This window comes from Paenibacillus amylolyticus (genome assembly GCF_047302515.1).
In the GTDB taxonomy this organism is placed as follows: domain Bacteria; phylum Bacillota; class Bacilli; order Paenibacillales; family Paenibacillaceae; genus Paenibacillus; species Paenibacillus amylolyticus_G.
Map to the genome: position 1 here is coordinate 4,782,980 of NZ_CP168019.1, position 57,671 is coordinate 4,840,650.

Genomic DNA, 57,671 nt, shown 5'->3' on the forward strand with positions numbered 1-57,671 from the left:
CACCAGCGTCTGGTCCAGATCACTTGCGTAGATCATCATTCTCCTCCACCTCCCAGGGATTGAATAATGCCGCAACAGGAATAGGTTAATCCCGGATATACCTCAACCGGCACATTTCTGTCTCTGGCGAGCATCATGATATGTTGCAAATCCGGATTATCCAATCGATCCACAAGAATCTTCCAAGGAACCCGGCGTAATAACACCCGGGTAGTTTCTCCGATTCCAGGTTTGATCAGATTAATGTTCGTAATGCCAAAGGATTGCTGGATGGACTCGATATCCTGCCAGCCTTTCCAGGTAATTTCCGAAGTACCAGTAGCATTGTCCTCCGTTTGAATCTCCGCTAGATCTATCATTTGCGGAAAATGCTGAGCAATAGTATCCACGTATTGGGTCGACACATCCGCAGAGGACCATTCACGATACCATTTGGCCCCGTGAAAATCTTCCGGTCCAATCAGATCATCGCGAAGTACTGTACGGCTCACCAGTCCCGATACCGTGGAGTTCAGACAAGCACTAGGAATAAGATAATCTTCCCTCGTCCCAAAGGTGCCTGAGCATTGCCCCGGATCGGCCAACACAGCAAGATCATCATCGAGACTTATGCCATAAGTCCGTTCCATTTGATCACAGGACTCTTTCAGCACTTTGCGAATAGCCCCTTTGCCTGTCCAACCATCTACAAACTGAATGGCTGTTTCCAGACCATGCTGCTGTAAAATATATAAAATTGCGTTCTCGTCCATACCCTTGCCACGGATAATAGAAATGCTGTAATGCGGAATCGTCACTTTGTATTTCAATTCAATATAACGTTTGATCAGGATGCCCACAGGTGTTCCGGCTCGAGCCAGAGATACCAGCACAAGATTCAGTCCCCTGCGCTCTACAATCTTCTCAGCCACAATAGCGGTATGACGCGCGATTCTTGCAGCGGATTGTTCCAGCGTCTGATGAAACAGCTCGATGTATTCTGCTGTGGGCTGGTATTCCACGGGCAGCATCTCCGAATAATGAACCCCGGATTGGATCGCCTGCTCCCGTTCACCCGTTCCCTTTTCCAGATCCACATGGCTGATATCCTTCAGTAGGAAAACAACGTCCGATGCAGCATAGCTGCCCATCGGTTCGGGAGACTGAATCTCACGTTGTCTGATTAGCTCCAGTGTAGTTAAGTTCATTGCTCGTTGTCCCCTGTCTTTTCTGGCAAGCCGCAATATATAATATGAATGTGTCCGCATCCCAACTGCCCCAGTACCTTCAACATCTGTTCCATTCGCGCTTCGGACATCTGTCTCTCCAGCAGCACAAAAATCTCGTCATACTGTCCCGGTGCGATGTTGTAGATAAAGTTACGAACAGATGCGTCTTCGGGTGAGGCATATCCGGCACCACTACGAACAGCATATCTTGGAGCGGGATGTGTATGGATTGGACTGCGGGTAGTGGATTGATACAACACGCCTTCTCCCATCTCAGCAGCAACACGCATTGGAATGTACATGAACTCCCCTGTTCCCATCACCAACGTCCGTTCTCCCGTACGCTGCGAGCGAAGTCGTTCTGCAATCCGGCTAATCTCCTGACGTAATACCCCATTATGTCGGGATTGCATACCAAACCTGCCCGTATGCTGGACATAGCTGGCTGTGCTACGTTTACCTTCACCATCCTCCGAAGTGGCATGAAGCTGAGTGAAGGCATCGGCAACGGTAGAAGTCTGAAGCGTTACGGCAGGATGGGATAGCTGCTCATCTTGCTGTGTTGCTTCCAACTGTGGAGTACCCACCACTTCAATACGGCCCTTCAACAGGCTTAACGGTGTAATGGTAATTCCAAGTTCAGCTTCCAGTTCGGCAAATCGATTCTCGTCCGCTTCCGTACGCCAGTCCAACAGCGAAGCAATCACATATTGCTTCCGTGGGTATCTGGCCTGAATATCCCGAATGATATTCAACGTCGTTTTGCCCGTCGTAATCTCGTCGTCCACCAGAACAATCGGGCCCTCTCCTGCAAAGGCTTCATGATCCAACGCATAACAACGATGAGCCATCGCATGGGAATGTTCTTCTTCAAATTGAATATCTGGATGCATCGCTGGAACATATTCGCGAGTGGTGTGAATATAGGAAGCTTGATCAGCAAACATCTCGTACATGCTGTGACCCAGCGCTGTCGCTGTCTCGGCAAAACCAACAAAACGAATCGTCTCCGGGAAACTCAAGCTTTCTTGCAACAGCATGTTGTACACTTGCCGGGCTTGCTGGGGATCAATCAATCCTTCGACCATTTCCCGTTTCCACTCTGCTATCTGAACTTTCGTCTCTTCCGTCTTTTCAGTCAGGTGCTCATATAACAGAACAGCCAATGCTGCGCCACTCAGAAGCGAGGTATACGGGTTAACCGGGATGTGCTTGCCCAGCAGTCTGCTTACAAACAGAAATGAACGTTTCTTATTGATTCGTGCAGCCATGGAAAATAGAGATTCTAGTGGAAGTTGCAGCGGGTTATGTGTAACCTGAACGTTCAGACTGAATTGATCAAGAATTGGGAACGTAGTTATGTTGTTGCTCGTGCTTGGGCAAGAGCCCGACAAAATGCTGCTGTTCATGTAACACCCCATATATTTGTGATCGGATTAGAATTCGATTCGCCCAGCTCAAGTGTGGTTTAATCTCATTCATTTTGTTATAGTAATTACTTTTGAACACACCCAGGCTACCGTCATTACGGGCGATGATGTCTTGTGCATCGGAATATTCCTCATGTGTAACAACGTACATCGCTTGTACGGGCTTAATATGAGAAGGATGAATGATCGTTTTGCCTACAATTCCATTTTCCTTGTCCATCATGACTTCACGCATCAAACCATCCATTGTGTTCGTAATATATTTCATTCTCAGATGCAGCCCTGATTTGCCCAGGGTTTCTTCGAATGGAGTCTGTCGTAATTGAGGTTTGAACACGCGCTCCCGCTGACTGAAATATTCCCAGACAGGACCCGAGATCACATACGGCTTGTCCATCCGTCCAAACAGATTGATAATATCCGAGATGCAGTCACGGATCGTGGCGATATCGTATATAGTCAATTCCGGGCTTCGGCGTAATCCAAACAGGCTGGAGAAATCGGTCGCACCTATGCGTACATTGAGCACATATTCAACATTTTCATCAAGGATGTTACGAAGGCCCAGTAAGGTCTCCCAACGTGTCTCCCGATATATAATTGAAGCCGTTTCCAATATAGGCATTCCGTAGAGAACGGGATAATGGTCCGGTTTCCGTTGATTATACTTGCGGATCTGGTCAAAATAGGCCCTTCCATTGCCCACACAAAACTTGGGCAATGCCACGCCTGTCAGCATGGACACCAATTCTCCCAACGTATCAATGAGACGTTCCAACTGTTGTGGTGAACGTACACGAGCAAACAGAAGAGGCATTTGATCCTGACTCAGCATGCCTGTCTCCATATAAGTCATCAGTTGAGTTAGATGCTGTACCAGACACTGCTCGGCAAACTCTACTTGGTCGTCACCCACAGCGTCCTCCAGATCAATAATAATGGTCGTCAGACCTTCATGTTTACCATTCATAATGTCGTCCGCGATATGTGTGCGCGTCGCGGGCATATATAAAGCAGCCCCAACAGCATATGCCAGTAGATCTTTGGAAGTCCGGTGATTGAACGAGACGGGTGAAGAGAAAAATAAAGTATCTTCTTCTTCCAGACTCAAAAAGTTAAAATATTTCAGGGTTGTCTCCTCCTCGCACCTTTGGCAATAGCCAATCTGCAATAGTTGATTCCAGCTGTCGGGGCATAAAAACCAATCCCTCCTTAATCTGGAGGGATTGAATAAATACGAATGATTACTTTCTTCCCGCAACCCACTGCATTCCCCAATCATGAGCCTCGTCCAACGCCTGATGCCCATTATAGAACTGCACGATTCGTTCAATACTGAATGTCTCATTGTTCACATTGCGTAACATCGCGATGCCACACATGCCAAGCGGGCTCCCGTATTCATTCATTCGAACAATGATATCGGGACCATCCTTCTGCTGAATGGTTACCACACCGTCTACTTGAGACCAGTTGGCCACACCACCATAAATATAGGTGAATACCAAGATGCGCTCAATTTCCGAGATACGGGCACCATTAATCCGCAGATTCTCTCCCGTCTTAACCGATCCCGTCCGGTCATCCCCATCCAGTGCAATATAAGGGAAACGATTCAGTGAACCAAACGTCTGTCCCAATGCCTGAATCACATCTCGTGTACCATCCTTCATCTCGAACAGGCAACCCAAGTCCAGATCCACACTCTTGCTACGACCAAATAACCCTTTGCTACCCTGTTGATTCCAGTTGAGGTTAATCAGGATTTCACCAAGTCCACCCGCATTTTTCTTGAGGTTAATGGTGTCGCCCTTCTTCTTCAATTCAATTTTGCTGAAATTGATCGAATTCACAGGAGAAGGCGTCGGTTCTGGTGCGGGCACCGGGGGTGGTGGAGTCGGTACAGCTGTCGGAGGAACGGTTGAAGTCGTTGGTGCAGGGTCCGATCCACCATCCACATCCACACCAAAGTTAGCGCAGAGTGCATTCAATCCGCCTGCAAAACCCGATCCTATCGCATTGAACTTCCATTCTCCGTTATGACGATACAATTCACCAATGACAATCGCGGTCTCCACTGTAAAACCGCTTCCCAGATCATATCTCATCACTTCCTGACCTGTAGCTGCATTGGCAAACCGTAGAAAACCATGCTGAACCTGTCCAAAATGATGGCGTCGTGCTTCACCGTCATGAATCGTCAGGCTGAAGGCGATTTTCTCAATTCGGGCAGGGATTTTGCCAAGATCAATGGCGAATTGTTTCTTCTCGCCACCAACCTGTCCACCATCCATATACGTGATGAACGAGGTAGAGGGCTGATTATAAAAGATAAAATCCTCATCTCCAGCCACTTTATTGTCTGAACCCAGAAGGAATGCTGATGTGTCCAGCTCCACACCCGAGGCTGCCTCCCAACCAATGCCTACCGTTAGACGGGACAAGCCCGGATTGGTTTTGGTCAGATCACTCTTCTGGCCTTTCACGACAGAAATCGCCATAGCAGAATCACCTTTCTATGCCAAGTTATGTTATTGTGCATCCAGTCCGTAATTTTTGCATAAAGCAGATAGTCCACCTGTGAAGCCGCTGCCTACCGCCTGGAATTTCCAGTCCGCACCTGCACGGTAAAACTCACAGAATACTACAGCTGTTTCTGTGGAATAGTCCTCTCCGAGGTCGAAACGAAGCACTTCCCGATCACTTGCAGCATCTACAACACGAACAAAAGCATTGGAGACTTGTCCAAAATTCTGCCCTCGTCCATCTCCATCATAGATGGTTACCGTAATACCGATCCGGTGAATGTGCGCAGGGATTTTGCTGAAGTCAACGACAACTTGCTCATCATCGCCGTCACCCTCACCCGTACGATTGTCACCGGTATGTGTCACTGAACCCGCACCGCCGCTTGGATTGTTGTAAAAAACAAAGTCATCCGTACCTTTGGCTTTTCCATCTTCGTACAACAAAAAAGCCGAGGCATCCAGGTCAAAGTCGACTCCACCACTATATTTGTTTGTATCCCAACCCAAACCAACCACCACACGGGTAAGGCCCGGATTCGTCTTAGTCAGGTCAATACGTTGTCCTTTGGCAAGACTGATCGTCATTTGTTTTTCCACCTTTCCAAAATATGTGATTAAATGAAAAGGAGAACCGTCCAGGAGACGGTTCTTCCCATCCTGTAAGTCGTACTGTACGTCCTATTGCAAACCGTAGTCGCGTGTCAATCCAACCAATCCATCCTGGTAACCACTACCGATGGCACTGAATTTCCACTCGCCGTTATGACGATACAATTCACCAACAACTACACCTGTTTCGATGGAGAAGTCTTCTCCCAGGTCGAAACGAATCAGTTCTTCGTTGTTTGCTTCGTTGACAATTCGCACATAAGCACGGGAGACTTGTCCGAAGTTCTGGCTACGTTCTGTAGCTTCGTAGATTGTAATAGAGAATGCAATTTTCTCTACATTTGCGGGTACGTTAGGCAGGTCGATATTGATCTGCTCATCATCACCATCGCCATCTCCTGTACGGTTGTCACCGGTGTGAACAACAGAACCATTTTCATTTTGTGGATTGTTGAAGAAGATGAAGTTTTTCTCGCCTTCTACTTTACCGTTTGCATTGGCACAGAATACCGATACATCCAGGTCAAAGTCTTTTCCACCATCATACTTATTGGTATCCCATCCCAAGCCTACTGTGATTTTTGTCAAACCTGGGTTCGTTTTAGTCAGATCGATTTTTTGACCTTTAGAGAGATTAATTGCCATCGTATGATCATCCTCGCTTATTTAAGTGTATTGTAGTTATCGTGACATATGAATATCAGGATTATTGTCGATTTAGGTTAAATCTTGTACTTAGGAGTACCTGCGAGCGAGTTCATTGATATGTACCGCATGGGAACCCTCTCCAATTGCCGAGAATTTCCATTCGCCTCCATGACGATACAATTCACCACAGATCAACGCTGTTGAACCTGTGTAGTTTTCGGATAGATTGAACTTCACGAGCTCACTGGAATTTTTACCATCCAGAATACGAATATAAGCCTTCTCAATCATGCCAAAATCTTGCTTGCGATTGACACAGTCATAGATATTAACAACGATTAATACTTTATGAACATCAGCAGGAATACGGGACAGATCCATTTTGATCTGTTCGTCGTCACCGTCTCCCTGTCCTGTTAGATTGTCACCTGAATGGATAACCGAACGACATGCACTTTGCTTGTTGTGGAAGCAAACCAGGTTGGAGTCCTTGACCAACTTGCCTTCCTCATTCAACATGATCGCCGATGCATCACAATCGACATCCGCTTGTTTTTTTCTTCCGAAGAAACCTTTGGCAGTTACCGGGTCCCAACCGAGACCAGCAATCACCTCAGTAAGTCCTGCATTGCCTTTGGTTAAATCAATCTTCTGTCCTTTGACCAAATTAATGCTTGCCACTGATTTTCACCTCCCTTCATATGTAAAATAGCTACTTAGAGATTGAATTCACTTGGGTTCAGTCCAAGTACGATGCATATCTCGGCAACGACTCTTTTCTCCTGATCATCAAAGTTGCCGTCAGCTGAACCAATCGCACTGCATACGCCCACAATAACGCGTCCTACATCCGGCTTGGCTTTGAATTTACCAATAGCTTTCAGCGCTTCCTGCTTCCCGATCTCTGGAGAGAACTCAAAGTTCGCGACATAATGATTAAAGCGTGTAATCACTTCAGCCATATCAAATACTTTCAATTCCTGACTCAGGTTGATATAACCGGCCATCTTGTTCTTTTCCGCTTCGTCAATGGAACCATCTGCAAAAGCAACCAGTGCACAACCTGCAACCACGGCATCCATAAAATCTTTATTTTTAAACTTTTTGACTTGCTCTTCAAGTCCTTGTTTTGTTGAATTTAACCAGCCTTTAAATGAACTCATACTCAACCTCCAATAGTTTCATACATGGTGTTCTTTCCACTTTTCCATGGTTTTCAGTAATTTTCATCCCTACATCATCATTGAATATAAGTTAAATTATTCCTTAACTATACTCTGAAATACGGCAATATTCTACATTAAAAAACAATTAATACCTTATGATACGCATCGTTCTGGATATAGTTTCAAGCGAGATGCGAGAACTTTCTATTCACTTCATTTTTCAGTCAAATATTCCCCTATTTGAAGCCCAAACCTAAAAAGGCTCTGATCAGGGGATCAGAGCGCTTATTTCTACCAACACCAAAATTATAAATTTTATGAATGATTTGAATCCATGAATTCACTCTGCTTTTTCAAAATCAGCCTGTTGTTGTTCATAGATTTCATAGAAGTCGTCCCAGACTAGTACATTATCCTTTTCCTTGCTCCACCAGTCTTTGTACCATGCTTCAATCTCCGGGCCCCCGCCTTGCTCCCACTTCTGCTGTGCTTCCGTTGCAGCCTGTTCGACTGTATATTTGCTTCCGCCAATGATGGAACGGGTAAAAATATCGTTGATCGCTGTTGTCACATTGGTCAACTTCACCTGAAGCTCCTTGGGTAGCTGCGGCATATGTTCTGAATGGGTAACACCCTCTCCTACCGGAAGATCCGTCATGTATACCTCACGCGCTTCCTTGAATAGTCGAAGTCCTTCCTTCTGCGACGGGATCTCTTCGCTGAACAGCATTTCTGTGTACCCGCATTTGCCTTCCTCCAGACGGCTGTACAACATGGCGTAATCGCCTGCCCAGCTGATCTCCTGCTTGTATTTCTCCTGATCCGAGATACGCGGACAGCCTTGATCGTTCAACGTATAATGCGTGTTTTCAAATCCATTTTTGAAGGTTCGGCCTGACTCTATTTTGGTCAGAAAATCGATATATTGCATAACTGCTTCCGGATTTTTGGCTCGTGCATTCACAGCTGCAGTCATCTGAACCGGGTTATTCCACACCATCGTGTGCTGTCCTACGGACGTGGTTGGCAGAGCGATGACCTTTAATTTGGCCTCAGGAACATTCTGCATCAGCGTATCCAGCTCCTTCGCTGCAAACCCGGTATAATCCGAAGTCATGGCCGCGTACATACCGATTTTGCCATTTAGGAAATCCTGTTTCGCCTTGGCCCCGTCCTTGTCGGTCAATAAGTCCTTATCGACCACACCTGCTTCATATAATGCACGTTTGAATGCCGTGGCTTCCTTCATATTGTTGGGACCAACCACCATCTCCCCGTCCTCCACATTCACCCAGTTGGCGTTGTACATATAGCGAAACAGACCCGCTGTATCGCCGAACTGAAATCCACCGATGCCGTATGTATCCTTAGCTCCGTTTCCATCGGGATCATTCTCCGTGAAGGCCTTGGCTACCGCCAACATCTCTTCCTCATTGGTCGGTACCTCCAGATTCAACTTTTCCAGCCAATCTTCCCGAATGAAAAAGCTCGTTAGTGGAAACACCTCGTTCATACGTCCCACTTCATAGAGCTTACCATCGCTTTTGATACCGGCCTTCTTGAGCTGGGGATATTTCTCCATCAAGGCTTTGTATTCCACACTCGAGTTCTCGATCAACTCATCCAACGGCATCAGCTGTTTCTGATTAAACAGTGTGTTACGGATCGGCGTACCGAATTCAAAAATGATATCCGGTGCACTGCCGGAAGCGAATAATACGTTAAGTTTCGACTGAGATTCCCAGCGGGGAACTGCTGTATATTTTACATTTGCCGGGCCATTCTCGTTAATCCACTTGGACCACATATTATCTTCGATCGTACCCATGCCGCTTGGGACCGCGCCCCGATCATAGATCGTTGACGTAATGTTCCCCCTGCTGCCTTCGCCTTCCGCCTGTTCGCTACCGTTACCTCCTGTACATCCCGCCAGCAAACCACCGATCAAGCCCAGAACGAGACCCGACTTCATCCATGCCTTCATCGTTAACGCCATAGATAAGACCCTCTTTCTCTCCTGTAATATGAACCCATGCGGGTTAACCCACAGCCTGCTTTAACCTTTAATTGATCCAAGCATGACCCCTTTAACGAAGTACTTCTGCAAGAACGGATACACTGCCAAAATGGGTATGACCATCACAATGACAGCTGCTGCCCGGATGCCTTCCGGGGTCAGATTCGATATCATCGTTGGATCGGTAAAATCCTGTACATTCAGATTGGACATAATCATATTTTGGACAAGCACGGTCATGTTGTATTTGGACGTATCATTGATATAAATCATCACACTCATGAACGAATTCCAGTAACCCACGCCGTAAAAAAGAGCAATAGTCGCCAGCAGAGGTTTGGATAATGGCAACACGATTCGGAACAAAAGCCCCAGTTCACCACAACCATCGATGCGCGCAGCCTCGTCCACTTCCCCCGGCAGATTTTCAAAATATGATCGCATAATCAGCATGTTGTACGTGCTCACCAGGCCCGGTAGCCAAAGCGCGCCGTAACTGTTCACAAGACCGAGATTTTGCACGACCAAATAAGTCGGGATGAGTCCACCGTTAAAAATCATCGTGAACACCATCGCCATCGTAAAGAAGCGCCGGTGATAAAAATGTCTACGTGACAGCGGATATGCCGCCATAATCGTCACCGCCATGCTGAGCCCTGTACCGATCAATGTGATCTCCACACTGTTCCAAAATGCATTCAGAATCGGCGTTCCCGTAATTAGGCTGTGATAGGAGAACCAGGTGAAATCGACGGGCCATAACCCCACTTGACCTGAAACAACCGCTCTCGCATCACTAAATGACAAGGCAACAATGTTCAGTAAGGGCAGGATACAGCTGACGGCAACCAATGACAACAATACATAATTGATTAGATAAAAGACTTTTTCTCCTTTGGTTTTTCTCATGCTGTTCTCCCTCCCTACCACAAACCTTCGTTGAATCGACGCGCGATATAATTTGCACTGAAAATGAGGATAAATGCAACCAGTGATTCGAACAATCCCATCGCCGTTGTCAGGCTGAACTGTGCTCCCTGAAGACCGGTGCGGTAGATATAGGTACTGATTACATCTGCTATCTCATTGACATTGGAATTCTGAAGCATATACACCTGGTCGAATCCGACCTCCATCACCCGCCCCATCGACAGAATCAGCAGGAGAATAATGGTGGAGCGTATACCCGGAAGGGTGACATGCCAGATCTGGCGCATTTTGCTGGCCCCATCCATCTGTGCAGCCTCGTATTGACTCGGATCAATGGTCGTTAGTGCCGCCAGAAAAATGATGGCATTAAAGCCCATGTCCTTCCAGATCCCTGAGCCAACAAACACCGCTACCCACGAACCCTTGTTGTACATGAACGGATAAGGTGCTCCCGTCCAGGCCTCGACCCAGCGGTTGACGATCCCATTTTCCAAAGAGAAAACCGTCATGATCATCATCGCAATGATGACCCAGGAAAAGAAGTGTGGCATATAGACCACCGTCTGCACCGTTCGCTTAAAGGCCATGTTTCGCACTTCATTCAGCATAATGGCCAGAATGATCGGAATGGGAAACCCGATAATGATGCTTAAGAGACTGAGGAACAAGGTGTTGCGAATAATCTCCACCGTGCGCGGATCGCTGAATAGCGTCTGAAAATGCTGAAAGCCCACCCATGGACTGTTCCATAGCCCGTCATAGAAGTTGTAATCCTTAAAGGCCATGACCAGCCCTCCGATGGGTGCATAACGAAAGGTAAGGTAGAACATAATCACCGGAACAAACATCAAGATTAACGGAATATTCATCTTGAATCGTCGAAGCCGCTGCTGCCGAATCCGATGCTTCATTTCACTGTCCGGTGGTTGTAATCCAGACGGTGGACCTGCGGTCAGTTCCCCCTTCACATCCATCACTCCTCTCTGCTGTTGATGTACTATAGTTGTATTTTAGATAAAAATGTAAGCGTAAACATTTGTTATTTAACGATCCTTTTATAATTTTCTACGCAAAAATAACCCCACATGGTGGGGTTGACCTTGGAAACGAACAGATATTAAGAGGAGGCTTCTCTTTAATTGTGACCCTGCAGCAGTTCAAGGAGGATTGCTACCGGGCACTTTACTTGGCTACTTGCTTGCGATATTCGCGGGGCGATACCCCCGTCATCTGTTTGAATACGGTTGTAAAATAACTGGAGTTATCGAACCCGGTCAGTTCCGCGATATCTGCCATGCTCTGCCGAGTGCTGTGCAGCAGCAGCTTCGCCTTATCAATTCGACGCTTGCTGACATATTGGCTGAAGCCTTGTCCTGTCTCTTTTTTGAACAAATGGCTCAAGTAGTTGGGTGTCACATGAACATGGGCAGCCACGGCATGCAACGTGCATGTGCTGGAATAGTTCATTTCAATATACTGTATAACTCGTGTAACGACATGATCCTGCTGTTCCTGAGTTAGCCGCATCAGCATATCCACCCACTCTTCGCTCTTGCATCTCGCCCAAGCGATGACTTCAGGAATGGTATGAATCCAAAGTAGTGGATCTGGGGCAGTGGGGTCCATCCCACCGGATTCCTGAGGCTGGAGCTGTTGTACCAGCAAGTCCGTCATGACCTTCATAAGCATATGAATCTCTGCTTTGCCTTCCGACAAGCTCATCCCGGACACTTCTTCCAGCAATATCTCGATCCGATTCATTATCGCTCCGAATTGATGATGGAGCACCAGTGAAGTCAGTTCCTCTCGCAGTCTCTCGGTACGGTCCACCTGGCTGTATTGTTCCCTGATCCGAATGTCAGACTGTTTCCGACGATATCGTTCATGTGCCTTTTGTAACACCTGACATGCTTCATCGAGCGAGAACGGCTTTAACAAAAATTCAATTGCCCCATACCGGATGGCACGCTGTGCATATTCGAACTCACGATAACCTGTCAAAATGATAATCATAATGTCCAGTCCACTCTCGTGTATGCGTTCGGCCAAATCTAGGCCATCCATCACAGGCATGTTGATATCCGTGATGATCAAATCGGGTGTGCAGCTGTGTACAGCCTGTATCGCTTCTTCTCCATCGGCCGCTTCCCCAACAACCTCCCACCCGAGGGGGTTATTGCGAACCAGATGAATCAGACCCTGACGAAATAATGCTTCATCATCCACTACGAGCATACGTCCATTCAACAGAGCCTACTCCTCTCAGTCACCTGAATTTCCCGGCATGAGTCCTCACCGATCTGATAAGGCAAACGAAGACGTACTAGCGTACCCTCTCCCACAGTCGACTCGATCTGTACACCATAGGGTTCACCGTGAATCAACTCAATTCTTCGAAGTACACTCCGCATGCCAATGTGCTGACGATCCTCATCTGCATGTGCCACTGGCGTCATAATGCGTTCAATGACCGATGCGTGCATGCCGCAGCCGTTATCTGAAATTTCAATGATGAGCAGATCCGGCTCTCCTTCATGCCCGTTTTGCCGCGAGCCACGAATCTCCAGATGGCGGTTGTTCCTTTTGTCCGAGAAGGCATGAACAAAAACATTCTCCACGATGGGCTGAAGCAACAGTCGGATCACCTGACAGCGAAGCAATTCAGCAGGAACGGCAATTTCAATCGACAAGGCTTCCTGATACCGGGCCTGCTGAATCTGCAGGTAGTGATCTATTTGCTTCATCTCATCCTGCACGGTCGTCAGCTGCTGCACGGGTTCCAGCGTATACTGCAGCATCTCGGACAAGGCAGTGACCAGGCGAGCCGATTTCTCATCACCAAGCATATAGAACTTCCAGAAAAACATGCTCAGCGTGTTATACAGAAAATGGGGATTCAGTTGGGCCTGAATAGCTTTGAGTTCAGCTTCTTTTTCACTGAGTTCCCGCTCGTACACTTCATGTATAAGCGTATCAATCCGGGACGCCATCGCGTTGAATCGTTCACCGATGAAGCCGAGCTCATCCCGGGTTTCAATCCTTACCCGTGTATCGAACTGTCCATCACGGACTCTTTTCATTGCGTTGACTAGACTCGCAAGTGGACGCAACAGTCTGCCGCTAATTACGGTAATGATGAACCAGGAGCATAATATGCTGGCTACCGCAGAGAACACAGCAACTTTTACAATGATCTTTCCCTTGTTCTGAATCTGAGCGAGTGAGACCTTGCTGACCAGGGTGAAGCCCGCTTTGTCTGACGTTTGCTTCGTATACAATTGGGTTGTTCCCTGCTCGTCCCTGATCTCCGTCGCCCCTAGGCTTAGCTCGGTAAGTGGTGGTGGATCCGCATCCTGATTATGAAAGGCATATAGAAGCTCACCATCTGCGTCAAACAAATAGACAGCAACTTCCTCATTCAGTCGCAGATCTTTGAGATACGATTCGAACAACGAGGTGTTAAACAGAATTAGCATGACGCCATAGGTCTCCAGATCAACAGACCGCATTATTCGTCCCGCCAGAATCCAATTGGATTGTTCCTCCTGCAAGAAGGCATCCGGCCCCAAACGATTCCAACCATATTCGCCGCCCGTTCCTTCCAGTCTATGAACCATCTCTGCCAGATAGGAAGGATCCATCTGTTGAAATGAGCCAGCAAAGGCGCCGAGATTAAATATGTTTTCCTTCAGGTCATATATGCGGAGCCCCATGATCTCCGGTGCATCCAGCCTTACCTGATACAACTGATCATCCAGTTCATCTTCCAGCTTCATCTGATCATAGGACGAGATGCCAGAGGTCTGTGCTTTGATGGCATTTTTTACGGAGGGATTCAGTGTGATATAATCGGTGACTTTATACATGTCGTGTACCCTGGAATCCAGACGTGCAAGAATCTGCTCTGCGGTAAGACTATACTGGCGACTGACCTCTTCATTGAACAGGTCGATATGGATGCGATAGGTGATCAACCCTGTGATTCCGGAGATTAAGACCGTTGCGGTAGATAAAAACAAGATTAGCTTCGTTTTAAATTTAAAGCGTTTACAAAAGTTCATCCACCACATCTTTCACACACCTCACCTATATTCCGTACATGTCTTACTCCTAAAAACATATCATACACCTATTGGAAAAAACCAGAAAAACCCTGACCCCGCTTCAATCGGTAGTCAGAGTTTGAAGGCATGTCATCCAGACATGTTACCGGGATGATCCAGATTAACTCTGGATCACGGTATTTTTATTCCCCGTAAATCTCTTTGATCCGTTCTTCCTCATTCGTAGACAACAGAACATTAAGCAACCCCATGGCATTATTGGCATCGGTTCTCGTCGTCTTGTACATCTCGGCAAACGCCTTTTCATCCTGCTCCGGGTCCATTGCAGCAAGCTTGCCCCACGACGTGCGGGCTTTGTCGTATAGCGTACTCAACGTAATGTCACGCGGATGCTGTGCAACAGGTGCCATGGATTCAAATTTCGCTGTGACCCTGAAGAAATCCTTGGAATCCTGGAACGATGTACTGCTATAATCCTTATTTTTCATCGCATCTTCGGTAATAAGCAGACCTTCACGAGCGATAAACAGTGTTTTCACCATGGCACGCTCCAGATTGGTTGCTTCTTCCCAAGTTATATAAGATTCATCAGGTGCTTGTACGGTTGTGAAAAAAGGAAAGGCATCATCAATTAACCGCTGCGAATCGGAATGAATTGGAACCTCTGCATTCATGTCCACAACGGCATCACTGTAGTTGGCGACATTAATGTTTTTGGAACCCGCCTCACTGACCCGACGCACTGGATGATCATTCAGAGGAATACGGATATAACCGAGTTTATCCGCATACTGCTGCTTCAACTCTTCCAATGTGGAGTCTTTTCCAATCTTGCCGTCGTCCGTTGAAGAAGATTCTTCTGTAGTTGAACCTGTCTGCTCACTCTCATTCGAACCGGTTGCTGCGGTTTCTGTTACAGCAGCATTCGAGCTGCTTGTTTCTGATGAAGCAACTTCTGTACCGGAAGCAGACTCCGGCGATGACGATGTCTCTTTAGCTCCGCCACCACAAGCTGTCAAAATCGCTGCCAAACCGAACATGACCGTGAACGTCTTTATCGTGTAATTCCATTTCATCGTATAATCTTCCCCTATCGTATGTATATTCCTGAGAACCATTAACCTCTACTCCAAGACTTGAACACCCACTTACAAAAATATCCTTTCATATAACATGCTTGATTCACACAATTGGACATGGTCTACATTCTATCACAAGTTAAAAATCGGTTGTATACGACGATATACCTGTGTCTAAAGCCTTTTACTACTCGCACATTAACTCTCAGACCAACACAAAAACACTGCCATCCGTATGGACACCAGTGTTCGTGAAGCGTAATTATTTGATCCCTTTGGCCTTCTCCATATGCTCTGACCGAATCTGAGGATCGGTGGAATTGACCGATGATAACAGAGCGTAGATCGCCTGAATATCTTTCTCTTGAAATACGGTTTCGGGAACCTCTGTCTCAAGTCGTTCTGTCTTCCGCTGAATCGTTTCCACCAATTCATGATCGTAGATGATCAGTTCATCCGAATTCACATACCTCACAGCAGGATCAACACTGATGCGGCAACGGTTGGTGAAAGTCACCATCGAGACGAGACGTACTCTTTTGTAGTCTCCGAGGTGTGCATGGATGGCTTCCACATGTGCACGATGCTGCATAAGTGGATTGTACATTTTGACCCGGCTGCTGCTGACCGACCAATTGGCCTCTCTTCGTCCGCCGCGGATCTCACCTGTCGTCAGATTTCGGGTTTCGATTACAAAGATTGCCCGCGGACCGATTACGACATGATCAATCTGCGAATAACCGGAGCGTGACTTCGGATTGGTAACGAGCAGGTCGTTCAGCACTTTATATTGACTTGGAAGACCTATCAGCTGATCTGCTGTACTAGGCTCCTCCGGCTGGCGTGTCCAATCCCCTTCCGCCTTTTTCTTGCGCTTACTACGGACCATACGCGGGGGAATGGTTGTCGTTGATGGTAACGCTGAAGCGGAGGCTGTAATCTGGTTCGCAAGCTCTGGTTGTGTCTTGAACAGAGACAGGATTTTCTTGAACATGGGCAAGCTCCGTTCTATTATAGTGTGGGTTACGGGTGACCATTACAGGAGGAATAACATCCTTTGACACATTCATTATGTAAACTTCTATTACTTATGTCGGATAAAGCGGGGTAAAAATAAAGGGAAAACGATCAAAATCTCTCCAATACGCAAAGCACATATGAACATTTAACCAATTCCGTGACTTTAGACGCATAAACAAACCGCAAAATTGAAAAAAAACAGCGCAACCCTTTCCTGAATAGAAAAAGAATACGCTGCTGTTCTCTTGGTTGTTAAGCCTGAAGATAATAGGTGTAGAGCACCTGAGTACCCTTCTCTTCCAGCCCATTATTCGCTATTTCCTGATACAGAGATTCGGCCAGGGCCAACCCAGGCGTTTTCATGCCCATCGCTTTTGCAGACTCCAGTGCAATTCCCATGTCTTTGATAAAATGTTTCACATAGAATCCAGGCTCATAATCGCCTGCGATCATGCGCGGACCGAGATTGCTGAGTGACCAGCTTCCGGCTGCACCGGTAGCAATGCTCTTCAGCACGGTCTCCGCGTCCAGACCCGACGTCTTGGCATAAGCGAGTGCTTCGCATACACCCATCATGCCAGAGGCAATGGCAATCTGGTTGCACATTTTGGTATGCTGTCCGGCTCCCGCCTTGCCTTGCAGTACAATGTTGGTGCCCATCTGCTCAAACAGCGGACGCACGGCTTCGAACGCCTCCGAACTACCACCAACCATAATGGACAGCTTCGCGTTCTGCGCTCCGATATCACCGCCCGACACAGGCGCGTCCAGTGCATGCAGTCCTTTGGCTTCCGCAGCTTCAAAGATTCGTGCAGCCAGTAACGGACTCGAGGTCGTCATATCAATCAGATATGAACCCGGTTTGGCATTGGCTACGAGACCATCCTCACCGAGATAAATCTCCTCTACATCTTTCGGATACCCCACCATTGTGATGATGACATCACACGTGGCAGCCAGTTTGCCTGGTGTGTCATGCCATACGGCACCTTCCTTCACCAATGCTTCCGCTTTGGCAGCAGTTCGCGTGTACACATGCAGCGGATATCCCGCTTGCTGGATGTGCCCAGCCATGCTTTTACCCATCACGCCTGTACCAATAAAGCCAACTTTTGTCTCTCCAGGTGCCTTCGTTGTATTTGTCATCGCAGGTTTCCTCCCTATTTCTCTATGCTTCGCTCAGTGCTTGTCTTCGACATTGCTATATCTGTATGTTAAAGCTTTCTGTCTGGCTCGTCCATCTCGTTTGCCGCTTTCTGTGAAAAAATCTGAAAAAGGAATCAACTTCCCATATGCTGTACAACCTAACGTAAACTTCCTTCATTGGAAAGGAGGATTCCCATGAGTCGTGAAAAAGGTCAAATAACCATCTGGTTGTCCTTTTCCATCATTTTATTAAGTGCCGGGCTGGTCTGCCATGTCTTGTCCATTCCAGGAATTCTCGAAGCAGCAGGCAGGGATGGATGGTTGTCTGTCGTAGCGGCTGGCCCTTTTTTCATGTTGTTTCTATGTATGATGTATATCATCATTCGGCGAGTACGTGGACAGCGATTAACAGATTGGATTACGCGAGAATTCGGGGCGGTCCCTTCCTGGATCTTCCGGATCTCCGCTTCCATTCTGCTGTTCACGCTTGGCACACATACGTTGTATGAGACAACCAACTGGACCGTATCCACGTATCTTCAATTCACACCTCCCTATGTTCTGGCCGGTGGCGGAGCATTGGTTGCCGCGTGGGCAGCGGCTAAAGGGATACGCTCCATTGCGATGACTTCCAGCCTGCTGCTGCCCTTTGTCATTTTGCTTGGTTATTTTGTAATGTCCGCCAATATGAAATACAAAGACTACAGTCTATTGTTCCCGATTATGGAGAACGGCATGGGTCCCGTGTGGCGGGGCATGATCTACTCTCTTGCAGGGCTTATGGAAATCTGGATTCTTATGTTGTTCCAACATGAAGTCAAAGGCAAAATTCGTTGGTGGCATGTTCTGATCCTCGGCGTATTTATGCTCAGTATGGCGATCGGTCCCACGATCGGAGCCATCGTCGAATTTGGTCCCGAAGAAGCAGCCAAACAACGTAACAGTCCTTATGAGCAATGGAAACTTGTGAATATTGGAAAACTATTGCAGCACGTTGATTTTCTGTCCATCTATCAGTGGCTCAGTGGTTCCTTTGCAAGGGTCGCCATATCCATGTATCTCATCGTGGATCTGCTAAATTTCCGCAGACCGAAGAAACGATATATCGCAATTCTCACCATTACCGTCATCATGAGCTTTATGGCGATGCAATGGTGGCGTATTGATTACGTGGACTATTACGTGGATCATATTCAGTTCCCCGTCATGCTGGCCTATGTCTCAATCGTTACCGTGATATTAACCATTGCTGCATTAATTCACAAAAAGGACAAGGAGGCTCCCAAACGTGCCGATCTCAACCCAACCCAAGAATAATCGTGAAGTTGAACCGTTCCGAATGAACGAGCACAACTTGAATACCTTTTTTGCCGGATCTGATGATGTCATCATCAATAGTCATATGTTCGGAGAACCTCCGATGCAACTCCTTATGACCTATTGCAGCGGTATGGTAGATAGTGAAGCAATCTACGATATTATTCTCCCGGAACTCAAACGAACATATGAAGATACACACTTTATCCTTACATCCGACATTGAAAAGTGCATCAGCCTAGATTGGACCCGAATGGATCTGCAAGATCCGGCATTTGGAACTGAACTGATGTCTCTCCGTGTTTTTGAAGGCCATATGTTGATCTGTATTCCTTCCCTACAAACCATGTGGAGTATTGATATATCTAACCTCCCTACTCGGACACCGGAGGAATCGACCACCGAAGTTTCGATCCGCGGGGCAAGAGATGGGTTCATTGAACCCCTTGCCGTCAATGTTGCCTTGATACGCACCCGTCTGCGTACAAACCAACTTGCCTGTAATATCGAACTGATCGGTTCACGTTCTGCAACCAAGGTGGCATTGATGTATATCAAGAATATCGCTAATCCGGAGCTGATCGAAGACGTTCAGGATCGGTTACGTAAGATTGAGACCGAACGAATCTTGACCGCCAATGAACTGGAAGAATTGCTGTCACCTTCGAAGATTACTTTGTTTCCCGTCACCCATTATACGGGCAGGCCTGACTTTGCTGCAGAATGTCTCCTGAACGGACGTTTTATCCTCATTGTAGACGGCAATCCCAGCGCCATTATTGGGCCAGTCAATCTGTTTCTTTTGCTCAAATCACCGGAAGATGCCAGCTTTCCCTTCTTAGCTGTCAACGTAGGGCGGATGCTGCGCTTTCTTGGCCTGATGATCACCGTGTTCCTACCCGGCTTTTATATTGCGCTGACCTCATTTCATATGGATCAGATCCCCTTTCCTTTAGTCGCGACGATCTCGGTTGGACGCATGGGACTTCCGATGGAATCGGGAATGGAGATGTTTCTCATTATGCTGCTGATGGAGCTGTTCCGTGAGGCAGGGGTACGTTTGCCAAGTGCCATCGGCCAGACATTAACTGTCGTTGGAGGTCTGATTATCGGAGATTCTGCCATTCGAGCCGGCATGGTCTCTCCCCTCATGATTGTCATCATCGCAGTTACCGTCGTAGCTGGAGCAACCATTGTAAATCAGGTCATGACCAGCTCTGTGCTGATCCTGCGGTTCCTTTGTTTTGTCCTGGGGGCATCCCTCGGGATCTATGGGTTCATCCTGTCGTTGATTCTGTTCCTCATCTACCTGACCGATCTCAAATCATTTGGCATTCCATATCTCACGCCGTTAACACCCCTTCATTTCAAACAAGCAATAGCTTCATTATTCAAACTGCCAAAGGGGTTAGGTAAACGAAGACCCGTCTATCTCGAGACCCAGGAGCCCCGCAAGAAAGGGAATGAACGATGAAGCGTTTGTTGCGGCGATATATGCTAGGTCTGTTAAGCCTATCGATGTGCGTGATGACAAGCGGATGCTGGAGTGCCTTTGAGATTCAACAGGTAGACTACGCCAAAGCCTTTGGGATTGATTATAAGGACGGCATGTATCACCTGTATGTACAAACGCTGGATTTTGCCAGTGTCGCCAAAAGTGAAAGTTCAACCAAAAGTGCAGATACACCGCCTGTATGGGTCGGACATGCCGAAGGGAAAACCATGAGTCTGGCGCTGAACGAACTGTTCCGTACGGCTCAATTACACATGGCTTGGGGGCATGTGACAGCCATCGTAATGGCCGAAGGTGTGCTGACCAGCAAACACATCAAAGAAGTGTTCGACATGCTGGGACGATTTCCAGAATCCCGTTATACAACCTGGGTGTATGGAACACGAGAGCCTCTGGAGAAAATCCTAAGTGCAACGTCTATCTATAATATGTCTCCACTGGACAGCATTCTTCACAACCCGCTCCCCACTTATATGGAAGAATCGTTGTATCCGCCCGTGCTCAGCTTTAAGCTCATTGCAACACATAATGATCCCGCTACAACAACGTATCTGCCGAGTATTGCATTGAATGATACCCAGTGGGTTGAGAATGAGAAGAAACATGATTTGTTCCTGGTGGAAGGGGCCTTTTTCGAGAAGACTGGCTTTGACTTTGAATACTTTCCACGCAGTCAGCTTCCCGGTTATCACTGGCTAATCAAAGACATGCGGCGTGCTCCCTTGCTTGTGCAAAAGGATGGAACGATCTATGGGGCACTCAGTGTAGGATTGCCAAAAATCAAAATTAAACCTGTCATTCAGGGTGAAGACGTTACGTTCAACATTGACGCCCAATACCTCACCGCCCTGTACGAATACCTGGTGCCCACCTCGTATGAAGAGATGATCCAGATTAGTGAAGTGAAGTTGCGTGAGCAGATCATGCAGACCTATCGTCACGGCCTTGAGCGTGGTGTGGATATTTACGGTCTTCAGGAGAAGCTGTATCGCAAAAATCCGAAACTCTGGCGTAAGTTATCCAACAATGGCAGCAAGATGATGCTTACGGAAGACTCGATTAAGGATCTGAAAATCCATCTCACTATTCCGTATACAGGTAAATATAAACGGAAAGTATAGCCAGAATGTGAAACACCCCTTGTCCGTCTTGAACCGGATAAGGGGTGTTTGTGTAGATGGATGTAGTTCGTTTGCAGTTCGGGTCATGGGGATCTGTGACTGCGAAGTTTCCATTCCATAAGCCAGCCTGCTTCCTAATCCTCACTATCGAGAGATGAGTATATGATGTGACCTTCGTCGTTCAATCCTTTTATGTCCCATATCATCTCGTGAATCGGCTGCTGGATTACCGCATACCACAACCTGCCGCTGGATTGATCGGAAGATGATTCCACGATTTCCGCTTCCAACCGAGAAGTTGCCAGATTGGATTCGTAGCGAATATGCACCTGGGTAATGTCAGCATCGTGGAGATACCCGTATATAATATAGATCATTTTGCCTTTAGACTCCTCGTATCCTGATATATGAGAAGAAAGCGGCTCGACCGGATTATCCTGCAGACCACCGCCTATTCTGGCCAGTTCGGAGAACCACATCTTTTGCTGGATCAAAGCAGGAGTCAGGTTATTCGTAGTGAGATCTTTATATAATACCAATTGTGTTCGCGGTTCAATAGTTGTAACTAGCTTCACCTGTTCTGGGGGAATACCTTCTTCGCTTAAGATTGTGTCGATGTCCTGCGGACCACAAGAGCGTATCAAAAACAGAGCGACCAATACAAAGAACAACACGTACGCTACCCGTTGACGGTTGCTTGTCTTGGGCATAGATTAACCTCTCCTTAAAATTGAATCTTTATAAACAATAAATTATTGTAGAAATGGTATGTCAGATAGTGCTGCCCCGAAGTAATCTACCAGCATCCATGCAGCGATCCATAACAATGGCAACTGCATGATCCAGTAAGGAAAGATGTATCTTTTCGTTCTCCTTTACTTTATATCTTTGCTCAACAATCGAACTCTCTCCCATGCGTTCATTTTATTTAAAAAAACGGCCAACGGCCGCCTACTCTCAACTAACTTTTACTTCTTATAATAATGCATTACCCGCAACCGAGTAGTCAGGATTAAGGTCTGAGGAATGAGCACAAAGACAATATACATAAGTACAATTAACCATAGATGTGCGACAAAATGTTCTGCACCGAACGATGGTTTCGGACGTTCAATCCAATACCACCAACACGGGATGGCAATAAACCATGTCAGTCCCGTTGAGAGGAACATGTCTTTTACATCGCTCCATAGAAAGCAGAACAGCGCGACAAACAAAATGGGACCCATCCAGGAATCCAATATTGGTCCCCAGCTCTGGAAGACAAAGATAATGGCAGGATACAGAAGATTGATGGTCCAGCGCCAGATGTTATTAGTATAAAGATTCATTATTTTTCACCTCGCTACTTACCGTTGCAATTTCACGTGAAAATACAGGCTACAAAAATTTGCGAAGATATGTACTCTCGATTTTAAAAGGTTATTCAATTACATACTGAGAATGAAATGAAGAGAAGAAGCATGATTTTGGATATTATAGCTCATACTACCTTCAGGAAAATTATCGAAGGAGTGACAGTATGAGGTTAAAAAGTATCATCGCCGTTGGAGCCGTGTTAACCTGCTCAACTCTGTTATGGGGCTGTGGCAATGGCACTGCGAATAATGCATCCCAGCAACAGAATGACACCTTCCGATCTGAGAGCTGGAGCGATCCCAAACGACTGGAAGCTTCCCATCTTGAGGCGCTTGAGCGTATGGAGAAAGATCATATCCACCGGATGGTTTCGCTTAGTGCAAGCACAGATGGAGACAAAGTGATGACCACGCTTGAACGATCGAGCCAAAAGTTGGAGGAAATGCGACCGCTCGCCGAAATGCTCCAGCATGAAGGACATCCAGCATTATTACAGCGAATCCAGGACATGTCCGGCGATATCCAAGGTTCCAAATCCGTCATTGCTGAGATGAAAAAATTGCCTCAGGACGGTAAAATTAAGATCCAGTCCGAGAATTCCGATTCTTTGCATCACATCAGCAGCTTCCACGATTACCACCAGTATATCCAAGAGAAAATTCAAACTTTGAACAAGACTAATACTGATTTACACTAATCAGTATTAGCTACTTACGCAAGATACAATTGTATGAACGAAGCAACAATAGTTAGGTGGGAAGATTGCTTCCTATCTGACTATTTACGTGTGAGCAGATATAGACAATTACTGCAGTCTCAGGCAATAAATCTTCACATCTCATGAAGTATAGAGCGTTGTTACCAGAACAATTATAGCAATTTGCATGTGAAGTTGAATTATAGTTTATAATTTTTTCAGGCAGCGACGCATTTATATAACTCTTCACACTCGTCACTGCCTCTAGACTAACATCGCTCCGGCTTCTCCCCTATTCTCTGCATCACCTCTTCATTCCACCCACAACGATACCCAGATGAACATGCTAAACAACAAGACCGGCGTAAGTGCACCTGTGGCTAGGATGATCCAAAGTGTCGCGGGCTTGATCCTTTGGCAGTATGCATCGACCCTGCGCATCCGATCTTTGCGCCACTTGGCGAACCTGAGCTGTCTGATCATCCGATTTAAAACCTTTTGCCGCTGTTCTCCTTCTTCCACTTCTTCCAGTGCTCTCCGTAACTCGTCATATAAACGTCCTTCTTCTTGCACAGTCCCTGTGGATGTAGTCATCTACTCTTCCTCCCTTGAGATCATTACTGTGATACAGCCTCATCTTAGATAATCGAGTTTAAACGAAACATCATCAAGTGTGCCTATATTCCAAGACACTAACTAATTAACACAGTAAGGACTTAAAAAGTTTGGAGTTTTATCACAAAATCTAATCCTGAATACAATGGATTAAAACCCCAAGGTGATATTGTATTAACTTGGAGTGCTTATGGAATGGTGAATATAATATGATACACTTACGTTAAATACGATTTCTTGCCTGAAAGGAGTAAACATTATTCATGAAATTACTTATTGAAGAAGCACGTCCACTGTACGAAGCAGCCAACCGTTTCAAGCAACAAGCAAGCTGGCAATGGCTGAGCAACTCCCATACTTTTGGTGTCCAGGACCCGGAATCCGGACAGATCGGCTACTGCACCGTGATGGGCAACGGAGGCGAGATGTATGGAATGGCTGTCTACCTGGGTACAGAAGGACTGAATACCTTGGCTAATCTGATGCAAGGATACGTAACGGAAAACCCCGTTTTTACCCAACACTGTTTACTGTTATCCTTCAATAACCGGGACGAGCTTACTTCCGAAGAATACAAACAATTAAAGGCTTTAGGTTACTCTTACCGCGGACGCAACGCCTGGCCTACCTTTCATCTGTATGAACCGGGATACGTGCCGGGACCTGTTCGGAAAGCCGAGGACCTTCGATTCTTCGCCACCTGTGTTGAGCAGGCTATTGAAGTAGCTTCAGTCGTACAGTCTGACCCGGATCAGCTCTTTCCTTCTGATCAGCGATTATTTCTCACACGTGTGCCAGAGCTTTCATCTGATGGACAAGCATTGACCTGGAGCAGTCAGTGGGTTGAACCACAGCCTATCGTTGTAGAAGAAACCGCATCTATATTGATTGATGAATTTCAACAAGCGCGTCTGCGCAAATTGCCTTGCCCCCCAGAATCATTCTGGGAATTCGGATTATCCTATCTGCCTACAGCGATTGGTGATAAGGAACGCCCCTATTTCCCACAGATTATCGTCGTCACTGAGCCGGCCTCCGGCATGATTATACACTCTGCCGTCGCAGAACAAAAACGCAGTTTTCAGCAATGTGCAGAAGAATTGGTTGATCTTCTTTTGCAGCGCGAATACAGGCCTTCCCGGCTGATTTTGTCACGACCAGAATTGGCTCAAGCCCTGTTGCCCTTGCTTACCTCTATCGATATTGAAGTATACACGGCGGAGCAGCTACCTATGGTAGAGGACGTTTTACAAGAAATGAGTCAGTTCTTGCATTAGTTTTTTGGACAAAATAACCAAAAGCGGTTTTCCTCCCAGGCCATAGTCCGGGTAGATAACCGCTTTTTTATACACGTGATATATTTGCTACATCCCTATTTGTTCGCGTTAGCAATCAATGCATTCAGGCAAACTGCGCCTTGTGCACGCACATTAACGACGATAATTGGCGTGTCCAGCATGTCGTGCATCCAGGACATATACTCTTCTACTTTTTCGTTTGGAAGGATCGTCAGAATAACCCCTGCGAATCCACCACCATGAATACGACAAGCTCCATCACCCAGGTTTTGCAGATAATTCTCGGTCAGTGCCAGCGCGATGCCAATCTCCTGTTCCTTCACTGCACCACTCTGATATACATTCTGCAGCCACTTCCATGACGAATTACCGGACGCCGTAATCAATTTCAGGAAATCAGCAAAACGTCCATCACGCAACGCCTGAACCTGACCATCGACACGATTGTTTTCCTCGAGGAAATGAAGCGCACGCAGCACCGCACGATCCCCAGCAGCTTCTCGAACCTTCTTGAGGTTGGCATAGATGGCGTCAGCTGTAATTTCCCGAACATACTCACTGCCCAGCGCCTGAGCAACCGCTCTCATCTCATATGGCACAGCAGCGTAATCTTCTGTCAGATCGGCGTGGTTACCACCCGTATTCACAATGACCAATGAGTAACCGTTTTGTTGGAAATCCCACTGAACAGGCTCGATAACCGGCTGTGCAGGATTTTCAAAATCAATGGCAATCAGCCCACCGTACGCACAAGCCATCTGATCCAGCAGACCGGAAGGTTTGTTCCAATAGTGATTCTCCGCATACTGACCGATTTTGGCCAAGGTTACAACATCCAATGCTCCATCATTATAGAAGTGATTCAAAATCGTACAGATCAGCATCTCGAATGACGCCGATGAACTGAGTCCTGATGCCGAGAATACGTTACTGGAGATGTACGCTTGGAAGCCGCCAACCTGGTGTCCAAACTCTCCGAATCCCGCAGCCATACCGCGAATCAATGCTGTTGTGCCATCGTCTTCCGCATTTGGCGTGAGATCTGTGAGATCGATTACATATTTCTTGTCGTAGCCTTCCGAATAAAAAGTAATAACCGATTCTGCCGTTGGCGCAGCCACCGCAAGTGTATCCAGCGTAATGCTGCCCGCCAGCACTTTACCATGGTTATGATCCGTGTGGTTGCCGCCAATCTCGCTGCGTCCTGCCGCGCTGAACAACTTGCTTCCCTCTTGCGCGCCGAAGTACTCTTCGAACGTTGCGTTCAGCTTCGTGTAACGTGCAGTCTGTTCGTCTACTTGTGATTGTCCATACATTTGGGCAAGCAACGCTTGACCCTCCGTGGATTGGATCAGATTCAATGGTTGTGTCGTCATTCATAATCCTCCTATGGATATGCAGCTGTTATTTTTAGACTGTTGGTGAACATGGTTGTTGTGTCTGTTTCATGCCTTATTCCTCTCCCATTATCTCAGCTTCGTAGCTGAAAAGGTAGGGTAGAATTGAAAGTTTGTAAGCGTTTTGTGAAGTTATTTATTGTAAAAATAGGATTGAAAACCATTTTAGAATAATTTAAATTTGGTTTAAGAGAAAACACATTATTTTCCAACCTTAATGTTGCTATGCTATATATCTTATTGGTGGAGGAAACGATGAAAATTAAGACGAATTATACCAAGTTATTTGGTGCATTTTCTCTTACATTCTTGGGTGATGGACTTACACTTGCTGCGGTTCCTTGGCTGATATCAACCCTTACAAGCGATACGCTGTATGCCTCTGTCACTATGACGGCACTTCGTTTACCCTGGCTACTCTTCAGTCTGCCTGTAGGTGTCCTCATAGACCGATACTCACGCAAACATATGCTGATTGGGGCAGGCTTTACGCGAATGATGCTTCTGCTTGCCCTGACGTTATGCATCTGGGGAGGATGGGTAAGCATTCCGATTCTGGCTCTGTTCATGTTTGGTATTGGGCTTAGCCGAGTTGTATTCGACAGTACGGTGCAGACGGTCATCCCTCAACTTGTAGATGAGAGTAAGTTAGAGAAAGCTAATGGGCAGTTCACCGCCGGACAGTTAATCACGAGTGATATTCTAGGCGTTGCACTGGGAGGGTTCATCATAACCCTGCATATTGTTTTTCCTTTTGCCATAGACGCCGTAACGGCTGTTATTGCTCTGCTTTTTTTAATCAGTTTGAAGGGAAACTTCTACCCAGGGGATACGGAAACAACCAAGAAGGAGGCTCGCCCGATGAAGAATTGGAAACGAGAGATGTGGTCCGGTATTCAATATGTCTATCATGATCGTTTTCTCCGCGGACTAGCCATTCTATCTGTTACCATTACGCTGATGTATTCGATCATTCTGGCTACTCAGATCTTTTTTGTACGCGATGTGCTTCAGTTGGATGCTTTTGCATTCGGTATTCTCATCTCCATTGCAACAATCGGTAGCATCGTGGGGAGCCAGGCTGTTGCTTATATGCGTAAGAGATGGAGTACAAAACAATTGATTATCTCCTCCATTTTGTGCATGGGAATTATCTACGGTGCGGTGGGTCTAACTACAAATGCGTATATGGTAGGCGGACTGTACTTTTGTGCTGCATTTTTCATTATTGTCTACAATGTTACCCGTTCCTCCATCCTGCAACGTTCCGTTCCTAATGAGATGCTTGGCCGGGTCGGAAGTGTGTTTCGCTTTTTGTCCTTTGGAATCAGTGCTATTGGTACGCTTCTCGGCGGATTATTGGTGCGGGTTAGTGAAACGACTTTCGATCGCGTATTCTCGCTGCAACTCCCTTATCTCTTGTTAAGCCTGATCTATATCCTGTCTGCTCTGATGTTCACTATGAAGATGAAGAATCATTCAGAGAGCCAGCAGCGTAACATCAACGCTTGACTGTTACGTAAGGTCATACTTGATAATGATCTCAAGCTTACATGGAGGAGAGATTAAGGATGAAGATTACCACTTTACGTTCAGATCAAATCTATGAGGAGATCATCCAGGCTGCACCCGATGAGAAATTGGAGTTATACCGCGAGCGAATGATGAGTCCATTCATGAACAAATGGAACATACAACAGATCCCGTTTCGCTCTCAAGAGCCTCACGGCTTCGATGTGATCATGATGAATAACTTTATGAATATCGCTCCAGCAGATATTACACCTGAAATTAACGAATCGTTAGCAGCGATCTCGTCTGAAGCATTTTGGCAACAGTGTCATGAAGCTGTTCGTACGAGTCTATCCACCTTTACAGATCACGGGATTGAGCTATCGGTCTCCGAATATCTATATACGATTTTATTAGGCGACAAAAACAGTCCTTCACTCACCATGAACGAAGGCATCAGCGGAGATGGTGGAATCCCGGGTTATATTATTGCGAACCTGATCCCCAATAGGTATACTCTACCTCGTATGCAATCCGTGTTAGCCCATGAATGCAATCATAATGTAAGGTATCAATATATCCAGTGGAATCCACAGATTACGCTTGGGGAGATGGTTGTTAGTGAGGGGTTGGCCGAGAGCTTTGCGACATCCCTGTATGGAGAAGAGTTGCTAGGCCCCTGGGTAGCTAAAACGGATATGGAGACTTTGAATAAAGTAATCAAACCGAAGATGAAAGACCAGCTGCATGTCACCGGTTTTGACCAAATCAATCCGTATCTATACGGCGATGAACTTGCCATCATGCAAAATTTCACGCCCGTAGGTATGCCCTATGCGGCTGGCTATGCTTGCGGTTATCACTTAATTCAATATTATCTGAACAAAACAGGTACACCGATTACCGCAGCGACCATCACTCCAGCAAGTGTTATCCTTGCTGAAACAAAGGAATTTTGGAATGAAGACACCCTATTTCACTGTTAAAGATATCATTCAGATTACAGGCATCACCAAACGCGCATTACATTATTACGATAAAACGGATCTATTAAAACCAAGCAAAGTCGAGGACAACGGCTATCGCTATTACGATCAAGAGGCACTGGGGAATCTGCAAATGATTCTGTTGTTCAAAGAAATGAATTTCTCCTTGAAAGACATTGCAGCCATGATGCAACTTTCCAAAGACGAACAGAAAGATATCCTGAGAGAGCACCGCAGCACACTCGTTCAACGAAAACAAAAGCTCGAAACCATCATTGACCAGTTGGACGAGTATGTAGATGGGAAGGATATCTCTCATCTTCATCTGTTTGACGACTCTTCCATCCTGTCTATTCAAGAACAGTATGAATCCGAGGCAAAGTTCATCTACGGAGATACCGAGAAATATCAGGAATTTGAAGCCAATGTGAGCGAGCTGTCTACGGAAGAGCAAGAAAAAGCCTACCAGCAGTTCTCGATCAACATGGAGCAGGTATTTCGGGAATTGGCGAAACATCAGGATCTGTCTCCTGCTTCTGGTGAGGTGCAAGCGTTAGTACGTGAATGGAAGAGTTGTCTGGAGCAATTTATGAGCTGTGATGCTGAGATTCTGAGGTGTATCGCAGAAGCCTATACGACGGATCGCCGCTATGCGGGTTATTTTGATCAGTTTGGCGATGAGGGATTTTTGAGGTTTTTGTATCAAGCTATTATGGTTTATGTGGAGGGTGTGGAAAGTGATTTTGTGTGAATTGGATAACCTCCTACAAGGTAACATAGTAAAAAAACGTATCTCCATTACATATGTATGGAAGATACGTTTTTTTAAACCACATACAATTACCCTTTGCTTACCGCCGTCTCCATCTGCCCTTCCCGGCTTGCGTGGCATCGTTTAAATGGCAATGATGAGTAGAGCCTTGAAATACAACCCCTATGCACTATTAAACGTCAATTTCCTGAACCTATGTGAGATGCCAATATCCTTAAGAGATAACGATTTCTCTCGCCGCAAAGAGTTCATCCGACTTGGCTACCCTACCTCTTAATGCGGTACCTGTGCGCTAAAATCATCACGACTGGAACGATCCGCATGGTAGAATACCACGTCTCCATCTCGCAAAGCAAAGCTATTCCCGTAACTGTCTTCCACCTGACGCTGGAAGCCCTCTAGCAGCCATTGGTTCATCAGCGGCGCGTGAATGTATTGCAAATGCGGTGCCGCCAGATTCCCCTCCCGGATCGATTCGAGGTCGAAGTTCACAACAATATAACCATCCTTCAAAAAGATCGGTGACTTTGCATCCAAACCACCATGGGTCCGCCCGTACTCGGCCAGATTAGTCCCTGCCTGCACGACATACGGTTCCGCAGGCAAACTATACTCGCCGTACCATTGCTGAATGGCCGCATTGGCACGCAGTACATCAGCACTAGCGGTAGTGGGAATGTTCGTTTTGGGACCGATAAACGTCCGCAGCTGCTCTGGCATCAGCAGCAGGCTATACCCACCTACCGGAGTTTTCATCTTCGTATATTTCTCCCGATAATAGTCCTGATACGACCGCTCACTCATCATCCCCGGATGAATTTCGCCATATCGGTTGTATTTGTATGTTGCGGTATCCCGTAGCTGTTCTGACGGTACCTGACGCAACCGATCATTCAGAATTACGAACCGCTTCACTTGGTCCTCGGCCGAGCCGATGCGGATAAAGTTGCGCTGATTCGTGGAGTAATACAAATCCACCGGCACGCGCGTTTTCCCGTCCTTGCTCACAAAATCAAAGGTCGGGGTCAGGCGAATGCCGTCCCTCGGACCAAACATATTGCCTTTCGTTTTAAAATCGAATTTGAAGTGATATCCTGTCTTTACCGCTACATTCTGGTATCCTTGCAGCGGATGACTACCCGGTCGAATCGGTACGGTAAACTGTGGTTTGTTGCCTCGCTTGTCCCCATCGATATCCTGCGTACCTGTCCAGTAACTGATCCAAGTCGGCGCAATGCTTCCCTTAAAACGGCGGAAGACCAGTTCCCAGTTATAGTCTGCAATGTCCGTAATCTGAAAATCATACAATCGGCCGATGACCTCCACAGATACTTCGTCACTTGCTAGGTGGTAGGTCAGGTCTGTGTTCGCGTCCGGCTGAGCATTACTTCTGGACATCGATTCAAAGTCGGCAGGTGCATTTTCGGCAATATTGCGAAACTCCACCTGATAATCTCCTTCATCGACCCACACGGGAAGATAGAAGGTCGTGTCCAGTACATACACCGGAATATCAATCCACGTATCCCGAGGATAAAACTGCGTCCGGTCGGTACTGTACACGTCAAACGGAAACCGCACCTGTTTGATACGATAATACTTGGCATAATCCCGGTTTCCATACCCTGGATACGAGTTGACATCCAAATGCTGTCCACTGGTGGGAATGCGCACAGTGAACGGACGCTCCAAAATAAGGGCAGAGCGATTCATATTGGGTGTCGTTTTCTGATTATGCGGCTGGTCATCCGAAACCAGCGAGTAGTTCACGACTGGCGTGTGCACAGTGACAGTGTTGATGCCATAGATATCATATTCCAGTTCTTCCTCTTCGGCATCGATACTGCCATCGGCTAAGATATAATTAATAAGTCCTTTGCTAGTAGTGTCCTTCTTGTTGGTCTTTCCGATCGGGATATAATGATACGGGCTGTACAGCACATCTTTCCCAATCTGTACTGGCGCCGGAATCTGTTCAGGCTGCGGTCCTTCTTTCGCGGTCCGTAGCTTGTTCATGATCGTTTGACCCTTGAACACGAGAGAGTCGTTTTCGACCTCGACATCCGGAACTGCGGCCTCCGCTACATCCTGCAAATTCTCCTGATCTGGAGAGGGTCGGCTGTTTCCACCCGACTTGGTACGTGATGGTCCTTGCTGCGTGCCCGGCTGGGGTGGCGGATATAGATTGCCGGTCTCTTCAGCCTGGAACTCTGGCGGCGTGTACCCTTCTGGTGTAATCGTAATCTGTTCACCATTGAAAGCGTAGTTGATCAACGTGGCTTCCTGAATGTTGTATACACTCAGCTCATCAATTGTCCAGTACGCGTATGGCCGAACGACCTGGTATTGGCTGGGTACGACTTCAGTATCACTCTTTGGCGTTCGAACCGTTTGGCTGTTTCCTTCCGCATCAGTGGTCGTACTTTCCTCCGTCCAAGTCAATGTCCATGTTTGTTCTACATTGACCGTATATGTACATGTACCTGTCATCTGTACAAATTGGTTCTGAAACAAATAATCTCGGCTGAAGACATTGCCGTACAAGCTTTCTGATGTAGGAATGCCCTTCAGCACATCAAATGGTTCACTGCCACGCTGATCCGCTTTGATTATGCCAGTGACAACCGGGTCCATGTACTTGCCTTCCAGCGTGCGTCCCGGCTGCGGCGGCGTACACACGTTGTTCGGAATTTCTGGCGTTCCATCGTTCTTCAGCTTATAGTAGAAATACACGTAGTACACAGGGTACTTCCCGTTGTACGTAAATTTCCCAGGATCTCCAGAACTCCTTGATCCACCGCTCGGCGCGGCCACGGTGCTTTTTTTGTAGCCCTCGTAGGTGTACTTCTCTCCAGGAGCGGTATGGGCAAAGTTATATTCCTTGTCCTTCTCCAGCTTCACTTCCTTATCTGTAAACCCATCCATACCATCCAAGCTTTGGCCTGTCGTGGTCCAGTGTTTGATTACGGCCTGTCCTTCAGTCGGTTCGAGTTCGATCGTGAAAAGCGTTGGGAAGTAATAACGGTATCCTTCCACATTTGGATGAAATACTTGATTATTCTTATCTATTTCCTCCTGCTTCCTGTCAATTGGGTTAAGTACTGCTTCAAGTTTTCCGGGATCTACATAAAGAGGTATAAAAGCTTCATTTGTCCCTTTTCCTGTCCAAGACCCTTTATTTAATGAATACTGTGTAGATGCAGAATTCTTGTAGTAGTCCAATGGATTTTGAGACAATTCGCCAGTTCTTGAAGCATTAAATGTGTTTACTGCATTATCCCATTTGAAATTAAAAACCTCTGCTTTTACATCTTTAATTTTCCTATTGGAATTAAAAGTGAAAGTATAATCAAAGCCGTCAACTCTATATGATTGACCTGGTTTTTTGTTGTCAGTCCAAGTCCCATCGGCCTTTTTCCAAACTTCGAAATATACCATACCAACAAAATAGTATATATTAGGTGCTTTAACAGGATCGTTGTACATTCTTGAGACACCAATGGCGTTAGCTTCTCCAGGGCGGAACATAAAGATAGTAAGGAAGGAAGATAAAATAAGCACCATACTTAGTAAGGGCGTAATTATTTTTCTGATCACGGTAATCCTCTCCTTACTTGAACGGGTTAACTATAGCCACACCATAATCCTCTAGCTCTGCAGCAGAAAATAAGATATAGTCGGCTTGCCTAAACTTGAATTTTGTATAGTCATATCCATCAATGTACTTTCGGTTTTGAAATTTATCTGTGCTACTATTTTCCGGATAATAGTTCAATCCAGTTTGATCATTATTATTTACAAAGGCATTTTCTACATGGCTACGTACCTTTGCAAATTCATTTTTCACTAACAATTGAATCGTTGTTCCTCTCTGAGAACTTCTAATTTCAATGTAGTTTCCCGCCGACCGTTTGACCAGTTCTAAACTGTATATCACTTGACCGTTAGCCAATCTGAGAGGAAGGTCACTCTCTTTAATGACTTTAATTCCATTAAACTTTTCATCTTTGATGTTGTTGAAAACGTAGTTCGACTTTTCGTATGCTTTGAAATCACTCAGGGATTTCAGCTTAAAATCCTTATCATCCGTACTCCGAAAGTCTTTGTTACCGATCCAGACCCAGCGACCAATCTTGTCCCATTCCACTTTTTGGCCCAGTCCTTCACTCACCAGACGCAGCGGAACGAATGTCCTATTCTGTTTCAGAATAATCTGTGTGCCATAGTCTTTCTTCTGGCCGTCTACCAGGGCTTTTGTTTGGCCAATCGTCATATCCACCTTATGGTCTTTACCAACAATACCTACATGGGACACTTTCCCGGTCTTCGCATACGTCACCTTTGCGCCAAGGGCTTCAGACACAAATCGGATTGGCACCATCACACTACCTTGACTATCCTGAAACGGCTTCGCATCTGGAAATTTCATTTTCACAGTGTTTAATAGTACCTCGACTTGCTTTGGTGTGCTTGCAGCTGCAACCGATTCCGTTCCTGATCCCATCAAGCTTACCGTCAATATACCTGCTAATAGCGTTAATATCAGTTTCTTCATTTTCTAAATCCCTCTACTTTCCGTATGTACTTCTTATTACTATCACTTTAAACTCTTTTCTACGTATAGGTCTTACAGATCCTAAATAAAAATCAAACTTTCCAATAATAAGAATATTTCACCACTAAAATCGCAAATGATAATAGGTAGAAGATTTAGTTTCCAGCGCGATCCGCTTCTTCCATACGATAATTATATCTTGCTAAATCCACCTGTTGATGCTCAAATTCGGCGATCCTTCTTGCCATTACAGTCAGGAATTGATCCATTTTACTTCTCATTTCTTCTGCCGCTTGACCTTTCCAATCTCCTACACTTTCCCCTATAGACTGGACGTGGGCCTTATTCGCTTTTAACAGATTCATCAAATGAGTCAGATCTTTCTCTGCTTGCATCAAATCGTACAACTCAACCAAAATTCTTCCAGACACCTTTAATCCTCCTTGTTATCCCTCGTCAGCGATTCTGAAATCTTCCGCCTTTTTATTGATATACTCTGCGATAAGATGCGCTTCCTCTTCATACCAGCGGCTAAATTGATGCAAGTCATGTGTTAGTCTGTCCATGATCGGTTCCAAAGATCGACTTCGACTCGTTTCAACCAATCGTAAGATGGAATTAATCGCTGTAGGTAGACTTGACTGAAATTCTTGCACATATTGCTCCATCTTCTGCCCCGCGGCCTTCAAATCCTCAACAGAGAGCTGTATGGTAACACCACTCGCTGCTGCTGCATATTGCCCATACACACCCAACTTCGACCCATATTTTTGTAGAAGTTGATCAAATGCTTTTTTCATGTTGTCTTGAGCTACCAAAGATTTTAAGTAAGCATCAAAACGCAGATTACCGTTTACAGGTTGTCCATCGGTAGTTGTAAATAACTTATTTGTGATAAATCCATGTTCATCAAACTGGAAATAGTTCAAATCATGAGTTTTCTGGTTACCAAATGAATTCAAAAATTTGCTTATAGGATCTTGATTCAGAAATGGGACATTGATGGGCACATAAACCACTTTATTTTCAGTCAAACCCAAAAAGCTCTTAAAAAAATTATATTCGCTGTCCTTGTCAGGTATAGATACTCTTACATAAAATCTGCTGTTGGCTTCTTCATATGTATTGTTAATAAGAAGTCCTGTTCCTACTGTTTTGCGCGCACTCATGATACCAGAGCTAACAATGTCACCAGGATGTGATATGGAATAGATCTTATCTTTATAATCACCGTTATCAATACGCTTAATGATGTCGTCCGACAATACAGGCAATATATCAGCTGGGTCATAGGTTACTGCTGATAAGTCATTTCTTGCTGCTACATACTCAGCTAATCCACCGCCTAGTGAATGCCCTGTTGTCGTAATATCTGCAGTTGGATATTCCTTCTTAACGGTTCTATACAGTTCCTCTGCCTGATAAAATTGAGTATCCTTGTACCCCTCGTTAATCACGTTTTGGTCGTACTTGCTGGGAGTACGTACTACTCCGCTCTGATGTTGATTGTATGTATTCTCAAGTTGCTTCGCTCTTCCCATAACTACGTCCAGTACATCCGTTTCCAGGTCGGGAAGTTTCTCCTTAATAGGACGACCTCCGGGCTCTGTACCTCTATAACCTATGATGATTTGATTCGTATTTTCATTACGGAATACTTCAGCGTCAAATCCGGTCTTGCTGTCATGTAAAGTGGTTTGGGGTTTTACGATTTTCCAGTCGGGGATTTCCTTATACTCATCTCCAAGTTTTAAATCGTTTATATAAACTGTTTTGGATATGAAATGATATGTTTCTTCCGTGATGTAATTTGGCATAACTATTCTCCTTTCTTTAAGGTTATAGTATACTCTAGTACATAGTTTTTTCCAAGAAAGGTTGTTATTCACTATGCTGAAATATACCTATATTACATTAGTTTTAATTATTATTGTAACTATAGTATCTGGTTGTGGGGGACTGTCCAACAAAGAGGAGAAAGTATATTACCAGAAAGCTATTCCGATTGGACAAGAATACTTCAAGAAATATTATGATGCGGAGATTGAATTCACTGATTATCAGATCCTGCTACCTATGTCATCTACAATCGTGTTAAAAGGGTATGTAAAGGACGATCCTCAAACTTCGGTATCTCTTTCGCTTTACCTCCCATCTCTAGAAATTGATTCAGAAGGTGGACCTGGTGAATTCATTCAGAAACGCAAAAGTGAAGAAGAGGTTAACTCCCAATGAAGTTCGCAACTCAAACCCTTCTACAGATCAGGATGATTAACTTTCTTAAATTATTTCATTCAGTGTTTTTAATCATAACTCTTGTACTTATTCCAACTGGCTGTGGAGGATTATCTAAAAATGAGAGACAGGCGTATTATGAAAAAGCGATTCCTGTTGGACAAAAATACTTCCACGAACATTATGATGCAGATGTCGTATTTACGGATTATGATATCAACTTACCTAATTCCTCTACCATGTTTCTTTATGGTTATGTAAAGAATGATCAAGCAATCAAGGTATCTCTATCATTAGATATACCATCTATGGAGGTTCGCTCTGGCAAAGGTCCCGAGGATTTCATAAAAAACGAAAGAGTGAGGCTGAGGTTAACTCTCAATGAAGCTCACAACTCAAACCTTTCTACAAATCAGGATGATTCGCTTACTTAAGTTATTTCATTCAGCATTCTTCATCTTAACCCTCGTACTTAAACGAGGAAGAAATTAAACCCTAGTAAAATTGCACGTTCCGCCCTACATACGATAGACAAAAAAAGCTGCCTGAATTCAGACCAACCTGAATGCAAAAGCAGCTTTTCGTGTATTATTCTACTGTCCCCGCTCAAAATACGCATGCAAACGATACTGACAAATCTCCTTCGTCCAACGATACAGTAGCGCCTTTTCCTCCGCATCCTTAACCTGCACATTCAGCGAGAACACGCCATCCTCGAATCGCGTCATGCTACCCTTCGCCCCGCTCCACATTGACATCGGCATGTCGATAATCAGTTTCTCAATCCGTGTTGCCGTCTTCTCATTCCATTCCCATAGCGCAAGTTTACCTTTGTCCGAAAAGTCCTTCCGTTTCCGGTACTCCTTCTCCGTCAGGTACGTATGGAAGAACCTTGCCATCTCTCCCGGTGTGATCGGGTCCAACCAGTTGGCTTCACCTCGCTCCAGCATGTACAGCAGCAAGATCATCTTATAGCTTTTGTTCATAAGCGTCTTCTCCACATCGCGCAGCCAATCCTCATGCCGGACGTACACCTCTCCCTCAGTCGGGGACAGCAACTCCGCCCAATAGAGAAATCCAACATAGGAGCCAAATTCGCTCCGATACCCGATACTCTTCGAACGCCCCATGAGATGCAACTCCAGATACGTCGGGATGCGCCCCAGCTCTCGTTTCAAAACCAGAAAATCCTGATGCAACTTCTCGCGGCGCGGCAGCCGTTTGCGGCTTAGCTCCTGAAGTAGGTTCACCACTCGAGTCTCCAGATGAATCCCACAGTTAGCCGGAACTTCCGGCACAGCCGAATCTCGGACCTTCGCCGTTCCCTCCAGCTCCCCGCGCACATCCAGCAAACTCAGCTTCACATCCGCATTGCGGTAATTCCCGATCAGATCGATGATGACACAATGCGATTTCCCCTCTGCCAGCCGCAGACCGCGCCCTACCTGCTGGGTGAACACGGTGAGTGACTCCGTTGGACGCACAAAGAGAAGCGTGTCTACACGCGGTATATCCGTTCCTTCATTGAACAGATCCACCGTCAACACAACCTCCAGTTCACCCGCATCAAGCTGGCGAATGGCTTCCTCCCGCGACATCTCCGATGTGCGCGAATGCAGACTGAGCACCTTCACTCCCTGACTTCGGAAATACGCAGCCAAATAGTCCGCCTGCCGGATCGATGAGCAAAATCCAATCGTTCTCGTCTGCTTGTGCCGCAGCCAGGCCGCATAGATCGTCTCCACATGCTCCTCTTGCAACTGAACAGCCATGAGCTGTTCTTCATCATACTTCGTCCCGATCCAGCGGACCTGCGAATAGTCCGTATCGTCGAATACTCCGTAATATTGAAATGGAGCCAGCCAACCTCGCCGGATCGCTTCAATAAAATGCATCTGGTACGCCACATTCCCATCACAGAGTGCATACACATCCTTGCCATCCAGTCGATCTGGGGTCGCCGTAATGCCCAGCAGGAACTTAGGCTGAAAATGCTCAATCACCGACATATACGTCTTCGCCGCCGCATGATGGAATTCGTCCACCACAATCAGATCAAAGGCATCCACCGCAAATCCATCCCGGTGCTTCTGCATACTCAGCGTAAAGATTGAAGCATACACACAATCCGCCGCCCCATCCTTGTACTGTCCGTTATAGATGCCATGACTGCGCTCGGGCATGATCCGCTGAAAAGATTTTTTCGCCTGGAACAAAATCTCTTCCCGATGCGCCACAAACAACACCCGCTTGAACCGCTGCGCGAAGAAACCCGCCAGATACGTTTTGCCAAGCCCGGTCGCCATGACGACCATCGCTTTGTCGTACTGTTCCTCCATCGTGCCATGGAGTGCTTCGAGGGCATCCAACTGAGCCAAACGCGGCTGGATCGGCGCAAGCGAGAGCTCGACGGGGGTTTCTTCATCATTTTCCTCCGGTAGCCCCGTACCGAACTCCGCTTCTTCCATCTCCGTGATCCGCTGGATCATCTCCGGGTTCTTCTGGTGATACTTTCGGTACTCTTCCTCATACAGCGCAATCGAATCCGGGTTCACCGGCAAGGTTGTCTCGTGGTAGAAGCTCTGCATGAACTTGTCCAAAGCCATCTGAAACGTATACGGTTCCGCCTCCGCATTCATCGCGAGATTCCATTCATACCCCGTCTTGAGCGCCGTGAACGAAAAGTTTGACGAACCGACGATCAGCAGTCCTTCCCCGTTGTCATGATCGAACAGATAAGCTTTGGGGTGAAAAGAAGTGCCCATACTTCGCCACAGCCGTGTCTCAATTCGTGAGTCAACCTCACAGAGCGCCCGCAAACCTTCTGGCTGTGTGATATACAGATAGTCTCCCGCGAGCATCCGTACCTCTGCTCCACGTTCTGCCGCCCGCTTCAAGTGCGGGGCCAACAGCTTCACACCAGACTGCATTATAAAGGAAGTCATAATATAAATCCCGGATGCATGCTGCATCCGGGAAATGAGTTCGTCTGCCAAGTTATCTGTAATGAGTTTAACGTTAAGCTTCGTCGACATCGATCAGATACACTCTCTCCTGAAATCCACCGCGTGCCTCAGCCTTATCCGCCCGTAGCTTATCCAACTGAGCCGCATTCGCTCCATGCACCTCAGCCAGCGCCCGAATCACTTCGAGCATGTCGGCTAGTTCATCCAACGCTTCCTGATCGCTTCCTGCACTCATGTATTCTTCCGATTCTTCACTCAGCTTCGTTCGCAATTCTTGCTTATACTCCTCCGGGTCCAGAATACGTGTACGGCATTCCTTACCACTGGAAGTGATAATATGCGGAATCTTGTCCCGCACCAATTTGTTGTATGTAGGCATGTGGTATAACATCCTTTCTGCTTTGGAGGTTTTCCAGCTTTGCGCCAGAATCTCCCTTTTTGCCATTATACCATTTGCCATGGAGAGCGATGGGTTGATTTTGTAAAGTGGTTGGGATGGAATGAGGAGATAAAAATAACCCATGACTACTCGTATTCGAGTTGAAATGGGCTTTCTGCCATTATTAATGTCTATTTTTCTGCATCAAACTCTGGTTCAGAAGGATTTTAAGCCAACAGTTTTGAGACAATAACATTCGTATCCATCATTTCTTTATCAATCTCGACCAAGCAAGTGTCATCATCCATAGCTGGTTCATAACCGATTCTAACCTTCTCAATTGCATACTTGTTCTTAATATCAAGAATATACTCTATTAACTTCTGAGCTTTTAACGTTGTCTCTGAATTTTCTCCGCTGAACAACTCCTCTTCAGGAAAATTCATAACGATATCTCCAGATTCCTCATCGAATGAAAATACAATCATCACGTCGTTATAGGTATGACCTAGGTTAAGCTGAGATAATAATATATTCCCCGTTCCCTTAGGAGAAAGAATCTCTTCAAGGCTCTCTATTTGCTGAAATTCAATATCGTTCTCACTACGGTTATCATAAAAGTGAGAACTTTTGATCTGATCCGCCTGAATGTTCAAATCATTCTTAATGAATCGATCCAGATTATTTTTGTTAAAATCAATTAAAATGATTTCTAAACTTTGCACAATACAGACCCTCTTACATCAGGTAATTCTTCATATCACATTAATTCGGTATTGTAGGCGGATGTAGTTGCTTATGTTCCAACCCAAACCATTGCTCAATATGATTACATAACAATGGAATGTCTTGAATGGCTTGCTCACAGATTTCTTTATATGAATCTTGAAGCACTTCCTCAAGTTCCAAATTCACTTGATATGCCTCAGTTTGTTTAGCATGGTGCACATCCGCTGGCTCAATGACATAATTTTGATTTTTGGTTAAAGGACTTACATAGATCATCCACTCAAGGTTTCCCTTAAAGTGCTGAATACAATGCTTTAATTCCTCGTAAAGCTGATCAGCGTTATGGAATCTAAAATAAAAACCCGCAGGTTTCTCATATATCCGATTCGGATTATACATCTCTGTTCTATTCCATTCATACGAACCTAATTTGGCCAAGGTATACGCCATAAGTTCCGGCATAAGCACCTCTTCTTTACTTTTCATGTAAATACTTTTTGACACTTTATCCACCTCATTTGAGAGTACGTTTACTTACTACAATATCACCATTGTTCTGTCTACTCACTGTATCCATGTATTCCTTTACAGGAACGGGATCACTAGTCAGACGAGGATCATATATATATTTGCCATCAGAATATACAGTATGGTAAACGTATGATTTCATCTCCCCATACTCTTTAACTTGGATATCCTTTAATTCTGTCCTCGATTTAATCGTGAAAATCTCGCCTCTCCCACCTGCCGCATGAGCTAAATCATCTGCAATTTCCGAACAATCGTACGCTAGCTCTTTTTTGTAAAATTTCGACTTCGATTCCATCGTATTTAGAACTGCCGAATTCCCTATTACAGTAGTCGATTCCTTGGTTAATTTAGTTCCATGTTCAGGCGTGGGACTTTTATTAGAAGAAGTCCTCTCTCTCACACCATCTAACCTAGATTTTGATAGAACTGATCCATCTTTCGGAACCTTATAACCCCTATTATACGTTCCTGTAAAAGCCAACACGAGCTTAGCAGTCTGTAAACCTCCAATAGAAACTGCTGCTTGCCATGCAGGTATGGATTCTCCAGTTACGGGATGATGACCTTCCTTAAATGCGCTGATCTGTTCATCATATATATCTCCCCCACTAGACACCGGTTGCTTAGGCCCAGCCCTCATTTCCTCATAGGTACCACCCTGTTCCCAATACTTAACAAACTCCTTTTGCCCTGGCATCCCATCCTCTGCTTCACTGGCAGGCATGTTAACTCCAAACAAAGGGTTATATACCATTCGTCGTTGTTCTTCTGTGTTACTTATATTATGGTTCATCATTGTATGGACAGCAATCTGTCCAGCAACGGCTCCCAAGCTCACCTGTTCCTGATCTGCTTGTTCGAATCTCTCAGCAATCGCGAACAGATCTTGGGATGACTTAACCATACTTTCCAGTGCTCGATCAAGTACTGAACGTGACTGCTGAAAATCATAGAAAAATCGTTCTTGTGTTGCTCCCGCCCACTGAGACTGGATGAATCCGATCCGTGCGGTCAGGTCATTACGTATACCCTCCAACTGCTGCCTACCCTGCTCGATCTGTCTGGATACATACAACAGTTGCTCTGGTGTCACTTTAATTGTACTCATATCATTCTCCGCGTTTGAAATAGGATTTTACCATGTTAGCAGAAGCTTGATGTATATACATCCTTCTAACATCCTAATCTTTCCTTTCTCACCATAACAATATTTCCAACAACGTACTTCATAGGTCCTAATTCAAAGGAAATCTTCTTAATCTCTTGATTTAATAGAAAATAATTAACAAACACACCAACGGGCACGCCGTCAACAATGCCGCTGTAAAACTGATCTGTGCCGCGACTCGTCCTCCGGTAAACTCTTGCCGTGAAAAGAACATCCAGATCGAGAGGTACGTAGCGCCTAGTGGGAATGAAATTATCCCGCTAAACGTACTCGGTTCCATATACCCAGTCATCATGCTTTTACCAATTAGGATTAGAGTAACCAATTCCAATATAGATAATATGAAAAACGCGATAGCAATTACTCTTTTCAAAATGTACACCTACTTTCCAGACGCAAAGCAAAGAGCATCCTCTGTATTCTCTGCATCATATATCCTTTATTTGGATGATGTCATTTTGTAAGCGTAACACAGATAAATCAAATTTAACCCAAATGATCAATAAAAAAAAACATCTTAATCTGATAAATCATCCTTCATTCGAGTGGCTAACTCGTCCAATATCTCTTCTGTTCGTTGAAGAAGCATATCGATGTTGTTCAGCTCTAGTGGCTGGTTATGTGGGTGATCCTCTAAGGATGACAGATGTTGCATCGTGCCAATGAACAAAGCAATATCCAACCCGGATTCAGTGTCTGTATGCACTAGAGGCAAGATTTCGTTCATGGTGAGTTCCTTGGGTGGATGAACTGAATGATACTTATAGATATACAACGCCCTGATCGTGGAGGCTAGAGCCCAATCACATAGAATAAGGCAGGCTTTGAACTGATTGTGATTACGCATGATGGCGGCAAGTTTGAGATGATACTTAGCATGTTGGTGATAGTCCATTATTGTAGTACGTAACATGTGGTAAACCGAAGTATTTGTTGACTTGGGTTGTATAGAATTATCATGGTCTTGCGAACGTGGAGTAAAGTCTACTTGGTGATTACAATGTGCTTCGATTGTGGACCAATTATTTGCCATTGTCATCCCTCCAAAGAGTTAATACCAGTATTATACAATAAAATAAATACCCAAAGATATAATTCACAAAAATTATACGATCTAAATGGTCGTGTTTAGCACCTATAATCTTGTCTACACTTTTACATATAGGGGGTGCATAGTGTGGAAGATAGAAAAATTTTAAAATTAGTCGGAGCACGAATTAAAGTTTTAAGGAAAGATAAGGGACTATCACAGGAGGCACTTGGAGAAAAAGGTGGATTCCATTTTACATACATTGGACAAGTTGAACGTGGAGAAAAGAATGTTTCTTTAATTAATCTTGGTAAAATAGCAGAGGCGTTGGAGGTCAATGTCTCTCAACTTTTTGCCTATGTAAATGATGAAATTGAGTTTACTGAGACAGATATAATGATTCAAGAGATAGTGGATATGTTGAGAGAAACCTCTCCAAGTAGAATCCGTTTATCCAGAACTATTATAAGAGAGTTACTTAACGAATCCAGAGAAGACTAACATAAAAAGCAAAGCATTTAACACAAGCTTTGCTTTTTATTTAGAGGAAAATTTATAGAGAATTCTCACCAGTTTTATTTATATTTTCTTTACTATTTTTAGTCCCAAGTCCAAGGGCATTTGATACATGACCCGCTATAACTGCAAATAATGTTAATTCAACAAGTTTATTTTGTGTATAATGCAAAAATTGTAATACTTTTAAATGAGGATAACTCATCACAGCATGTTGCATATTACTATAAAATTCCGTTGTAGGAATTGGAACAGCAAAATGCAAACAAAAGGAATAATAAAAAGATTTAATGTAATAAAAAAACATTTTTGAGACATCATTATTATTTGCATGGTTCACAAAATCATTGGAATCAATCGTCTCAGCGAATGATAAATATAAAAATGAAAAAACTGCATCTGGAAGTATTAGAGCAACCAATGAAAATAGAAGTAACAACATAATTTAATATTGAGACTTATTGACTAGCATTTCATTCTTTGCGATTTTAAATAAGGCTTCAAAAACATAAAATACTAGAATTAACGAAAAAAGAGCTACTAAAAGAGTCTTTATTAAGTTCAAATTTATATATTTTGTTAGAGATATGAGAAAAAAACTAGTTGGATAGGTCTCAATTAAGTTTATTAAAAATGCGAAATAAACAGAGAACAAAAGCAAAACAAGAATTAAACTCAAAAAAAGCATTACTAATACAGAAAGATAATTACCCAATTTCATTTTACCGTTCACGAATTGATGTAGCTTAATGAGCAGATACAATGCAGCAAAAAATGTTCCTATTGTGACTAAAAGAAAAAATGTCTCCAAAGTGTACATAATCATAGGTAACAGAACAACTAGATTTAAAAAGCAATATGCTATCCAAGATTCTAGTCTATTAGGAATCACTCTGCGGAGTTGCACAGCTAGGACTATAGCCGTAGAACATGTGACTATAATCTTTGTATTTTAATCATTGGAAAATAAAAATACAAGAATATTAAATATATGTGGAATACAGAGCATAACTAGATATGTAATATTGATTTTCATAATTTTATCCTTCCTTTTTAATTCAAACAATACACTTATTCGCCACCGCCACCATCTTCGCAGGCATCTCTTCCCGCAGTCGCCATACAAAGCTCATCGGTTTGTTCCCCTCATAGCTCACATAATCCGCTTCCCCCAAGAAGACAAATGGAGACGTATAGCCGTGCTCCTCCTTATACTCCAGCACGAACAGCGCGATCCGGTTACCTGTCTCGCGATGATGAATATACCTCTGCGCAGTAGCCGTATGCTCTGATACCCTGCTCTGTGTCTGCCAGTGGAATAAACGCTCGTTGATCGCATAATCCTCATACAGCGTAGATGGAGAGAAATCTTTGTCCGATTTGTTCAATGTAATGAAGAAGATATCGGTCTGTTCGTCTGCAAAATACTTCACCCCTTCACGGAAGGCGGGTGATTGCTCAGCGTTCCAATAACCGAAGGCGGCAAGCACTTGGTCGATGGAGTACAGACAGTGGATATCCAGTGGACAAGTGTACGGGAACGAATTGCTTTTATCCACAAATCGCAGATGAGCCAGATTATATTTAAAAATATCCACAAGTTCTGCTCGGAATGCTTCACAAGACAGCACACGCTGCACACCCTCTTCGATGCTGGTCAGTCCTAGCTTCTCGGGCGCAGCTCGATGGAAGGTGTAATAGAACATAATCAACATGCGCCGTTCATCGGCGGTCGCGGTTTCTTTACCTTTTTCAATATAGTCAATCAGGAACGTCAGCCAGCTTCGGGAGTTAATTGTCAGCACAGATGGCAGTCTGCGGATGTACTCCTCGTGTTCACCCTCGATAGGTGCTGTTAATCCTGCTTCGGCCAACATGCCACGGAAATACCTTTTCCCCGTACGTCCACCATACAATTCATATAGTGTCATCCCGTGATGCTCTACAAAATGAGTCAAGGTCAGCGGGAGCCCGGTGTCTTGTTGGAACGTTTGCAGCTTCTGGATCAACGCTCTGCGATTACGACTCATCTGCTTGAGATTGCGCATGACGTATTCCTTCGCTTGTTTCTCTAATTGAATGAACGTGCCGCGTGGCAGGTTCGAGAAGCCGTTCTCGACGCAGTATGAGATGGAATGTTTGGTGGCGCCGATCAGGGCGCGGAATTTATCTTGGAACCTGTACTCCTGGTGCGCTTGCCCGATGAAGTCGAGCACGGTCAGGCACTCTTTGCCCTCCGCCATCCGTAGTCCACGTCCCAACTGTTGCAGGAATACGGTCAGACTCTCGGTAGGACGCAGGAACAGGATGGTGTTCACCTCAGGGATATCCACGCCCTCATTGTACAGATCAACGACAAAGATCATGCGCAGTTCCCCATTCACCAGCTGCCCTTTCGCAGAATGGCGTTCCTGTTCGCTCGACCCACCATGCAGGGCCATGGATGGAATGCCGGCTTCGTTAAATATTTTTGCCATATACATTGCATGATCCACCCCTACGCAGAAACCAAGCCCCTTCACATCGTCCAGATCGGTTACGTATTTGTTCAGACTTTGGATGATCTGGTTGGCACGGATTTTGTTATGAGTGTAGAGCTTCTCCAGTTCGTTCAGGTCGTAGCCTTTACGCGACCACTTCACCTGGGATAGATCGACAGTATCGGTGACGCCAAAATATTGAAAAGGACTCAGCAGCTTCCGGTCAATTGCATCGGTTAGACGGATCTCGGCGGCAATCGTATGATCGAAGTAGGCGGTAATGTCTTTGCCATCCATCCGTTCAGGCGTCGCGGTGAGTCCCAACAAAATCTTCGGTTCGTACTGGGACAACAGCTTCTGGTATGAAGGAGCAGCCGCATGATGGAATTCATCCACAATGATGTAATCGTAATAGTCTGGGCTAGTGATCTCCGTCAGCTTCATGGAGTTAAGACTCTGAATGCTAACAAACAAGTGGTCCAGCGCCTCTGCTCGGTAATTCCCCACATGCAGCTCGCCAAAGTTCATATCCTTCAGGATATACCGGAACGTATCCCGGCTTTGCTTCAAGATCTCTTCCCGATGGGCGACAAAAAGCAGCTTGGCTCCTGCATGGCTTGCCCGGAATCGCTTGTAGTCGAAGGCAGAGATGACCGTTTTGCCAACACCTGTGGCGGCGACGATCAGATTGCGGGTTCGTCCATACAGCGTACGCTCGGCGTGAAGCTGTTCCAGCACTTCTTTTTGATAATCGTAAGGCTGAATGTCGAGGTGGAAGTGGTTGGACTGATCTTTTTTACGATTCAGAGCCGCCTTCAACTGTGCCTCATGCCATTCATCCTCAGCCACATATCGCGTAAATTCACGGTCATTCCAGTAACTCTCGAAGGTCGTTTCAATCTTGCGTAGCACGTCGAGTGAATCCTTCTCCGTCACCTTGAGGTTCCACTCCATACCACTGGTCAGCGCCGGGTTGGATAGGTTGGAAGAGCCGACATAGGCTGTAGTGAATCCAGTATCGCGGTGAAAAATGTACGTTTTGGCGTGTAGCCGAGTCACTTTGGTATCATACGAAATCTGGATCTCTGTGTTAGGTAATTTGCTGAGTTCAGTAATGGCCTTCAGGTCTGTTGCTTCCATGTATGTAGTTGTGATGATCCGCAGCTTGCCACCGCTCGCTGTGAATAGTTGAAGCTGTTCCAGAAGTAGTCGAAGCCCGCTGAATTTGATAAACGCAACCAGCCAATCGATCCGATCGGCGGTCACGATCTCCTTTTGCAGCTCCAGTAACATACTCGGCTCGGACTTCGCACCTGTGAACAAAGAGCTTTGGGAGATCGGCGTATCTGGACGAACGATCTTGGTATCCCGGACCGCACGAATGCTGTTCAGCTTGGAATACACATGGGTCAACACTTCCCCCTGCTCATCCAGTTGCAATTCGTTGTACTCTTCTTCCCCCAGTGTGCCTTTAAGGCTAGCAATAATCTCATTACACGTTCGGATCTGCGCCAACACTGCTGTCTTATCTTCCGTCTGTTCCCATACAATCTTGAGCGCTCACCGGGTCACCGCCGCCAAATACGTGAACAGCAGTTTACGTGCTTCCTCTGCATCCAGCTTCTCAGTCCCAATGTTATACACATCCGGGTCCAGCGCCGAAATCTCATGCCTGGTGATTGTGTTGATAAGCTGTTCATATATGCCTTGTTTCATGAATGTACCTCGTGTGGGTGTAGGATGGTTGTGGATATGTAAGTGATTCAGCTAATGATGGAATAGGTAAAATGTTCTCTACTCTATTATCGTCCAGTATGGGGATATTTTCATTAGTATTAGTTGTTCGAATATAAGAGAAAGGAGCACTCTCTATTGCCTATGAACGGCAGGAGCACTCTTCTTCATCATTCATACCTTGGATTCAAAGCATCTCTCCAAACGTCATCATCCACGAAATCAACCTTTTTCTCACTAAAATAAGTTTGGGTTCCTTGCTCCAAATCATTCAAGATTTGGGGCCAATCCTTTTCGTTAGTCTCCTTGGATTCAAAATCCCCAACAATGTTCAGCCATCGCTGATTTAACTGTTGATACTCCTCGATCCTGGCTTTAAGTTCAGGTGTTACAGGATAACTGGTTATGTCCAGTCTCTCGAACGTCATTCGCATGCGATGAAGTGTAGGTGGCATTACATCATCTTGACCTAGATCGTTTGTGAATAAAGATGCGGGTTTTACCAGCCAATTGGCTTCTTCACTGAAATTTAGATTCATCAAGTTATACTTATCTATAATCTGCGTCATATTTGTAAAGTTGTAATAGAGCTGGCTGGCTTGTTCTCCATCCTCAACCATCTCGTTTGTTATTTTCTCATTCTTAAGTATTCGGTCAAATAAAATATCATTATTTATGATCGCACTCTTCATATCAACGAGATCTTGGCGGACATTCATCGTTAGGTACTGTTCATACATTCTTTTTTCTTTATAAAAACTATAGGTTAGAACAAGTAAAAATACAAAGCCAATGCAGCATCCAATCATTACAAATCGTTTCTTTAAAATCATAGCAATTTGTTCTCCTAGGTTTTTAATAGTAAGAAGCACCTCTACATTTGTCTGGTAGAAGTGCCTTTGAGTAGTATCATTATTTCATTCTAAGTAGTTGAGTAGAAGCATCTTGAATTCTAATGTACTAGAATAATCCTCCACCCTTGTAACTTATACAATCTTTTCGCTACACCACTTTGGGTTATACGGCCTTTGACTTAATTTCAAGATATCGTCAGCTGTGTAATACCACTCAGCATCATCAAACCATAAGTAATCTTCCTTGTTATGTTGAAAATACTCTACTAAAAACCTATAAATAAATTCATATTCATGATTAATATTTACAATATCCACTGCCCAAAAGTAATCTGTTGAATGGGTGAGCCACGTAAAACTATCATATGAATCTTCGACAACTTTATTCACGTTAAAAGTGAAGTATTTAATCGTTTCTTCATCATCAGTATTTGAAAGGGTCTCCTCATTTACTTCAGATAGTGTGCCTTCTGCAGATTGAAATTTGTTATCTGCATCAAGATCAACTGTTAAATGAAAACAATACATATTCGCTCTCTGTGCTGCATGCTTAAAGTTCTCAAGAGTCTGCTCCGGAGAATAATTTGTGATTTTTTTTAGTATGATTACTGAACTCATTTACTGACAACCTCCTTCAATTCCTCTAATGAGCTAATTAATTTTATATTCTGATCTTTTAATTTTTCAACTAAATCAGACTGAGTTTTATTTTTCACAGTTACATCTTCAATGTAATAAATAACTTCTCGATTGTCATAGTTAAAATAATTTTTATTTGATAGATTGATCAACTTATCCAGTTGCTTTTCATCTAAGGCACTTAAAGACTTCTTAACCTCAATAATATGCGATGCTGTCAAAATATCGATATCGCCTGCTTTCAACTTATTTCGCAATTTCAACTCTATACCTGTACCTTCTAATCTACCAGTCTCTCTTATTGTCTCTGCCACTCGCCCCTCTAAAATATCACCAGGTTTTGAGCTTCTCAAATTTTTTTCGATAATTGCATCTATATCCTTAGGACCTTGATTAGTCCAAGATATTTCATTCCCGAATGAATTTGTGTATGTGGTTTTACTGCCTTCCGTTCTTAGCCTTCCATCATGATTCAGACTATTTCCCTCACTCTTCTCCTTCTTATCTTCCACTGCTCCACCCGATTCATGGTGGATTGTCAACATTAAATCAGACAACTTTTTTAAGGGCTTCTTGGCGATACTGAACAGGCGTCAAATACCCCAGTGATCCATGAACTCTGTGCCTGTTAAACCAGTTAACGTAGTCGTATAATTCCAATTCCAAATGACGGAGGTTTCGGAATTCCATTTGGTAAATAAACTCCGTTTTCATGACCTTGTAGGTGGCTTCGGCCACAGCGTTATCGTAGGGACATCCTTTCTTGCTGAGTGATCGACCAATACCAAACGTGCCTAGAAGCTGGTCCATCGCGTGGTTCTTAAACTCACTCCCACGATCTGTATGAAACCACTGGATTTGGCTCAAGTCGCCTTCTACCGTTGCAAAGGCACGCGAAACCAGAGCAGCGTCCTTATGTGGACCTGCACTGTGGCCAATAATTTCTCGATTGAACAGGTCCATGAGCACACAAATGTAATGCCACCGATGACCGACCTTCACATACGTGAGATCGCTGACCACGAAGCGCTTTGCTTCCGTCTGATTAAACTCCCGACCCAGTTCATTCACTGTTTCCTCCTCATTATAGGCCGTTTTATGAGGCTTAAATTGCGCAACGGTGTACGTGGAGACGAGACTCTGCTCTTGCATGATTCGACCAATGCGACGTCTAGATACGATGAGTCCTCGTTCCTGAAGCTTGGCTTTTATCTTTCGTGTACCATAGACTTTTCGATTTTTGTGGAATATCTCCACAATAGCTTCCGTGAGCTCATCTTCATTTGGCTTTTCCTTCGCTTCATGATAGAAGGTGCTTTTGGCGATTTCGAGGACGTTACACATTGCTGATACTGAGTATTTATCACGGTTATTCTGGATGATAGTTACTTTCGTCCCATGATCAGCGCGGCTTGCTTTAAAATGTCGTTCTCCATCCGTAAACGTTGGAGTTCTTTACGCATAGCCATTAATTCGTTTTCTTCAGGTGAACGGTTGTCTTTCTCTTTGAAAGAGCCCGTTGCCTGCGATTGTTTGATCCAGCGGTCTAGAGCCGAAGCAGTGAGGTCGTATTCCTCCACAATTGCAGCTCTGGATTTGCCGTTTTCAAAGAGTTGCACCATTTGTTTTTTGAACTCGGTTGTGAATGTGCGTCGTTGTTGTTTAGGCATTGTAGAGATCCGCTCCTTAACATGATAGTTTTATTCTACAAGCCCTTATTTTTTCTGTCCAACTAAGTGTAGCCGATCCATGGTGATCCTTCGAGTGCAAGGCTTTGCCAAAGAGAAAATAGGAGAAAGCCTGGCCTAACATGGCACCTTTATAATAACCCGACTTATCCTCATCGAGTTGCTTCTTCTGTTCATCCATAAACTGCTCGATGTCAGACCTTGCCGTTCCCGTGCCCCAGGCCGCATCCCATGCGAATCCAATACCACGTCCAACGTCAACTACCTTACCCATAGACATGGCATAGGCCAGACTGGTTAATGTACTAAACGGATTATAAATGAACGCTTCTGCCATCTCACCAAGTCCCGTAACGGTGTCACCAATTGCTTTATCGACCAGTCCGGTGCCAAAGCTTGGTTTCAGTTCCTCTGGAATGTACAGCGCAACCTCGCCTGAGCCATCCGTTGTTCTGAAATTCATTGCGATAAACGTAAACTCTTTTTGGATTTCGTCCAACAGCCCGAGTGTAGTCGGGAACACTTCTTTTACCTGCATAAAATCCCAGAAGAAACGCTCTCCTGTCACACCCGACCAATCGGATTGCAACATATAAATGGATTTCTCCAGTTCCCGGACCATTCGCTCCAGTTCCTGTTTCTTCTGTTGGACCAACCGGGCCTTTTCCTCCAATAGATCGGGATGTACCTCGATTCGCTGCATTTCCTTATCACCCGCCAACCTGACCGTAGTTTATGTACCTAAATTTTAACAAGTGAGAAGGAGGATTGGAATCAAACGGAAGGATCATTTCCTCAGAGGTTATCCGGTAGTTCGGCAACATCCTTGGGTAACTATTTTTGCACATTAATGCATGGATGTATGCCGTTGAGTCGACTGGGTATCTTGTACAAAAAGAAAGACTTCTATCACAGATAGAAGTCGCACATGATAATGATACAGTAGGATTAAATCTTCTTTAAGACACTACAAATTGTACGACAATTGGAGTTCCATCATTTAATGCATCTCCACCGGGAATTGTAATTGTAGTCGTCGTAGTCGAGGAGGTATCTGCTGTTTGCATAAGGCCGTTAATATAAAGATTGTAGTAGTTGTAGGTGCCTGGAAATGCGGTTGCAGCTACACCAGCGTCGTTTGTAAAAGCAGTCGCAGCTATGGCAAACGTTGCCCCAGTGCCGGTCCCATCACCAATGGTTGCAACAAATCTTAAACTGTTCTGAAATGGTGTCACAAGTGGCATGTTTCTCACCTCCTACCTAACATAGTATATGTGGTAGGTTTGGGAGTAGTGAAGGCAAAGGAACCAGCAACTACAACCAATTTTAACCATTTATGATATTGGTTGTTATTATAATTATCTCGATAGTAATAGGTGTCCCTGCAAAGATCACACCGCTTTGTGACGAAAAAAACAACCTCTCCGCACTTACACTGTATGAGTTTCCTGGTTGGACGATCCCGTTTATATAAAGATTGTTGAAACTAGTAAGTCCAACCCCGGCAAATTCGGTTATACTGCCGCCATCGTCATTTGTGAATTCTGTGGCAGGAATTATAACTGAGGCCGACAAATCCAGATCGGTGTCAGGAAAATAGAAGTAGCGGTTTGCCGTAGGAATGATTTCAATTCCGGGTACGGTGCCCGGCGGACCTTGCTCACCTGGGGGACCCGTTGGTCCTTGGACTCCGGGAGTTCCCGGTTGACCTGGCTCACCCTGAGGACCTGCGGGACCCTGCGCTCCCGGAACTCCTGGTTGACCCGGTTCACCTTGAGGACCAGCCGGGCCTTGCCCTCCCGGAACTCCCGATTGCCCCGGCTCACCTTGAGGACCTGCGGGACCCTGCGCTCCCGGAACTCCCAATTGACCCGGTTCACCCTGAGGACCTGCGGGGCCTTGTGCTCCGGGAAACCCCACTTGACCCGTCTCACCCTGAGGACCAGCGGGACTCTGAGCTCCGGGAAGCCCCGGTTGACCCGGCCCGCCGTGAGGGCCTGCGGGACCCTGCGCTCCGGGAACCCCTTGTTGACCCGGCCCGCCGTGAGGGCCTGCGGGGCCTTGGGCACCTGCCACACCTTGCGTTCCAGGGAGACTCACAGTCTCCAATTCATGTTGTCTCAACGGAGCGAGCAGGGGGCCGGGCTCACAACATACCGGGTTGCTGCCTCCCCCTCTCGGTAATGCAATGACTTTTTTGTCACGGGCCATTTTCTGTGATCTTAATGGACGCTTCAGTGAGCAGCGTTTTCTCCGATAAGATCTACGGATAATATGGCATTTCTTTCGCTTTCCCAAGTGTTTGTTTCTGCATTTCGACGTAGAACGACTGGGCCTTAATTTGTTGAGGGTGGCTGTCCTCTTGTTCAGATACTTCAAAATGGTCATCTCCTTAGGCCAAGGCACACAGTATATATGCCCTATACTATGTCCTTAGCGCATTCGGAGAGTGTGCGAATAACTATGAGGGAAGCCCAATAAAAAAGACAAGAGTCTTGCTATAGTTGTCCTTTGTCTTGCCAGCATGGCTTCATCGTCTAATTATGAGGGAAGCTGAATACCTCTATGAAGCGGAGCTCAACTTCCTTTTTTCCGCCCAATAGCTCCAGCCTTGGAATACTACAAACAACGCTACCGCCATGGTCAAACTCATCCCCATCTCCACCACTCGCTGCATATTCCCATTCAGGAAAACGCTGTCCCCCTGAGTCACCGCAGAACTGAACTGCTCTGAGGCGAAAAATACATAATAGAGACTAAACATCAGCATATGAACAAAGGTATACATGATGGAAAAAGCAAAAGGAAAAATGGATATATACTTATTTTTACTTATCGCAAACATAATGAGTGCCTGTGCACCCAAGAACATAGAGGCGATTAAGGTGGACTCCAATCCACCAGACGTATGGAGCACGCCACTAAAAAATAACTTTTCAAACATATTAAACGTAAGTCCTTCACCCCAATAATGATACATCACCTGAAAATAAGCTTGCAGATACCCTAAAGTGAATAACAGGGGCACAGATAACAGGCAAAGGCGATCCACACGTTTGCGTGTAAATACAAGACAGGCACCTAGTGTACACACCGTAATCCAAAAAATAGGCATTAATTCGATATACCGATTATGCACACCATATCGATTCGCGATTAGTCCACCCGCCAGTGTTACAATGAACAGGAGTAAACTTGCTAAGGCACAGCCAAAAATCATTTTCATATTAAATCCATACGTTTCTTTGGTTACCGTTTTGCGCAGTTCTGAGATAGAGCCAAATTGTTGAATGGAACGTTCGATGGCCTCCGTCTCTCCCAACCCCTGGCGCTTTAGATGATCCACCGAGGAATAGAGGTGAGCGGCCATTTCTTCTCTCCACTCAGACTTTTCCCTCTTCGTTAAAAACGTAAATCGAAGTACTTGATCCAAATACTGTTCAATGACTTCCATGCAGATCCCCTCCCAAGAATATATCAATAATCTTGATGTTCTCCGTCCATGATGTCCTCAATGTGTTGAGCTGAGTTTGGCCATCCGGGGTGATTCGGTAATATCGCCGCCGTGGTCCACTAATTGGCTCTCCCCAATAACCCTCTATGTACCCGTTAGCCTCCATACGTTTCAGTGCAGGATACAACGTTCCTTCTTTTAGATCAAACTGTCCATTGGTCTCGTCATTCACCGTTCTGGATATTTCGTATCCGTATGCATCCTGCTTATTCAGTACAGACAGTACAATTCCATCGATGTAACCTTTAATCATTTCATTTCTCAGCTTCACGCACCACCTACTATGCATTTCTATGTAGTTAAGCATAACAAACAAATATTGTAAAAAGCAATCTTATGGAGCCAATTGTCTCAAAATAAATCTTATTCAACGTTACGAACCCGGAATCGGTAAACTCCGGCAGCCACCTTTGGAGGTCAGCATCAGCACACCGAGAGTACCAGCACCTGGGTAATAGCAAGCTCCACCCCATATGCCTGAGCCATGAACATCGCCGGCTCAGGTAGACCGAACCCATCATTTTACCGATGGAGAACAGTTAGCCTACGCCGGAATTGCCAATCGTATATACCATGGCCCCGAAGGTTCATTTAAAGTTTAGGCATCCAAAAGGGGTTCTCTCCCTTCTCACACCCGGTTAACACGTAAAAAGTATGTCCTTGCTCACTCTTCATCGTACCGATCCCTTTGCAGGTGTCAGTCTTCATTCCCTGTTTGGAGCCATAGACATCCCTTGAGTTATCGTAAGTCGATTGAATAGCTGTACCATCATAGATCAATTCCTGGATAATGGGCCCACCTTCAATGGTATACATCGTTACACGAACCTGATCCTGATGTTTTTTCTCCACATTCTTCATAAATGTGTTCCACTTATCTTCGTTCCGTATGCCTTCGAGAAGCACTACCACATCCCCGCTTTGCTCCGCTTGCTCTGGATTATGAGGCTCAATAATTTCTGGGAATGATTTCGTGATTACTGGAGAATCCACTGTCCGATCCTTTGCCTCACACGCTGGTAACGCTATTAAAACTAACAAAACCGTAAGCAGCACTCTTTTCATCCAATCACCTCATGTCTACAACGTTAAAGACTACGTGCAGGTTACCTAGTTTCTGTTAGAAAGGCTGCATTACGCTCAGCCCTCTTCAATATAAAGGAAATTTTATCACTTGTATGTAACTTCATCCCTTCATAGAGCGTTTAGAAAGAAATGCAACATTCATACCCAACTCATTCGAAAAAGAGGCGATATCATGCAATCGGTAAACTCATCCGATCACATAGCAAAAGAAAAACGCTCCACTTCACGCTTGAATAATCGATCCAAGAGTAACGGTAAAAAGACCCGTCGATTCACCATTGCAATAGCTACAACATTAGTTGCGTCAAGCCTGCTGATGGAGCTAGCTGCTGTGCCAACGACTCATGCAGCCACTAACATGTCCCCCTCCACTAGTAACACCTCTGTTCAACCGACTTCATCAAGCAGTGTAGAGAAGAAACTTTACTATACCGCTGTACAGGGTGCTTATTATTACACAATCGCATTGAGAAATGATGGTTCCGTATGGGCCTGGGGCCGTAATCTCTGGGGAGAACTTGGTGTGAGCGACACCGTTCGATATCGTCATACATTTAGTCCGATTCGTATTCCCAAGATATCCAATGTAACAGTTATTTCATCCTCCGGCGGTGGGAACAACGCAGCCATTCAAGCAGATGGAACCATCTGGGAGTGGGGTAACGGCAACATGCCACGTCAAGTGCCTGATATTACCTCTGCCAAAAATGTTAGAATAGGGGCTTTTTCAACCATCGCCCTTCTCCAGGATGGAACCGTTCTGTCTTGGCAAAACCCGCCTCAAGCCGTAGCCCTGGAACAGACACGTAAGCTACAGACGATCAGTGGGCTAAAAGATATCATTCAAGTTGAATCCACTGGCCTGCACGGCTATGCTCTGAAGAAAGATGGCTCCGTATGGACATGGAACGAGCCAAAAGAACCCGGTAAAGCACCTTCCAAACCAACCAAGTTAAAGGGGTTGAACAACATATCTTCGATCACCGGTGCAGATGCATCTCTACTTGCACTGGATAAGAAGGGAAAGGCTTGGCAGTTAGGCCTGGAAGGCATAGTCACCCCCTTTCATCACGAACTCAAAGTGAAGAAGATGGATGGCAATTCAGGTTATACGTTATTACTTACTACTTCTGGT

55 protein-coding genes and 1 pseudogene (2 of these 56 running past the window's edge) are annotated in these 57,671 nt (G+C 45.3%); 12 read left to right on the forward strand and 44 right to left on the reverse strand.

Features of this window, described 5'->3' with window-relative positions:
• From ACDJ59_RS20870 to ACDJ59_RS20950, 17 genes are all read right to left on the reverse strand, one after another.
• Positions 1-36, reverse strand: partial view of a hydrolase gene (locus ACDJ59_RS20870; RefSeq protein ID WP_413409877.1) — the beginning only. Its footprint begins 813 nt before the window's first position; only the first 36 of its 849 coding nucleotides appear in the window; it begins with the start codon at positions 34-36; its stop codon lies off the left edge, out of view.
• The gene (locus ACDJ59_RS20875; RefSeq protein WP_413405437.1) at positions 36-1,187 is read right to left on the reverse strand and encodes a cysteine protease StiP family protein; all 1,152 of its coding nucleotides are present in this window, start codon (positions 1,185-1,187) and stop codon (positions 36-38) included. Before ACDJ59_RS20875 ends, ACDJ59_RS20870 begins: the two co-directional genes overlap by 1 nt.
• Positions 1,184-2,617, reverse strand: coding sequence for a phosphoribosyltransferase family protein (locus tag ACDJ59_RS20880; RefSeq protein WP_413405439.1), 1,434 nt, complete (start codon positions 2,615-2,617; stop codon positions 1,184-1,186). Before ACDJ59_RS20880 ends, ACDJ59_RS20875 begins: the two co-directional genes overlap by 4 nt.
• Positions 2,547-3,749 (reverse strand): HpcH/HpaI aldolase/citrate lyase family protein, encoded by a 1,203-nt coding sequence (locus ACDJ59_RS20885; protein WP_051449850.1) that lies wholly within the window; start codon positions 3,747-3,749, stop codon positions 2,547-2,549. The genes ACDJ59_RS20880 and ACDJ59_RS20885 overlap by 71 nt, the downstream gene beginning before the upstream one ends.
• 133 nt (positions 3,750-3,882) lie before the next feature.
• Complete coding sequence (locus tag ACDJ59_RS20890; protein WP_315373247.1) at positions 3,883-5,139, reverse strand: TerD family protein; 1,257 nt, start codon at positions 5,137-5,139, stop codon at positions 3,883-3,885.
• Positions 5,140-5,169: 30 nt separating this feature from the next.
• Positions 5,170-5,751 (reverse strand): TerD family protein, encoded by a 582-nt coding sequence (locus tag ACDJ59_RS20895; RefSeq protein ID WP_036606267.1) that lies wholly within the window; start codon positions 5,749-5,751, stop codon positions 5,170-5,172.
• 93 nt (positions 5,752-5,844) lie between these two features.
• A complete protein-coding gene (locus ACDJ59_RS20900; RefSeq protein ID WP_091015801.1) occupies positions 5,845-6,420 on the reverse strand; it encodes a TerD family protein in 576 nt (191 codons plus the stop codon).
• A gap of 90 nt (positions 6,421-6,510) precedes the next feature.
• Positions 6,511-7,104: a TerD family protein gene (locus ACDJ59_RS20905; RefSeq protein ID WP_413405442.1), complete on the reverse strand. Its 594-nt coding sequence runs from the start codon at positions 7,102-7,104 to the stop codon at positions 6,511-6,513.
• Positions 7,105-7,139: 35 nt separating this feature from the next.
• The gene (locus ACDJ59_RS20910; RefSeq protein WP_221818917.1) at positions 7,140-7,586 is read right to left on the reverse strand and encodes a tellurite resistance TerB family protein; all 447 of its coding nucleotides are present in this window, start codon (positions 7,584-7,586) and stop codon (positions 7,140-7,142) included.
• Positions 7,587-7,929: 343 nt separating this feature from the next.
• Positions 7,930-9,585, reverse strand: a complete 1,656-nt coding sequence (locus ACDJ59_RS20915) for an extracellular solute-binding protein (RefSeq protein WP_413405444.1) — start codon at positions 9,583-9,585, stop codon at positions 7,930-7,932.
• A gap of 60 nt (positions 9,586-9,645) precedes the next feature.
• On the reverse strand, positions 9,646-10,515 hold the full coding sequence (locus tag ACDJ59_RS20920; RefSeq protein WP_036606256.1) for a carbohydrate ABC transporter permease: 870 nt from the start codon (positions 10,513-10,515) through the stop codon (positions 9,646-9,648).
• Positions 10,516-10,529: 14 nt separating this feature from the next.
• Entirely contained in the window at positions 10,530-11,447 is a 918-nt protein-coding gene (locus tag ACDJ59_RS20925; protein ID WP_047844113.1) for an ABC transporter permease, read from the reverse strand.
• A gap of 271 nt (positions 11,448-11,718) precedes the next feature.
• Entirely contained in the window at positions 11,719-12,783 is a 1,065-nt protein-coding gene (locus ACDJ59_RS20930) for a response regulator transcription factor (protein WP_413405447.1), read from the reverse strand.
• A complete protein-coding gene (locus tag ACDJ59_RS20935) occupies positions 12,780-14,510 on the reverse strand; it encodes a cache domain-containing sensor histidine kinase (protein WP_413405449.1) in 1,731 nt (576 codons plus the stop codon). The genes ACDJ59_RS20930 and ACDJ59_RS20935 overlap by 4 nt, the downstream gene beginning before the upstream one ends.
• A 272-nt stretch (positions 14,511-14,782) precedes the next feature.
• Positions 14,783-15,676, reverse strand: a complete 894-nt coding sequence (locus ACDJ59_RS20940) for a hypothetical protein (protein ID WP_413405451.1) — start codon at positions 15,674-15,676, stop codon at positions 14,783-14,785.
• A 265-nt stretch (positions 15,677-15,941) separates the two neighbouring features.
• Positions 15,942-16,673, reverse strand: coding sequence for a nuclease-related domain-containing protein (locus ACDJ59_RS20945; RefSeq protein ID WP_017690394.1), 732 nt, complete (start codon positions 16,671-16,673; stop codon positions 15,942-15,944).
• A gap of 278 nt (positions 16,674-16,951) precedes the next feature.
• Positions 16,952-17,845 carry an NAD(P)-dependent oxidoreductase gene (locus ACDJ59_RS20950; protein WP_091015816.1) on the reverse strand — a complete coding sequence of 298 codons (894 nt, stop codon included), beginning with the start codon at positions 17,843-17,845 and terminating at the stop codon, positions 16,952-16,954.
• A 195-nt stretch (positions 17,846-18,040) separates the two neighbouring features.
• Here ACDJ59_RS20950 and ACDJ59_RS20955 point away from each other — a divergent pair, with 195 nt between their 5' ends.
• The 3 genes from ACDJ59_RS20955 to ACDJ59_RS20965 are packed head-to-tail and all read left to right on the forward strand — an operon-like array spanning position 18,041 to position 21,796.
• On the forward strand, positions 18,041-19,162 hold the full coding sequence (locus tag ACDJ59_RS20955; protein WP_076253397.1) for a GerAB/ArcD/ProY family transporter: 1,122 nt from the start codon (positions 18,041-18,043) through the stop codon (positions 19,160-19,162).
• Entirely contained in the window at positions 19,134-20,636 is a 1,503-nt protein-coding gene (locus ACDJ59_RS20960) for a spore germination protein (protein WP_413405454.1), read from the forward strand. The genes ACDJ59_RS20955 and ACDJ59_RS20960 overlap by 29 nt, the downstream gene beginning before the upstream one ends.
• Positions 20,633-21,796, forward strand: coding sequence for a Ger(x)C family spore germination protein (locus tag ACDJ59_RS20965; RefSeq protein ID WP_413405456.1), 1,164 nt, complete (start codon positions 20,633-20,635; stop codon positions 21,794-21,796). Before ACDJ59_RS20960 ends, ACDJ59_RS20965 begins: the two co-directional genes overlap by 4 nt.
• Before the next feature lie 134 nt (positions 21,797-21,930).
• Here ACDJ59_RS20965 and ACDJ59_RS20970 read toward each other — a convergent pair whose 3' ends face one another.
• Positions 21,931-22,506, reverse strand: coding sequence for a hypothetical protein (locus ACDJ59_RS20970; protein ID WP_413405458.1), 576 nt, complete (start codon positions 22,504-22,506; stop codon positions 21,931-21,933).
• A gap of 258 nt (positions 22,507-22,764) precedes the next feature.
• Positions 22,765-23,127, reverse strand: a complete 363-nt coding sequence (locus ACDJ59_RS20975; protein WP_413405460.1) for a hypothetical protein — start codon at positions 23,125-23,127, stop codon at positions 22,765-22,767.
• Positions 23,128-23,318: 191 nt separating this feature from the next.
• Between ACDJ59_RS20975 and ACDJ59_RS20980 the strand changes: the two genes are divergently transcribed.
• Positions 23,319-23,852, forward strand: coding sequence for a hypothetical protein (locus tag ACDJ59_RS20980; RefSeq protein WP_413405462.1), 534 nt, complete (start codon positions 23,319-23,321; stop codon positions 23,850-23,852).
• A gap of 312 nt (positions 23,853-24,164) precedes the next feature.
• Here the strand turns inward: ACDJ59_RS20980 and ACDJ59_RS20985 are convergent, their stop codons facing one another.
• Positions 24,165-24,446 (reverse strand): hypothetical protein, encoded by a 282-nt coding sequence (locus ACDJ59_RS20985; RefSeq protein ID WP_413405464.1) that lies wholly within the window; start codon positions 24,444-24,446, stop codon positions 24,165-24,167.
• A 284-nt stretch (positions 24,447-24,730) separates the two neighbouring features.
• Between ACDJ59_RS20985 and ACDJ59_RS20990 the strand changes: the two genes are divergently transcribed.
• Complete coding sequence (locus ACDJ59_RS20990; RefSeq protein ID WP_413405466.1) at positions 24,731-25,744, forward strand: DUF6930 domain-containing protein; 1,014 nt, start codon at positions 24,731-24,733, stop codon at positions 25,742-25,744.
• Positions 25,745-25,839: 95 nt separating this feature from the next.
• Here ACDJ59_RS20990 and ACDJ59_RS20995 read toward each other — a convergent pair whose 3' ends face one another.
• A complete protein-coding gene (locus ACDJ59_RS20995) occupies positions 25,840-27,141 on the reverse strand; it encodes a galactokinase (protein WP_413405468.1) in 1,302 nt (433 codons plus the stop codon).
• Positions 27,142-27,417: 276 nt separating this feature from the next.
• Here ACDJ59_RS20995 and ACDJ59_RS21000 point away from each other — a divergent pair, with 276 nt between their 5' ends.
• The 3 genes from ACDJ59_RS21000 to ACDJ59_RS21010 are packed head-to-tail and all read left to right on the forward strand — an operon-like array spanning position 27,418 to position 30,411.
• Positions 27,418-28,674: an MFS transporter gene (locus ACDJ59_RS21000; protein WP_413405470.1), complete on the forward strand. Its 1,257-nt coding sequence runs from the start codon at positions 27,418-27,420 to the stop codon at positions 28,672-28,674.
• Between the two features lie 59 nt (positions 28,675-28,733).
• Positions 28,734-29,660, forward strand: coding sequence for a DUF2268 domain-containing protein (locus ACDJ59_RS21005; RefSeq protein ID WP_413405471.1), 927 nt, complete (start codon positions 28,734-28,736; stop codon positions 29,658-29,660).
• Entirely contained in the window at positions 29,635-30,411 is a 777-nt protein-coding gene (locus tag ACDJ59_RS21010) for a MerR family transcriptional regulator (RefSeq protein ID WP_413405473.1), read from the forward strand. The genes ACDJ59_RS21005 and ACDJ59_RS21010 overlap by 26 nt, the downstream gene beginning before the upstream one ends.
• Before the next feature lie 294 nt (positions 30,412-30,705).
• Here the strand turns inward: ACDJ59_RS21010 and ACDJ59_RS21015 are convergent, their stop codons facing one another.
• From ACDJ59_RS21015 to ACDJ59_RS21030, 4 genes are all read right to left on the reverse strand, one after another.
• Positions 30,706-34,029, reverse strand: a complete 3,324-nt coding sequence (locus ACDJ59_RS21015) for a DUF5704 domain-containing protein (RefSeq protein ID WP_413405475.1) — start codon at positions 34,027-34,029, stop codon at positions 30,706-30,708.
• Between the two features lie 13 nt (positions 34,030-34,042).
• The gene (locus ACDJ59_RS21020; protein WP_413405477.1) at positions 34,043-34,987 is read right to left on the reverse strand and encodes a copper amine oxidase N-terminal domain-containing protein; all 945 of its coding nucleotides are present in this window, start codon (positions 34,985-34,987) and stop codon (positions 34,043-34,045) included.
• Between the two features lie 155 nt (positions 34,988-35,142).
• Positions 35,143-35,418: a hypothetical protein gene (locus ACDJ59_RS21025; protein ID WP_413405479.1), complete on the reverse strand. Its 276-nt coding sequence runs from the start codon at positions 35,416-35,418 to the stop codon at positions 35,143-35,145.
• A gap of 15 nt (positions 35,419-35,433) precedes the next feature.
• A complete protein-coding gene (locus ACDJ59_RS21030) occupies positions 35,434-36,804 on the reverse strand; it encodes a lipase family protein (protein ID WP_413405481.1) in 1,371 nt (456 codons plus the stop codon).
• A 73-nt stretch (positions 36,805-36,877) separates the two neighbouring features.
• Here ACDJ59_RS21030 and ACDJ59_RS21035 point away from each other — a divergent pair, with 73 nt between their 5' ends.
• The gene (locus ACDJ59_RS21035) at positions 36,878-37,222 is read left to right on the forward strand and encodes a hypothetical protein (RefSeq protein ID WP_413405483.1); all 345 of its coding nucleotides are present in this window, start codon (positions 36,878-36,880) and stop codon (positions 37,220-37,222) included.
• Positions 37,219-37,656 (forward strand): hypothetical protein, encoded by a 438-nt coding sequence (locus ACDJ59_RS21040; protein WP_413405485.1) that lies wholly within the window; start codon positions 37,219-37,221, stop codon positions 37,654-37,656. The genes ACDJ59_RS21035 and ACDJ59_RS21040 overlap by 4 nt, the downstream gene beginning before the upstream one ends.
• Before the next feature lie 159 nt (positions 37,657-37,815).
• On the opposite strand, the gene ACDJ59_RS21045 is transcribed toward ACDJ59_RS21040, so the two are convergent.
• From ACDJ59_RS21045 to ACDJ59_RS21075, 7 genes are all read right to left on the reverse strand, one after another.
• On the reverse strand, positions 37,816-40,257 hold the full coding sequence (locus tag ACDJ59_RS21045) for a DEAD/DEAH box helicase family protein (protein ID WP_413405487.1): 2,442 nt from the start codon (positions 40,255-40,257) through the stop codon (positions 37,816-37,818).
• Positions 40,241-40,567, reverse strand: a complete 327-nt coding sequence (locus tag ACDJ59_RS21050) for a phosphoribosyl-ATP pyrophosphohydrolase (protein WP_413405489.1) — start codon at positions 40,565-40,567, stop codon at positions 40,241-40,243. The genes ACDJ59_RS21045 and ACDJ59_RS21050 overlap by 17 nt, the downstream gene beginning before the upstream one ends.
• Positions 40,568-40,794: 227 nt before the next feature.
• Positions 40,795-41,292 carry a hypothetical protein gene (locus tag ACDJ59_RS21055; protein WP_413405491.1) on the reverse strand — a complete coding sequence of 166 codons (498 nt, stop codon included), beginning with the start codon at positions 41,290-41,292 and terminating at the stop codon, positions 40,795-40,797.
• Between the two features lie 40 nt (positions 41,293-41,332).
• Positions 41,333-41,782: a hypothetical protein gene (locus ACDJ59_RS21060; RefSeq protein WP_143806533.1), complete on the reverse strand. Its 450-nt coding sequence runs from the start codon at positions 41,780-41,782 to the stop codon at positions 41,333-41,335.
• 28 nt (positions 41,783-41,810) lie between these two features.
• On the reverse strand, positions 41,811-42,935 hold the full coding sequence (locus tag ACDJ59_RS21065) for a WXG100 family type VII secretion target (RefSeq protein WP_051446974.1): 1,125 nt from the start codon (positions 42,933-42,935) through the stop codon (positions 41,811-41,813).
• Between the two features lie 160 nt (positions 42,936-43,095).
• Positions 43,096-43,290 carry a hypothetical protein gene (locus tag ACDJ59_RS21070; protein ID WP_366346515.1) on the reverse strand — a complete coding sequence of 65 codons (195 nt, stop codon included), beginning with the start codon at positions 43,288-43,290 and terminating at the stop codon, positions 43,096-43,098.
• A gap of 222 nt (positions 43,291-43,512) precedes the next feature.
• A complete protein-coding gene (locus ACDJ59_RS21075; RefSeq protein WP_413405494.1) occupies positions 43,513-43,842 on the reverse strand; it encodes a hypothetical protein in 330 nt (109 codons plus the stop codon).
• Between the two features lie 330 nt (positions 43,843-44,172).
• Between ACDJ59_RS21075 and ACDJ59_RS21080 the strand changes: the two genes are divergently transcribed.
• Positions 44,173-44,526 carry a helix-turn-helix domain-containing protein gene (locus ACDJ59_RS21080; protein WP_413405496.1) on the forward strand — a complete coding sequence of 118 codons (354 nt, stop codon included), beginning with the start codon at positions 44,173-44,175 and terminating at the stop codon, positions 44,524-44,526.
• Positions 44,527-44,578: 52 nt separating this feature from the next.
• Here the strand turns inward: ACDJ59_RS21080 and ACDJ59_RS21085 are convergent, their stop codons facing one another.
• The 12 genes and pseudogenes from ACDJ59_RS21085 to ACDJ59_RS21140 all read right to left on the reverse strand — a co-directional run bounded on the left by ACDJ59_RS21085 (position 44,579) and on the right by ACDJ59_RS21140 (position 56,515).
• A complete protein-coding gene (locus ACDJ59_RS21085) occupies positions 44,579-44,983 on the reverse strand; it encodes a hypothetical protein (RefSeq protein ID WP_413405498.1) in 405 nt (134 codons plus the stop codon).
• Between the two features lie 616 nt (positions 44,984-45,599).
• Positions 45,600-48,737, reverse strand: a pseudogene (locus ACDJ59_RS21090) (DUF3427 domain-containing protein).
• 188 nt (positions 48,738-48,925) lie between these two features.
• Positions 48,926-49,588, reverse strand: coding sequence for a hypothetical protein (locus tag ACDJ59_RS21095; RefSeq protein WP_413405500.1), 663 nt, complete (start codon positions 49,586-49,588; stop codon positions 48,926-48,928).
• 153 nt (positions 49,589-49,741) lie between these two features.
• Positions 49,742-50,227 carry a hypothetical protein gene (locus ACDJ59_RS21100; protein ID WP_413405502.1) on the reverse strand — a complete coding sequence of 162 codons (486 nt, stop codon included), beginning with the start codon at positions 50,225-50,227 and terminating at the stop codon, positions 49,742-49,744.
• On the reverse strand, positions 50,224-50,805 hold the full coding sequence (locus ACDJ59_RS21105; protein ID WP_413405504.1) for a hypothetical protein: 582 nt from the start codon (positions 50,803-50,805) through the stop codon (positions 50,224-50,226). The genes ACDJ59_RS21100 and ACDJ59_RS21105 overlap by 4 nt, the downstream gene beginning before the upstream one ends.
• Positions 50,798-51,918, reverse strand: a protein-coding gene (locus tag ACDJ59_RS21110) for an IS3 family transposase (RefSeq protein WP_413405506.1) whose coding sequence is annotated in 2 segments (ribosomal slippage) — positions 50,798-51,669 and positions 51,669-51,918 — 1,122 coding nt in all. Because the reading frame shifts where the segments join, the coding sequence is not laid out codon by codon here. The genes ACDJ59_RS21105 and ACDJ59_RS21110 overlap by 8 nt, the downstream gene beginning before the upstream one ends.
• Positions 51,919-51,934: 16 nt before the next feature.
• Positions 51,935-52,639, reverse strand: coding sequence for a WXG100 family type VII secretion target (locus ACDJ59_RS21115; RefSeq protein ID WP_413405508.1), 705 nt, complete (start codon positions 52,637-52,639; stop codon positions 51,935-51,937).
• 256 nt (positions 52,640-52,895) lie between these two features.
• Positions 52,896-53,180: a DUF4183 domain-containing protein gene (locus tag ACDJ59_RS21120; protein ID WP_127547395.1), complete on the reverse strand. Its 285-nt coding sequence runs from the start codon at positions 53,178-53,180 to the stop codon at positions 52,896-52,898.
• An 82-nt stretch (positions 53,181-53,262) separates the two neighbouring features.
• Positions 53,263-54,147 (reverse strand): DUF4183 domain-containing protein, encoded by an 885-nt coding sequence (locus ACDJ59_RS21125; RefSeq protein WP_413405510.1) that lies wholly within the window; start codon positions 54,145-54,147, stop codon positions 53,263-53,265.
• Positions 54,148-54,499: 352 nt separating this feature from the next.
• Complete coding sequence (locus tag ACDJ59_RS21130) at positions 54,500-55,390, reverse strand: permease prefix domain 1-containing protein (protein ID WP_413405512.1); 891 nt, start codon at positions 55,388-55,390, stop codon at positions 54,500-54,502.
• On the reverse strand, positions 55,377-55,721 hold the full coding sequence (locus ACDJ59_RS21135; RefSeq protein ID WP_413405514.1) for a PadR family transcriptional regulator: 345 nt from the start codon (positions 55,719-55,721) through the stop codon (positions 55,377-55,379). Before ACDJ59_RS21135 ends, ACDJ59_RS21130 begins: the two co-directional genes overlap by 14 nt.
• Positions 55,722-56,041: 320 nt before the next feature.
• On the reverse strand, positions 56,042-56,515 hold the full coding sequence (locus ACDJ59_RS21140) for a DUF4362 domain-containing protein (protein ID WP_413405516.1): 474 nt from the start codon (positions 56,513-56,515) through the stop codon (positions 56,042-56,044).
• Between the two features lie 193 nt (positions 56,516-56,708).
• Between ACDJ59_RS21140 and ACDJ59_RS21145 the strand changes: the two genes are divergently transcribed.
• On the forward strand, positions 56,709-57,671 hold the 5' portion of the coding sequence (locus ACDJ59_RS21145; RefSeq protein ID WP_413405518.1) for an RCC1 domain-containing protein. The gene runs 606 nt beyond the window's last position; only the first 963 of its 1,569 coding nucleotides appear in the window; the start codon lies at positions 56,709-56,711; its stop codon lies beyond the right edge, outside the window.

Bases quoted from the DNA above. Each gene is read 5' to 3' on its own strand.
- ACDJ59_RS20985 (WP_413405464.1), bottom strand. From the start codon at position 24,446: ATGACTACATCCACAGGGACTGTGCAAGAAGAAGGACGTTTATATGAC.
- ACDJ59_RS21065 (WP_051446974.1), bottom strand. From the start codon at position 42,935: ATGAGTACAATTAAAGTGACACCAGAGCAACTGTTGTATGTATCCAGA.
- ACDJ59_RS20990 (WP_413405466.1), top strand. From the start codon at position 24,731: ATGAAATTACTTATTGAAGAAGCACGTCCACTGTACGAAGCAGCCAAC.
- ACDJ59_RS21130 (WP_413405512.1), bottom strand. From the start codon at position 55,390: ATGGAAGTCATTGAACAGTATTTGGATCAAGTACTTCGATTTACGTTT.
- ACDJ59_RS20940 (WP_413405451.1), bottom strand. From the start codon at position 15,676: ATGAAATGGAATTACACGATAAAGACGTTCACGGTCATGTTCGGTTTG.
- ACDJ59_RS21020 (WP_413405477.1), bottom strand. From the start codon at position 34,987: ATGAAGAAACTGATATTAACGCTATTAGCAGGTATATTGACGGTAAGC.
- ACDJ59_RS20965 (WP_413405456.1), top strand. From the start codon at position 20,633: ATGAAGCGTTTGTTGCGGCGATATATGCTAGGTCTGTTAAGCCTATCG.
- ACDJ59_RS21125 (WP_413405510.1), bottom strand. From the start codon at position 54,147: ATGGCCCGTGACAAAAAAGTCATTGCATTACCGAGAGGGGGAGGCAGC.
- ACDJ59_RS20920 (WP_036606256.1), bottom strand. From the start codon at position 10,515: ATGAGAAAAACCAAAGGAGAAAAAGTCTTTTATCTAATCAATTATGTA.
- ACDJ59_RS21000 (WP_413405470.1), top strand. From the start codon at position 27,418: ATGAAAATTAAGACGAATTATACCAAGTTATTTGGTGCATTTTCTCTT.
- ACDJ59_RS20880 (WP_413405439.1), bottom strand. From the start codon at position 2,617: ATGAACAGCAGCATTTTGTCGGGCTCTTGCCCAAGCACGAGCAACAAC.
- ACDJ59_RS20970 (WP_413405458.1), bottom strand. From the start codon at position 22,506: ATGCCCAAGACAAGCAACCGTCAACGGGTAGCGTACGTGTTGTTCTTT.
- ACDJ59_RS20975 (WP_413405460.1), bottom strand. From the start codon at position 23,127: ATGAATCTTTATACTAATAACATCTGGCGCTGGACCATCAATCTTCTG.
- ACDJ59_RS20910 (WP_221818917.1), bottom strand. From the start codon at position 7,586: ATGAGTTCATTTAAAGGCTGGTTAAATTCAACAAAACAAGGACTTGAA.
- ACDJ59_RS21035 (WP_413405483.1), top strand. From the start codon at position 36,878: ATGCTGAAATATACCTATATTACATTAGTTTTAATTATTATTGTAACT.
- ACDJ59_RS21010 (WP_413405473.1), top strand. From the start codon at position 29,635: ATGAAGACACCCTATTTCACTGTTAAAGATATCATTCAGATTACAGGC.
- ACDJ59_RS20925 (WP_047844113.1), bottom strand. From the start codon at position 11,447: ATGAAGCATCGGATTCGGCAGCAGCGGCTTCGACGATTCAAGATGAAT.
- ACDJ59_RS21060 (WP_143806533.1), bottom strand. From the start codon at position 41,782: ATGAAAAGTAAAGAAGAGGTGCTTATGCCGGAACTTATGGCGTATACC.
- ACDJ59_RS21140 (WP_413405516.1), bottom strand. From the start codon at position 56,515: ATGAAAAGAGTGCTGCTTACGGTTTTGTTAGTTTTAATAGCGTTACCA.
- ACDJ59_RS20955 (WP_076253397.1), top strand. From the start codon at position 18,041: ATGAGTCGTGAAAAAGGTCAAATAACCATCTGGTTGTCCTTTTCCATC.
- ACDJ59_RS21085 (WP_413405498.1), bottom strand. From the start codon at position 44,983: ATGTTGTTACTTCTATTTTCATTGGTTGCTCTAATACTTCCAGATGCA.
- ACDJ59_RS20945 (WP_017690394.1), bottom strand. From the start codon at position 16,673: ATGTTCAAGAAAATCCTGTCTCTGTTCAAGACACAACCAGAGCTTGCG.
- ACDJ59_RS21030 (WP_413405481.1), bottom strand. From the start codon at position 36,804: ATGCCAAATTACATCACGGAAGAAACATATCATTTCATATCCAAAACA.
- ACDJ59_RS21045 (WP_413405487.1), bottom strand. From the start codon at position 40,257: ATGTCGACGAAGCTTAACGTTAAACTCATTACAGATAACTTGGCAGAC.
- ACDJ59_RS21005 (WP_413405471.1), top strand. From the start codon at position 28,734: ATGAAGATTACCACTTTACGTTCAGATCAAATCTATGAGGAGATCATC.
- ACDJ59_RS20895 (WP_036606267.1), bottom strand. From the start codon at position 5,751: ATGACGATCAGTCTTGCCAAAGGACAACGTATTGACCTGACTAAGACG.
- ACDJ59_RS20915 (WP_413405444.1), bottom strand. From the start codon at position 9,585: ATGGCGTTAACGATGAAGGCATGGATGAAGTCGGGTCTCGTTCTGGGC.
- ACDJ59_RS20875 (WP_413405437.1), bottom strand. From the start codon at position 1,187: ATGAACTTAACTACACTGGAGCTAATCAGACAACGTGAGATTCAGTCT.
- ACDJ59_RS21120 (WP_127547395.1), bottom strand. From the start codon at position 53,180: ATGCCACTTGTGACACCATTTCAGAACAGTTTAAGATTTGTTGCAACC.
- ACDJ59_RS21115 (WP_413405508.1), bottom strand. From the start codon at position 52,639: ATGCAGCGAATCGAGGTACATCCCGATCTATTGGAGGAAAAGGCCCGG.
- ACDJ59_RS20900 (WP_091015801.1), bottom strand. From the start codon at position 6,420: ATGGCAATTAATCTCTCTAAAGGTCAAAAAATCGATCTGACTAAAACG.
- ACDJ59_RS21100 (WP_413405502.1), bottom strand. From the start codon at position 50,227: ATGAGTTCAGTAATCATACTAAAAAAAATCACAAATTATTCTCCGGAG.
- ACDJ59_RS20890 (WP_315373247.1), bottom strand. From the start codon at position 5,139: ATGGCGATTTCTGTCGTGAAAGGCCAGAAGAGTGATCTGACCAAAACC.
- ACDJ59_RS21095 (WP_413405500.1), bottom strand. From the start codon at position 49,588: ATGATTTTAAAGAAACGATTTGTAATGATTGGATGCTGCATTGGCTTT.
- ACDJ59_RS21040 (WP_413405485.1), top strand. From the start codon at position 37,219: ATGAAGTTCGCAACTCAAACCCTTCTACAGATCAGGATGATTAACTTT.
- ACDJ59_RS21050 (WP_413405489.1), bottom strand. From the start codon at position 40,567: ATGCCTACATACAACAAATTGGTGCGGGACAAGATTCCGCATATTATC.
- ACDJ59_RS21075 (WP_413405494.1), bottom strand. From the start codon at position 43,842: ATGCGTAATCACAATCAGTTCAAAGCCTGCCTTATTCTATGTGATTGG.
- ACDJ59_RS20980 (WP_413405462.1), top strand. From the start codon at position 23,319: ATGAGGTTAAAAAGTATCATCGCCGTTGGAGCCGTGTTAACCTGCTCA.
- ACDJ59_RS20995 (WP_413405468.1), bottom strand. From the start codon at position 27,141: ATGACGACACAACCATTGAATCTGATCCAATCCACGGAGGGTCAAGCG.
- ACDJ59_RS21070 (WP_366346515.1), bottom strand. From the start codon at position 43,290: ATGATGACTGGGTATATGGAACCGAGTACGTTTAGCGGGATAATTTCA.
- ACDJ59_RS20950 (WP_091015816.1), bottom strand. From the start codon at position 17,845: ATGACAAATACAACGAAGGCACCTGGAGAGACAAAAGTTGGCTTTATT.